Here is a 57,671-nt window from a genome sequence, read left to right on the forward strand (position 1 = left end):
AGAGTAGATTCTGTATAAGTTTCAGAGATCGAGCACATTCTTGATGTGTGCCGCCATGTCTGGAACTTTGCGCTGCGGGAACGCAAAGACTGGCTAAAGTCTCGCAAGTCTCCCGTGAATGCGTGTTCTATCGTGCAGGAATATATTCTGCTTGCGGACGAACCATTCCCCAGTTACCATGTCCAAGCCAAACGGTTGACGGCAGCTAAGGCTGAATACCCGGCATTAAAGACCGTCAACGCTCAGGTTTTGCAGCAGGTTTTGAGGAAGCTAGATGGTGCTTGGGAATCGTGGCGATTAAAGCGTTCGGGATTGCCTCGGTTCAAGAAGCCGAATCGAATGCGGTCGTTCGTTTTTCCCCAGATGCTCAAAAACTGCATCCCCCCTTCGCCCCCCTTAGTAAGGGGGGTTGGGGGGATTAAGCTTCCCCAACTGGGTTGGCTCGAAGTTCGCTGGTCACGCCGCATCCCGGAGATTTTTCAGGTCAAGCAGGCTCGTATCGTTCGCAAGGCATCGGGTTATTTTGTCCTGTTGAGCTTTCAGGCTGATGTCGAAGTTCCCGATGTGATGCCTCACGGACATCCGGTAGGGATTGATGTTGGCCTAGAGTATTTCCTGTCAAGTTCTGACGGAGAGCAGGTCAAGCGTCCTCGCTTTTTCGAGAAGCTGCACCGTAAGTTGAAATCACTACAACGCAGATTGAAGAATAAGCAAAAGGGTTCTGCTAACTGGCTAAAGCTTCAGAAGAAAATTGCCAGAGTCCATCAACGAATTGCCGATACGCGAAAAGACTGGCATTTCAAGCTGGCTCATCACCTCTGTGATGGTGCAGGGATGATTTTTGTCGAAGATCTCGACTTCCGTATCATGGCCAAAGGGATGTTGGGCAAGCACACCCTAGATGCTGGGCTGGGACAATTTGTGAATCAGATCCTTCCCTGGGTGTGCTGGAAGCGCGATGTGTATTACGAGAAAGTCGATGCCCGTGGCACGTCCCAGGAATGCCCAGATTGTGGCACCCAAGTTCGCAAAGCTCTCAGCGTGCGAGTCCATCAATGCCCGGAATGTGGGTCAACTAAACCTAGGGATGTTGCCGCAGCACAAGTCATTTGTACCCGTGGGCAACGGGGAATTGAAAATGCCTGTGGAGTCAAAGCGGCGGGGGCTGAGGTCACTCAGTCTAGCTGGCGGGCTGTGAAGCAGGAAATCTTTGGGGCGACCCAAGGAATCTCCCAGCATACCCATTAGGGTTGCTGGGAGAGGATGTCAATGCTTCGACTCAAACTCGGCAATATCGAGCAGGGTCTTGAGAACCGAATCGGGGTTCAAACTGATCGAATCGATACCCAATTCCACCAAGAAACGGGCGAATTCGGGATAGTCGCTCGGGGCTTGACCGCAAATTCCGATCTTGCGACCGTTGGCTTTCGCCCGTTCGATGACCATCCGCACCATTTGTTTGACACCTTCGTTGCGTTCGTCGAAGATGTGCGCCACCAGCGCCGAGTCGCGGTCTAATCCGAGGGTCAACTGCGTCAAGTCGTTCGATCCGATGGAAAATCCGTCGAAGACTTCACTGTACTGGTCGGCGAGAATCACATTACTGGGAATCTCGCACATCACGTACACTTGCAAGTCGTTTTCGCCCCGTTTGAGACCGTATTTTTCCATTTCCGCCAGCACTTTACGCCCTTCCTCGGGAGTGCGGCAGAAAGGAATCATGGGAATCACGTTCGTCAGTCCCATGTCGTCGCGAACCCGTTTCAAGGCTTTGCATTCCAAACCGTAGGCAGCGGCGTATTTAGGATCGTAGTAACGAGACGCACCGCGCCACCCGATCATCGGGTTTTCTTCCTTCGGCTCGAACTGTTTGCCGCCGAGGAGGTTGGCGTACTCGTTGCTCTTGAAGTCGGACATCCGCACGACTACCGGGTTCGGATAGAACGCGGCGGCGATGGTGCCGATGCCGTGGGCGAGTTTATCGACGAAGAAATCGGGTTTGTTCTCGTACTCAGCAGTCAGTTCGGCGATTTCCCGTTTGACGCTTTCGTCTTCGAGTTCGTCGAAGTGGAGTAATGCCAGGGGGTGAGCTTTGATGTGGTTGGCGATAATGAACTCGAACCGCGCCAAACCCACGCCGTCGCAGGGAATCGAAGACAGACCGAAAGCTTCTTCCGGGTTGCCCACGTTCATCAAGATTTTCGTCTTGGTAGTAGGCAGGTTGTCGAGAACGGTTTCTTCGATTTCAAAGGGAACTAAGCCGGAGTAGACTTTTCCTTCTTCCCCTTCGCAGCAAGAGACGGTGACATCTTGTCCGGTGGTCAGGGTTCCGGTGGCTTTGCCGCAACCGACGATCGCCGGAATGCCCATTTCCCGCGCGATAATGGCGGCGTGACAGGTGCGTCCGCCCGCGTTGGTGACGATCGCGCTGGCTTTTTTCATGATCGGTTCCCAATCCGGGTCGGTCTTGTTGGTGACGAGAACTTCACCGGCTTGGAACTGGTCGATTTTGTGAACGTCGAGGATGACGCGGGCTTTGCCTTGTCCGATGGCTTCGCCAACGGCGCGACCGGACACGATAACGTTACTGGTGCCTTGCAGTTTGTAGTGTTTGAGGACGTTTCCGGCTTTCTGGGATTGGACGGTTTCGGGACGGGCTTGAACGATAAACAGTTCGCCAGTTTGTCCGTCTTTCGCCCACTCGATATCCATCGGGGTGTAACTTCCCCGCACTTCGCTGTAGTGGTCTTCGATAATGCAAGCCCATTTCGCCAGGGTCAGCACTTCATCGTCGGTGATAGCGAATTTTTGGCGATCGGGTTCGGCAACGGGGACGTTTTTCGTCAGTTTGCCGCCGCCGATGTCGTAGACCATTTTCAGTTCTTTGGAACCGAGGCGTTTTTCGAGAATCGGACGGAAGCCTTGTTGCAAGGTGGGTTTGAAGACGAAGTATTCGTCGGGGTTGACGGCACCTTGCACCACGTTTTCACCTAAGCCATAAGCGGAGGTGATCAACGCGGCGTTTTTGAAGCCGGTTTCGGTGTCGATGGAGAACATGACGCCCGAGGCGGCCAGGTCGGAACGTACCATTTTTTGGACGCCTACGGACAAGGCAACGTCGAAGTGATCGAAGCCTTTAATGGTGCGGTAGGAAATGGCGCGATCGGTGAAGATCGATGCGAAACAACGGTGGCAGGCTTCGAGAACCGATTTAGCACCGTGGACGTTGAGATAGGTTTCTTGTTGTCCGGCAAAACTCGCGTCGGGTAAGTCTTCAGCCGTGGCGCTCGATCGCACGGCAACGTCGGTGTCGTAGCTGTATTCTTTGCAGGCTTGACGGTATTCGGGATCGAACCGTTCGCAAAATTCCGTATCTGCGCCGTAGCGTTCGCAAAGCTTGAAGTAGGCGGTCGCGATCGCCACTTCGAGTTCTTTCGGAAACGGGGTGTTGAGAACTAAAGCTCGGGCTTGTTTGCCGCGATCTCGCAAGTTTTGCATATCTTCCACGTCGAGATCGGAAAACAGCTTGCGAAGTTTGGTTTCGAGTCCGGCTTTTTCAACGAAGTAGCGATAGGCGTAGGCTGTGGTGGCAAATCCCGTCGGCACGCTGACGCCCTTTGACGCCAACTGCTGGATCATTTCACCGAGAGAGGCGTTTTTTCCTCCAACTAGAGGAACGTCGGCGATTCCGACTTCTTCAAACCACAGGACAAAGCTTTCGCTTTTAGGAACGCCAGATTGAATACTGGGAGCGCTGATAACCATATTTTTTCATCCCGCTCTACTTGCTTTCAATTTCTTATCTTATCGACTTTATTTTTTATATTGTTCTCTTTTTAATGTTTTTTTACGATCTTCCAGAACTGTCATTTTCCAAGGGTTTTACGGTTTATTTGCACTGAAGGAAGACTTGTAAAAACTTGTTACACTTTTGATTTTTTGTGAAATTTTGCACTAACGGGACTTAAACGGTAAAAAAGGTAAAATAAAAGCAAAACCCTTGACTGACAAGGATTTAAGGTGGAGAGTGTCCCCATGAGAGAGACCACCCCAGCCGCTATGCCACCCTGCTTTGAGAAGTGGTGCAAGCGTTTCGACCCCGACTTCAAAACCCAAGCACAAAAAAGGGGTTTAGACACTATTTGGGAGGATTACTCGGGGAAAGCCAGCGAAAAAACATAACTCAGATGGCAAACGACTCGGTGGGAGTGGTTTACAACCGCTTACATCATTTTATAACGGAATCCCCTTGGGAGGAGAAGCGTATTAACGAACGTCGTTTAAAGGTGGTGGACTCCTGCCATCAAACCCGAGTGGGTCGGGGATTTGCCTTGCTGCTCGATGATACAGGACATCGAAAAAGCGGCAACTTCACCGCAGGTGTGGGAAGACAGTACATCGGAGAAATCGGCAAGCTCGACAACGGAATCGTGGCGGTAACGACCCATCTCTATGATGGCAAAAAAAAATTTGACCTCTGGATGTAGAAATCTATCAGCCAGCCAGTTCCTTACCCTCAGGCAAGAAAGATCCCTCTTTCAAAAAGAAACCCGAAATCGCCTTAGAATTAATTGACCGGAGTTTAAAGAGAGGGTATCGACCGGGAATCGTCCTCATGGATGCCGGCTATGGTAACAACACAAATTTTTTAAAGGGACTCGAATCTCGCCGACTGAAGTATCTAGGAGCCGTCGCCAAAAATCGGAAAATCTGGCTGAATCAATCGGGAGAAAATTGGCAAAAGATTCGCCTTGATGAATATGCCAAAAGCTTACCAGAAGAGGACTTTACGTCAGTTTCTCTAAATTTAAACAAGCCCAAAACCCTGTGGGTGGCGACGGGTACGGCAGAGCTGTCACGTCTACAAGGAGAAAGAACCTTTGCTATCGTCATGAATGCAAGTTCTTATGCGGACGCGACAGAAATTGATTATTTTATCACGAATGAAGACTCCGAAAAAGTGACTGCCGAATGGGTCGTGAACACTTACTCAGGGCGAAACTGGGTAGAAGTCTTCTATCGGGAAGCCAAAGGATGGTTGGGTTGGAGGGAATGCCAGGCGAGAGGTTTGAAGAGTTTACAGCGGCATTTAATTTTGGTATTTTGTGCCTACACTTTTATCCTTTGGCATAAGTTGACGGGCGGTTTACGAAGGAAGTGGGCGAACCAACCTTTGGAAACTTTTGTAGATGCTTTAGAGGCTTTTCGGACAGCCATGTCTTTTCGTTTTGTGGCATGGCTGAACGAGAATCGAGACCTGTTTGCCGCTCACAAAGCGCGTTTTGGCTTGGTTTGGGCTTGAAATTTGTTTAAGTACCGCTAAAATAATCCCGATCGATAATAAAATGTTAATTGTCATTAATTCTTGGATTCATTGCTCTTCAAGTATTGTAAAATAAGGTTTGCAATTTTATTTTTTTTTAATATTTCCATTCCTTTAAGTAAAGCGTTTGTTGTTTATTTTTAAATGTAAACAAAGCGATAAGTTTTACTGTATCAGTCTGGCATCTCAATTAATTCGAGCTTATTGAAGAAATATAGCAGTCCCAAATGAGTCGTCAAACATTAAAACACCAGAAAAAATCTGATTCCCCGTTCCCCGTTCCCCGTTCCCGATTCCCTTTTTGTCTCAATTTTGTTACACAACTGATTTAGGGTTGCTATAGGCTCTACTATCGAGAATGTCGAACGAGATTTCAAAGGTTTCAGCCATTGGAGTTTCAGCCAGACTCAATTTTTCGAGGTGTCCGGTCGTCTGTGTTAAACAGAGCGACAAGGTTGTCAAATCGGTCAAGTTTGAGGCAGAAAGCGAGAAAAAGTCGGCACAATAGTCGAAAAACAGCGTTTTTATACGGAATCCAAATCTCAAATAGCGGTTTTGCCAAACCCTACCCCCCCCAACCCCCCTTTCAAAGGGGGGCGAAGGGGGAATGTGGTGAAGACTTCTTGAAACCCAGCTTATCGGCAACGAATTCCGCATTAAACTGTAAAATGCTGTATTGTCGGCGATCGCAGCCGAATATTACTTAAATCGAGCGATCGCCCGACGCGATTTTTGGGTGCATCTCACTTTTGCAAAAACATCAGTTTTGGGTGGCAAAATTCCCGATTAGCACTTCCGGTATAAGATCCCCGGCATCTTGGAGATGCCGGGGATCTGGAAATTGAGTGCGCCCAATTCGATGAATTTACATTTTTGAGATGTACCCCGATTTTTTCCTCAAAGGAATGCCATCTCAAGGACGACGAGTCGCGTGGGACGGGTAAGGATCGAAGAGGTGTTGCACGAGAGAGGCCGCTGGCGGAACGTACACCCAGAGATCGCCAGATTCCTCTGTACGATAGGTCAGCAGCGTCACGTGGAGATACCCGTCAGCTCGTCCCAAAGCTTCGCCGAGGCGTCGATATCCGAGATGACGGCGACCCAAACCGCAAAGTCTGAGGAGGTAATTCGGAATTTGGGGACTAGAAAACACAGTACAGTCCGATGGCATCGATCGCAGCGTTCCGTCGGTGACAAACACGAGCTGACCGTTCGCCCACCCGTCAAAGGGCGCAAACACTTTCCCGCTCGTGCGTAACGAAAGTTCTCCAAAAGCCGCGACCACGCGGCGTTCGGCAATTTCGTCGCCAGCAGCGATCGAAACATCGGAGGCGACAGTCACCTCAGAGACGATAGGCGTCTCGAACGTTGGCGGATCGGGCATCCAGCGGACGCCCGGTCGATCCGAAGCTTCGAGACTGTATCCGATATAGCGATCGCCCTCGTAAGCCACCACCGCGAAAGCCCCCTCAGTCGTGCGGTACAACTCTCGCTCGGTCAGAACGCCGTCGCGCAGGGCGACTTTCGGTAACAGGCAATAAGGAGACCCCAACTGTTGCCGAACGGTCGTCGCATCGGGGTCTTCGCTCCCGTGTAGCGCTTGCAAGCGATCTAAGGTTAAAGTCGTCTCAGCATCGATAATACGAGTACAAGCCGGTCGAAACGTCGTCGTTTCCTCAGAGCGATCGGCTGCCACCGCTGCCAACACAGAAATCGCCGTGGTGACAGCGAGGCCGACTCCGTAAATTGCGTTCCAACGGACTCCAAGCGGTTTGTGAGCGTCGATCTCCATAGTCGAACAAAAGAGGGTGGGCGAACGAGAACCGAAGCCAGATTTTGAATACAGACTCTTGAAGAGAGCGGTTTAAATGCCGAAGTTTAAATAGCGTACAAAAATTTAGACATCCCTACGATAGCAGATGCCAACAACAAGCGGCGAGGGAACTCCTCGCCGCTTCGCCCGCAATACTCGATTGTCAAAGCGGATTAATCGTCGTAAACCCGGCATTCAGCAGCATCGGGGTTGTCCTCGCAGTAGGTATCAAACGAGGTTTTTTGCGGCTTTTGCTTTTGGTGAGCTGCTTCGGCTTGCAATTCTTCGACAGCATCCCAGGCTGCCGCACAATCTTGAGACGTAGCACCACTGGTATCGCAGACAGCCCGAGCCGCCTCGCGTTCTTGTTCGATCTGTTTTTGAATGTCGTTCATAGTCTCCTATTGGATCTACTCTTCGTCGATCTGTTCACCCTATTCAGTATAGGGAATCTTTTCCTAGCAGGCGGTTCGCCTACCCGTACCCGTACATCGTTGCTAGAGAACGAACGGTTCTATACCATTACTCTTACTGGACATCACTCTCCCGTGGCGTATCCCGATCTATATTTTTAAGATTTGACACCGCCGACGGGCCGATCGAAGAGGGACTGACGGTCGATGGCGATCGAGGTTTCTTCGACCAACTCGAACAACCACTAGCGATTGCAAGGACTAGCCTATGGAGTGGGTTAACGCTTTATCGACGCGCCCCTCGCTCGAAGCCGCAGTGCAAGAGGCCGCAGACGCCGCACAACAGGCGTTATCCGAACCGCCGGATTTAGGATTGGTATTTATTTCCTCGGCCTTTGCCAGCGAATATCCCCGTTTGATGCCCTTGCTGCGCGAACGCTTAGACGTTCCTACGCTGATCGGATGTGGGGGGGGCGGTATCGTCGGGAGTACGCCAACCGATGCCAGTACTGTCGAAATTGAAGGGGGCATTGCCTTAAGTTTGACGCTCGTGAGCTTGCCCGACGTCGAAGTTCGGAGCTTTTTTCTTCCATCTGACGAACTCCCCGATCTCGACAGTCCCCCCGAACGTTGGATCGAAGCCGTTGGGGTTTCCCCCGAGTCCGACCCACTGTTTATCGTGTTAGCCGATCCGTTCATGTCGCGAATTAACGATTTACTGCAAGGACTCGACTACGCTTATCCAACTGCCTCGAAAGTCGGAGGACTCTCGAGCAGTCCCGGTATTCGAGGGGCGAACTTGTTCTTTAACGATCGCGCCGTTCGAGAAGGGGCGGTTGGCGTCGCTCTCTCTGGCAATATTACTCTCGATAGCATTGTCGCTCAGGGATGTCGTCCCATCGGGAAACCCTACCGCATCGCCGAGGGGGAACGAAACATCATTTTAGCGCTCGACGAACTCGGCGCAACGGAATCGGCACGTCCGCCGCTGGAGGTTTTACGGGATTCGATCGTCGAACTGAGCGAAGCCGATCGCGAACTGGCCCAAAATTCGCTGTTTATCGGCGTCGTCAGCGATGAATTCAAACAAACCCTCGAACCGGGAGATTTTCTGATTCGCAATCTCATCGGTGTCGATCCCCAAGCGGGGGCTGTCGCGATCGGCGATCGCGTGCGTCCGGGTCAGCGGGTGCAGTTTCACCTTCGGGACGCTAAAACCTCCGCTGAAGATTTAGAAGCTTTGCTTGAGAAGTATTGTCGCGACGCGGGTTCGACCGCTCGTCCTTTCGGTGCGTTGATGTTTTCCTGTCTCGGACGAGGCGAGGGACTCTACGGCGAAGCTAACTTCGATTCTCGCCTGTTCCACCGCTATCTCGATGGCGTTCCCCTCAGCGGTTTTTTCTGCAACGGTGAAATCGGCCCCGTCGGTGGTAATACCTTCCTCCACGGTTATACGTCGGTGTTCGGCATTTTGCGACCGGCATCGAGGTGACGAGAGAATTCGACCCTCGCCTGTCGCTGGTTTTGTGAGACTTTATCGAAAAACTTGGGTCTAAAACCCCGTCCCTCCAGGGCGGTGAGGAGGTCGACCGGGTGCGATCGCGTGAACCCATCGCGCCTTATTTTATTGACATTTATTTTAAATAACTTTATAGTAATAAAACAGAATAACGAATAAAAGGTATAGGTAGCCATGAAAATCGCCGTTCCCGTCGCCAGTCACGAAGGAGAGAATGCCGCACTGGGGGAGAGCTTCGGACGGTCGGACTATTTTGCCATCGTGGAACTCGACGATAGAGGCATTGAATTTATTGAGAATCCAGCTCGACAAGACGGTAGCGGAGCCGGAATCAAAGCCGTGCAAGCCGTGGCCGATGCAGGCGTCGAGGCGGTCGTCGTTCCGCGTTTGGGACCCAAAGCCGTTCGAGCCTTGAAAGATGCTGGAATCACGGCGTTTGAATTTACGGGAGATACACTCGAAAGCGCGATCGCAGCCTTTCAAGCCGGACAACTGAGCGAATTTTCCCCTGAAGGTTGCGGACATCAGCATTGTTGACATCCTCACCGCCCTGGAAGGACGGTGATTCCCAAACCTCGCGATTTGGGTTCCTGCTTCCTTCTCTCTCGAGTTTTTCGCAGTTGCTCTCCGGATCGAGATCCTTCAAGTCTTACACTCGCTTCACAGGCTGTAACGGTGTGTCCCACCGCCAAAATTCCAATTCAATTGGAGTTTTAGGCAAACTTACTAACTTGGGTTTCGTTAGCCAGTTTAACCATTCACGTCCATTGTACTGTAAAGCCGCCCTAGAAGGCTTGCCCTGCTCGCACTGCTTGCACTGCTTGCACTGAGCTTGTCGAAGTGAGCTTGTCGAAGTGAGCTTGTCGAAGTGAGCTAAGTCGAAGGCTTGCCCTGAGCCAAGTCGAAGGGGGCGGGGTTTCAAACCCAAAATTTTCGATGAGGTTATGGGGTGATGAAAATTGCCGTACTCAGTGGTAAAGGGGGAGCCGGTAAAACCACTGTCGCCACGAATTTCGCTCTTTCTTTATCTAGCGTAGGAACGGTGCAACTGTTCGACGCGGACGTAGAAGAGCCGAACGCGCGTCTGTTCGTCCGTCCGAATTTCGGCGATCGCAGCGAACCCGTTCGCCGTCGGGTTCCCGTCGTGAATGCCGAAAAATGTGCGTTGTGTCAAACCTGCGTTCGATTTTGCCAGTTTAACGCCCTCGCGAAGTTGGGCAACCGTATCGTCGTTTACCCCGAAGCCTGTCACAGTTGCGGGGGGTGCAAACAGGTTTGTACGGCGAACGCGATTTCCGAAGTCGATCGCGATGTGGGTGTATTGCAGTGGGACACCGACGTTTCGGGGATCGAATTTTGGCAAGGGGAGCTGTACGTCGGGGAAGAATCCGCCGTTCCTACGATCCGGGCGTTAATACAGCATATCGACGAACGCAAAATTGCCGTTCTCGACGCTCCCCCAGGAACTGCGTGTGCGGCGGTGGAAGTGGCCGCCAGCAGCGATTTTTGTCTGTTTGTCGCCGAACCGACACCGTTTGGCTTGCACGATTTACAGATGACCGTCGAGGCGATCGCCCCGTTCGACAAGCCTTGGGGACTCGTTATCAACCGCTCTGAAGGGGCGGCCGATCGACCGCTCGAAGCCTACGCTCGAGCGCGGGGTCTTCCCATTTTACTGAAGATTCCGTTCGATCGCGCTTTTGCCGAACTTTACTCTCGCGGGATTCCCTTCGTCGAAAGATATCCGAGTTGGAAACTGCGTTTTCGAGACCTGTTCGATCGCATTCGATCGCCTCACCCGGTTAAGTTCTCATGAAAGAAGTCGTCGTTATCAGTGGAAAAGGTGGAACGGGAAAAACCACCGTGACCGCCAACCTCGCAGCCCTGGCCAACCAGTTCGTTCTCGCCGATTGCGACGTAGACGCCCCGAACCTCCATATTCTCCTCAACCCGAAAATTCTGGAAGAGAAACCGTTTTACGGGGGAAACGTGGTGGTTCGCCACAGCGATCGCTGCATTGACTGCGGCTTGTGTCGTGTGTTGTGCGAGTTCGAGGCCATCGCCGCAGACGGGGCGATCGATCCCATCAAATGCGAAGGGTGTAACCTCTGCGTGGTGAAATGTCCTATGGGGGCGTTGAAACTGGTTCCCCAACAAAGCGGAACCCTCTATTTTTCCGAAATCGATCGCGCCTTGATGGTTCACGGGAGATTGAAAGCTGGGGGGGAAAACTCCGGTAAACTCGTCACACAAATCAAGCGTATCGCGGCGCAGGTGGCGAAAGAGTACGGTTGCGAGTGGGCGATCGTCGACGGCTCGCCGGGAATTGGCTGTCCGACGATCGCCTCAGTGCGAGGTGCAGACGCAGCGTTAATCGTCACCGAACCCACCGTTTCGGGGTTGGCGGACTTAAAACGAGTCGTGCAATTGGTCGAACAGTTCCGCGTGCGGGCGTTTGTCATCATCAACAAATTCGATCTCAATTTAACGGTGACTGAAGAGATCGAAGCCTTTTGTGGCGATCGCGACATTGTCGTTCTCGGACGTCTTCCTCTGACTCAAGCGGTTGTCGAAGCGTTGCGACGGGGAGAATTGCTGGTGCGTCAAGGACGACCGAATCCCGTCGGCGATGAATTAAACGCTATCTGGAATCAATTAAACGCCTGTCTAAGTTGAGTTTCGGCATTTTCTATTTTGGCTGTCTATAGGTTTCTAGAGACAACGTCTTGTGAAAAGGCAGTCTCGGGCCCCTCAGTCTGTCAACCTTTGATATAATGTAGACGATATGTCACCTTGACGATCGCATTAATCTAGTCTTCAAAAGCCCGTGGAATCGATTCAGCTTTCCCTTTTCCCACAACTTGAGATCGAAGAAAAAAAGCCCAGACAAAAGCAGCCAAAATTAGGACGCTACGAGCGTATCAAGCGCGATCTCGAAAAAAATGATAACGATCCCTATAAATTATTTATAGATATCAGTCAGATCGAAAAAGGAAATTTTGAATATAATTTCATCGATCTGTTCTGTGGTGCAGGTGGAATGACCCAAGGCTTGCAACAGGCAGGTTATAAGCCTATCGCGAGTGCTGAAATCAGCCCGATCGCATCAGCTACTCATCAGCGCAACTTTCCCGACTGTCACCATTTTAATGGAGATATACACAGTCTGTCGGCCAAAGCATGGCTCGAAGCGATTGGTTCCCCTCCTATTCATGTAGTCGTTGGCGGCCCGCCTTGCCAAGGATTTTCAGTTGCTGGAAAAAGAGATCCGAACGACCCTCGAAATTTTCTCTTTCAGGAATTTATACGAATTGTAGCTGAACTTCAACCTTGGTATGTTGTTATGGAAAATGTACCGGGAATTTTGACGATGAAGAAAGGTCTCGTCAAAGAAGATATTTTCCAAAAATTTAACAGCATTGGATATTCAACGATTTCAGTTGCAATTCTAGAATCTGCCGAATATGGAATTCCTCAGATTCGTCCTCGTGCCATATTTATCGCCAATCACTTCGAGTTTCCCAATCCGTTTCCTCAGCCCCAACTTACACCGAATGAATACGTTCCTATTGAAGCGGCAATTGCAGATTTACCAGAATACAATCCACTTCCAGAGATTAATCACGAATGGACTCGACACTCACCGCAATATATGGAAAGAATAGCCCAAGTTCCTCCTGGCGGATCGTTATATAAATCCTATGCTGATGCTTTTAAACGTCAGTATTCAGGAAAACCGAGCATGACGGTAAAGGAAAATCACGGAGGAACTCATATCCATCCTTATCTCAATCGAGTCATTTCAGCTAGAGAAATGGCAAGACTTCAAACTTTTCCAGACGACTTTATATTTGAAGGAACGATGAAAAAAGCAATGTGGCAGATTGGCAACGCTGTTCCTCCTCGACTCGCTGAGTGTATTGGGTTGTCTCTATTTCCCTATCTTCGTAAACTTTCAATCTCTATAAATGAATCTAAAAGCAGACACCTCGACTAATTCAAGCTTATTGATAAAGGCTCTACTATTAGGTGCATCTCAATGTTGTAGAACGACCCCTCCGCCTTCAGCACTCAGCACCTCCCTTTAGCAAGAGGAGGATGGTTAGGGTTCCGATTGCAAAAGTGAGATAGTGAAATGCACCCCTACTATCGAAAATTGGCAACTAGATTTCAAGGGTTTCAGCCATTGGAGTTTGAGTCAGAATTAATTTCTCGAGATGCCCGAGCGCTGTTGAGATGAGTGTTGAGAGCCTTTCTCCAAGCTTCAAAGTCATACCAACCGCAACCAACACATTCTTTTTCGGCTTCAGAACCTCTTTGATGAGGAGATACCCAATTTTCACCCCCTTGATACCAGAACGCAATCCCAAACGGTTGTCCTCGTTTTTCTGTTTTGATACACCGTTCGCAGCTTCTAGACTTCAGAAGATTGTGGTTGCCCGAACTGTCTTTTTTGAGTAGTTGAAATTTTGATTGAATTTCATCATCACTCATTTCAGAGCTGAGATTATCTTCTGGCGCTCCCCATCGCTCCATAGGAAATTTATGATCGATAACCAATTCATGTTCAGCTCGCTTTCTTTGCTCAATTACATCTCGATAATCGTAAAATTTTAATATTTTTTTTGCAAGCTTTTTGGGAATATTGGTTGCTGCATTAGATTGTTGAAGTCTCCCAGTCCATCGATCGTGACGAGTTTTTACTTGACAGATTTTACAATGTCGCATCTCTGATTTAATAACTAAACCAGGACGTTTTTTAGTTCCTCTCTGTAGTCCTTGTATTCCTCCACCACCAGCATACTGGGCAGTATTAACTTTTTTACCTTCGCAAACTCGACAGTGCCATTTCCGATCGGAAAGGATATCAAATATTTGTTGTTGAAGTGACTTAGATTTAAACGTTGCTCTGAGTTCTTCTACTAAATTGCCAGTCATTTAAGAGATTATTGAATATTTTGAGACTCTGCTTCTAGAGAATCGAGAAGTTCAGAAACCGTAATTTCCAGTCCAGACGCAATTTGAACTAGAGCCACAAGAGATGGATTTCTAACACCACGTTCGACTCCGGAAATGTAGGTGCGATCTAAATTAGCCCGGAAGCCCAGTTCTTCTTGAGAAAGCTGGCGAAGAATGCGTTTCTGCTTGACTAAGCTGCCAAAAGCTTGAAGGATCTGATGTCTCGATTCATCCATGAAGCTAATTTTGGTAATTTTGTAGACGATAAGTCTACGGACGATGTGTCACATTTAGCCTGAACCGCGAGAATCCTACGTTTCTAATCTCCGATTGAAGCGTAGATGAATCGCGGCGGTAAGGTTGCGGGCAAGCCGTTCGATCTGTTATGCTGCTCTTAGTGCAAAGCTTGTTTCACCTAATGAAAGTTGTCAGGCTGAGAATTTATCCCACGGGAGAGCAGGAAGTTGCCCTGGCGAAAGCTTTTGGCTGCTGCCGTTTTGTGTGGAACCGTTCTCTGCAACTGACGACGGAAGCCTACCGCCAAACGGGGAAAGGCATCTCTGGGTTAACTCTCAAAAAGATGCTTCCGCAATGGAAGCGAGAACTGGAGTGGCTCTCAGACACTTATTCTCAATGTCTGCAAAGTTCGGTACTCAACCTCTCGAGAGCCTTCGTTAACTTCTTTGAGGGACGCGCTCGTTACCCACGATTTAAAAGTAAGCACAAACGGCAATCCCTTCAATACCCGCAAAACGTCAGACTCGAAGGAGATCGGTTGCATCTTCCCAAAATCGGAGAGGTGTACTGTCGCGTTCATCGTTGGTTTGAAGGGCAAATCAAAACTGTAACTATCAGTCGCAATCCTGATGGACGGTATCACGCTTCAATCCTTATCGACGACGGTTCGGAAAAACCCGAACCCAATGCCGATGGCAAAGCCATTGGCATCGACTTAGGGTTGAAACACTTTGCCGTGACTTCTGACGGTGAAAAATACAACAATCCCCGTCACCTCAAGAAGCACGAGCGTAACCTCAAACGCAAACAGCGAAAACTGTCGAGGAAGCAACAAGGCTCGAACTCTCGCCAAAAAGCCAGGCGGCTCGTGGCGCGAGTTCACAGTAAAATTGCCAACACTCGAGCCGATTTTCTCCACAAGCTATCCCGCAAGATAGTCAATGAGAACCAAGTGATTGTGGTGGAAAATCTAGCCGTGAAGAACATGGTCAGGAATCACAGCCTCGCTAAGGCAATAAGCGATGTGGGCTGGGGTATGTTTTCAACCCTGCTCAAATACAAGGCAGAGGGAGAAGGGAAGGTCTATCTAGAAGTCGATCGATTCTTCCCCAGCACTCACCTTTGCTCTGAAACGCTGTTGCCGCTCCCCAAGATGGGACTCGACGTGCGATCGTTTGAATGTCCGCAATGTGGGCAGATTCACGACCGCGACATCAATGCGGCAATCAATCTTAAAAATGAAGGCTTGCGGATATGGGCCTCGGGAACCGGGGCTTCTGCCAGTGGAAGGAATGTAAGTCCAAAGGGAGGTCGAATTCGTTCGACGCTTTCCGAGGCAATTCCCAGTGAAGCTGGAAGCCACTCATCAATCGCCTCGCGATGATGAGTGGTAGTTCACTACGTCTGTCAAACAAGCGGTTGTCGAAGCGTTGCGACGGGGAGAATTGCTGGTGCGTCAAGGACGACCGAATCCCGTCGGCGATGAATTAAACGCTATCTGGAATCAATTAAACGCCTGTCTAAGTTGAGTTTCGGCGACTTTACCCACCTCAGTTTCCAAGGTCGCCTCTGGAATTTTCCCGATCGTTCGAGCCAGACTCGTTACACTAAAAGAGGATGTCACGTTTCGAGCGGGGATAGGGTACGAACGACGTTACTCACAGGTTGTCACGACGGTAAACCTACTAACTCCCGTTCTCGTTCCCTCTCGATCGAATCCCGCAAATTTCAAATACTCAATTTCAAAAATTGAATTTAAAACATGAAAATTGCAAAGTCATTATAGTGCGATCGAGGAATCAATAATGGACGAACGCTCTAATTTTATTTTTCCCCGAGGGCGATATTACGGCGAATTCAAGCCTGAAAACGTTGTGTTTAACGCCAATCTACAAGAATTCACTCAGCGAGTTAATTACATTTGTAACTTAGAAACGAGCGGCAAAATTTCACCCCAAGAGGCGTACGATGCCATTAAAGCTTTGTGGAAACAGCTCAGACAATCCAAACGAGAACTTAACATCGGCGATCCCTCTTCCTCTTAAAGCCGACCGACGGGTTCGCTGATGCAGCAATCGACGCTATAGCAAGGGCTTGAGCGACTGTTTCTTCCTAAGAGATTCGTTAAAATTTGAGAAAGCTCCCCACCACGACCCGTCAAGCGCCCATGTTTAGGAATTACAGTCACTTGCTGCGCGACAATCCCGTCCGGCGACACCACGGTATGACAGTAACGGACGTTGACGGAGACGGTGCGTTCGAGGTGGTGGTGGCGGGGTTCGGACGCCCAAATTTGGTTCTGAAATGGAACGGAACGGAATTTATCGATATCGCCGACACCACCATCGCTAAAGTCGCCAACGCCGCTCTCGGTGCGATCGCCGCCGACCTCGACGGAGACGGCCGAGAAGAACTCTATCTCCTAAACGGACACGCTCCCAAGGGAGACCGCCACGCCCGCCATCAATTGTTATCGTTTCAAGACGGAAAATGGATCGATCTATTTTCTCGTCCCGAAAACCAAGACGCCCTCAACGCCACGATCGCCTGTGCTGCGGTGGGTCTCGATCGCATCGGTCGCGGTCGGTACGGGTTTTTCGTCGCGAACGCCGCCGGTCCGATGCGCCTGTACGAAGCCGACGAAAACGGACAACTGGCCGACGTCGCCCCCGAGGTAGGACTCGATCGCCTCTCGAGCGCCCGAGGTTTAGTCTCGCTTCCGTTGGTCACGCCTTACATGGATATTTTCGCCACCACGGACGACGGCGCCAACTTACTGTTTTGCAATCGCGGCGACGGAACGTATGAAGAAGTAGCCGAAGCAGCGGGATTGCGAGACCTTCACAAACACGGTCGCGGTGTCGCCGTTCTCGACGCCGACGGAGACAGCAAGTTCGATATCGTTTACGGAAACTGGGAAGGATCGCACCGCTTATTTTTACAGGGTGCAACGGGACAGTTTCGCAACGTCGCCCCCCAAGAAATGGCGCGATCGTCCCGAGTTCGCAGCGTCGTCGCGGCGGATTTCGACAACGACGGTATCGAAGAGATTTTTTTCAATAATTTAGGAGAGCCGAACCGTCTGTTTGGGCTGCGGGATGGGGCTTGGCGACAACTAGATATCGGCGATGCTTGGGAACCCGACAGCTTCGGAACGGGGGCGGTGGTGGGCGATTTCGACGGCGACGGCCGTTTGGAGTCGATCGTCGCTCACGGGGAAGCGGGGGCGCAACCGCTGACGCTCTATCGACCGCAATTGACGGATGCGGGATGGTTGCGAGTGTTACCGTTAACCCGTTACGGCGCACCGGCCCGAGGGGCGGTTTGTCGGTTGACGGTGGCGGGAGAACGTCACGTTCGGGCGATCGACGCGGGAAGCGGCTATCTCTGTCAGATGGAACCGGTCGCCCATTTCGGTTTAGGATCGCACCGACGGGTCGATCGCCTAGAAATTTATTGGCCGGACGGGGCGAAGGTGTCGCTCGATTCTCCAATGGCGAACCAGTTGATTCGGGTTCCCTATCCGGGATCGGTGTTGGGAAAGTTTGAAATTGGCTGAGGATCGGTTTGGAGAAGGGGAGAGGGGGAGAGGGGGAGAGGGGGAGAGGGGGAGAGGGGGAGAAACTGCTGACTGTTCCCTGTTCCCTGTTCCCTGTAAAAGGCTAGTGACTGAAAAAGGGGAAAAACGGGTAAATGGCTTCGTGTTTTGAGGGAGTTCGATCGCTCGATGTAGCGGTAATTGGGGCGAGTCAGGGGATTGGATTCGGCTTCGTCCGACATCTACTCGCCGACGATCGCGTTCGTTCTATCGAGGCCACCTATCGCAACCCTGAGTCTGCGAAACCTTTGTTAGAGCTGTCTCAGTCTCACCCGACGCACCTGCGGTGTTCTCTTGTAGACGTGACAGACGAGTCGCAAGTGGAAGCCTGGGCGAACCGGCTTCACCAAGATGTGGGAACACTCCATCTCGTCGCGAACTGTGTGGGAATTCTCCAAGAGGGGGCGATCGAACCGGAGAAGAGTTTGCGTCAAATCGATCCCGATCGCCTGTTACGGTATTTTCAAGTCAACAGCATCGGCGGAATTTTGTTAGCCAAGCATCTGTTACCGTTGTTTCGTCACGGCGATCGCAGCGTGTTCGCCAGTATTTCCGCGAAAATTGGCAGTATTGGCGATAACTATCTCGGAGGCTGGTACGGCTATCGCGCCTCGAAAGCAGCGTTGAATATGTTTTTGCGAACGGCGGCGATCGAATATTCTCGAAAAAGTCCTCGAACGCTGGTGGTGATGCTACATCCGGGAACCACGGACACGCGGCTGTCTCGTCCGTTTCAGCGCAACGTTCCCCCAGAAAAACTCTTTTCGATCGATCGCACGGTCACACAGTTACTCGGCGTCATTGAGGGATTGACCGACGACGATAGCGGCCAGTTTTTCTCCTGGGATGGAAGCCGACTTCCGTGGTGAGGCGATGGAGTGATGAGATGATAATGGGATAATGAGATGGGGGAACTCCATTTTTTCGGACTTCGATACCATTTTTTCGCCCCCGTCCGACGATCGTTCTTCACTGTTCGCTGCAAAAAGAGGGCGTCTCACCATGAAAGGGTACTCGATCGCTCGACAAGGACTCATCAGCGCGATCGCCGCGATCGCCTGGGGAATAAGTGGCGGAGTCGCCGTCGCTCACAACGGTTGTGAAGCTGACGCCATCGATAACGCAGAATACTATTACGAATACTATCTGACCGTTTGTGCCAAAGGGAGCGGGATCGAGGCGGTAACCGCCTGCGATAAAGCCTTGGATTTGCGCCCCCGCGACGCGCGAACTTGGACGAATCGCGGGGTGCAGTTGGGGAGTTTGGGAGAATACGAGGCGGCGATCGACTCTTATCGTCGCGCCCTCGACATTGCGCCGGATTATTCCCTGGCTTGGGTGAACCTCTGCGCCGATCGCATTAGTTTAGGACGCTATTTTGAAGCCACCGAAGCTTGTCAAAACGCCCTCGACGGCGACGGACGCTGGGGCGAACTAGGAGAGGATTTCGCTTGGTACAATCTCGGTGTGGCTCGAGAACGACTCGAACGTTACGGGGACGCGCAAGAAGCTTATCTTCGCGCCTTGGAATTCGACTCGGACAACGCCGCTGCTTGGAACGGGTTAGGCTATGCGTTGGAGCGGTTGGGGCGATATGAGGAAGCTCTCAACGCTTACCAGCGAGCGGTGAGTCTGGCGCCCAACATCGCGTTGTATCGCGATAATCTCGAGACGGTGTTGTTGCGAATTCGTTAATGCTTGCGATGAAACTTAGCCTCTGTGCGATCGTCAAAAACGAGGAATCTCGACTTCTCGGATGTTTGGAAAGCGTTCGAGGCGTCGCCGAAGAAATCGTGGTGTTGGATACGGGATCGCACGATCGCACGGTGGAAATCGCCAAAAACGCGGGTGCGATCGTGGGACACTTCGACTGGTGCGACGATTTCGCCGCTGCGAGAAACGAAGCCTTGAAACTCGTCACAGGAGACTGGGTGTTGGTTCTCGATGCAGACGAACGACTCAACGGGAAGGCGATTCCCTCGTTGCGAACCGCCATTGAAGCCGAAGACGCGATCGCCGTCAATTTAATTCGTCAGGAAATCGGTGCGTCCCAGTCGCCCTATTCGATCGTGTCGCGATTGTTTCGCCGACATTCAGAAGTCTACTTTACTCGTCCCTATCATGCCACCATCGACGATTCGGTGGGGAAACTGCTGCAACGGGAACCTCGCTGGAACGTCCGCCATCTCGATCGAGTGACGATTTTTCATGAGGGATACGAACCGGGAACGATCGCCTCTCAGGGGAAGTTTGACCGGGCAAAAGCTGCGCTCGAACGCTATCATCGAGAGCATCCTAACGATCCCTATGCGTGCAGTAAGTTGGGGGCGCTCTACGTGCAGATGGGAGAGATTCACAAAGGGATGAAACTGCTGAATCGGGGACTGTCGGCGCTGGCGGTGACGGCACCGGTAGCCTTTGAGTTACGATACCATCTGGGAATTGCTTACGGGCAACAGCGACAGTTCGATCGCGCCGTCAAGCACTATCGCCTCGCCACGGAAACGGCGATCGCACCGTTGGCGAAACTCGGGGCTTACGTGAATTTAGGATCGGCGTTGCTGCAAATGGGGAATCTCGCCGAGGCGAGACGAAGCTTTGAAACAGTCGTGCAAATCGATCCGAGTTTCGCGTTGGGATTTTACAACCTCGGGGTAACGCTGCGAGGGTTGGGACAGTTTGAAGCGGCGATCGACTGTTACCGCCAAGCGATCGCCCTCGATCCCCAACACGCCAATTCTCACCGCAATTTAGGTTTGACGCTGTTGCAAATGGGAAACGTCCTCGATGGGATGTTAGCAGTCAAACAGGCGATCGCGCTTTACGATCGCCAAAATCCCTTAGAAGCGCAACGACTCCGAGATGCGTTTCCGACTCTAGCGGCGCAACGGGATAGGTAATGCTCGAATCGAGGCGAAGACTGGGGTGAACTCGCGCTGCTCTGCACTGTTCGATCGTTTTCAGCGTCTAATCAGACGGTTGAACTTGCTGTCCGAGGCGAGGTTCGGTTCCTGATAACAAGCGATCGATATTCGAGCGGTGGCGGAACAACACGTAAGCGGTGGCGGCGATCGCAAACAGACAGAACGGAAGGGGTTGATGGGTTCCGAGCATCAACACAGAAATTAAAATTGCCGATAACATCGAACTGAGCGAGACGATCCGCGAAATGCTCAATACGAGCGCGAAAATGGCGATCGTTGCCAAACCAATTTGCCAAGAGAGGGCTAACAACACGCCGAGGCTGCTGGCGACGGCTTTTCCTCCAGTGGTGAGTTCGGGACTTCGCGCCGAACCGGTCATCAACCAAATGGATTTTGCATGGCCCAGCAGTGCGGCTAATCCCGCCAGCGTTACCATCCAAGGCTGCCATACCTGTAAAACTTCGACTGGGGCGATCGCGCCGAGCGTACCGATCGACTCGTACGTTCCGCGCACTACAGTAATGGCCGCAACGGCTTTTAGGATATCGACGAGCAACACGAACAACGCTGCTTTTTTTCCCACGACACGCAGTACGTTCGTCGCTCCCGTAGAACCGGAGCCGTGTTTGCGAATATCGACGTTTTTCACGCGATACGCCACCCAGTACCCCGTGGGCGTCGATCCCAACAGATATGCTGCGATCAACAGCACTCCATTCAACCCCAGCCATGCAGCCATACTCGACAATCTGCCACCTGTCTGTTAATTCAGCAGCATTTTATCAGAGTTCGCGATCACCCCCTAGGTAAGTTTGCAATTTTTTAGAGTCACCCGTCACCCGTGAAGACAGGGAACAGGGAACAGGGAACAGGGAACGGGGAATCAGGAACGGGGAACAGGGAACAATTAATCGTTTCTCCCTCTCTCCCCCTCTCCCCCTCTCCCTCTCTCCCCCTCTCCCCCTCTCCCCCCTCTCCCTCTCTCCCCCTCTCCCCCTCTCCCCCTCTCCCCTGAAGAAGCTTCTTATCCTCTCATCTCTCCATCTTCCGTCTTCGGTAACATGGCGCGAATTTGAGCGATAAAGTCGTTGTGGTCGAGAATGGGTTTGGCAATGTAGCCGTCTGCACCGCTTTTTTTGAGAAATGCCTCGCGATCGCCCACCATCGCGTTGGCAGTCACGAGAATTACGGGGAGATGAGCGGTTTGCGGATCGGCCTTCAGCAGCTGCGTAATGCGGAGTCCGTCTACGGGTTGCCCTTTGTATTGGCTGTTTCCCAAGGAAACGTCCATCAAGATAATATCAGCAGAACCCGATCGCGCGATATTGAGTATTTCGTCAACATCTTCGGTATGCAGAGCGTTTAAACCACCGCGTCGCGTGAGAATTTTTTGGAAAACTCGCCAGTTAATCGGATCGTCTTCGACGACTAACACTGTTGTCACGATCGTTACTCCCAAAGGCCCTGACCCTCATTTGTTCGCGCGATCGCGATCGGTATCCGGACGATCGCCAACCGTGGCGCATTACTTCTCCTCACTCCTTCCAAAGTTTAATGTTGGCAATTGGTCAGCGATCGCGATCGCGTCATTTTGTGATACCGATCGCCTGAAGAACGGGGTGCGATCGCTGGAAGATCTGAGAAAATTGTGCATAGTAATCCGGTAGTCTTGAATACAGACCCCGAGGATGCTTATGTTTTCATCAACAATTTCATCCACGATCGCCATTAGCGAAGTCGTAGTCAGGGTCTGGCGCTCGGGGTGTTTGACCCTTTCCGAACGACAGGCGTTGAGAACTGTACTGTTGGAAAATCGGATGTCTGAAGAAGACAGAGCAGCCATCGATCGTCTGCTTCATGCAGTGCGGCGTGGGTGGATCGAGATGCTCGATTGAGCGATCGCCAGCGAGACCTGGCACATTGAGTTTTATCGTAATTTTATCTGCGACCCTCGAGCGATCGCGGAACTTTTGTCGTGTTTGTCGTTCTGTGAGATCGGATGCCTTCGGATAGATTCGGTCGTAGTTGCGATGGCGATCGAACGACAACTATCCATTATAGTCGAGCGACACTCGTTCTGTCTTCCGTAAAATTCGGTATTTTTATTTTCCGTATAAACGCGCAAAAGCGATCGAAAAAAAATCAATTTATCTGTATTTACACTTTATTTTTTGAGTTATTTTTTTTGAAATTGTAATCAATAAAACCAAAAAAAGAAACTTATAATTTTTTTCCGGAAAGGTAATCTTATCGACCGTAAGGACAACAAATTGACGGCAAATAGAGGCGACTAGCCCCTATGTCAATTTATCCGTAAAAACACGGATACGACTTCGATCGCACGAGATCTCTATCCGATCTGATTGTCGTGGCAAGTTGTCCGACAACAGAAAATGCAAAATCTCAGATGATTTTTTGTCGGAGATTCTCATTGAGTGCGATCGAACTTAAATGTGCGTGAATTCGTTGAGATCGAATTCAGTGCGAACGAATCGAGTGCGAAGGTTTCGCACAAATTTCGTCAGAGTCAAGCCATCTCCATCGTTCGTGCGTGCGTGCCGTCCGCACCGTCGCATTGTATCGAAATCGATCGCATAGAGAGCGAGACTATGGTTGCACTTGACTTAAGTTCCGTCAGTTCCGTTACCCTCGACTCCGAGGCGAACCTGTTCGTGGCCAACGACGACAACAACCTCATCGTGGCGGGAGCGGGAATCGATACGGTCGTGGGTATGGGAGGCAACGACTATATCTTCGGGAACCAAGACGACGATCGACTCTACGGCAACGACGGCGACGACGCCATCTATGCCGGCCAGGGAAACGACATGGTTCGCGGGGAAGCAGGAGACGACGAAATTGTCGGCGATCGCGACAACGACCTTCTCTTTGGAGGCAGCGGCAACGATAGCGTCAGCGGAGGCAGCGAAAACGACGAAATCTACGGAAACGACGACGCCGATTTACTTTACGGCAACCAGGGAGTCGATAGCATCTTCGGCGGCGACGGCAACGATACCGTCATGGCCGGCAAAGATAACGATGTGGTCTTCGGAGATTTCGGCAACGATCTCCTCTACGGCGACCTCGGCGACGATACCCTCTACAGCGATGTCGGCAGCGATACCCTCTACGGTGGAGAAGGCCGCGATCGCTTTTCCCTCAGTCCGACCACCGGCGGTTCGGCTCTCGAAAACGCCGATATCATCGAGGACTACAACCCCAACGAAGACAGCTTGTTACTCATCGGCGGATTGACCCTCGATCGCTTAAACCTCGAGGCCGGAACCGACGAATACGCCAGCGATACCATCGCACGCGATCGCCAAAGCGGTGAATATCTCGCGATCCTTAAAAATATCGACAGTCGCACCTTAGAACTCGCCCTCGGACTCAATTCGAGTAATTCGGGATCTGGAGGTAGTAGCGATCCCAGCGATCCCAGTACGGGATCTGGAGGCGGTAGCGATCCCAGCGATCCCAGCGATCCCAGTACGGGGTCTGGAGGTAGTAGCGATCCCAGCGATCCCAGCGATCCCAGTACGGGGTCTGGAGGCGGTAGCGATCCCTTCTCCTTCTTCGACACCTCTAACTTGCGCGTCGGGTTCATCGGATCTCAATATATCGTCCGAGAAGACGACGGAACCGTGAGTTTGACCCTCGAACGTTCCGACGCGATCGCGGCAACGACCGTAGACTACCGTACCAGCGACGGATCGGCCCGAGCCGGTAGCGATTACACTGCAACCTCCGGCAGCGTGACCTTTAACCTCGGGGAAGTCCGAAAAACCGTGACGATCCCGATCTCGAACGACAACGACACCGAGGGAGACGAAACCTTTAAAGTCACGCTCACCAACATCGATGGCGGCGTTCTCGACAGTTCCGACGAAGTGACCGTCACCATTGAAGACGACGATAGCGTACCTACACCATCGACAGGGAGTTTACCCGCCGCGATCGACATGAGCTTTGTTGGCTTTTTTCCCAGCGATTCCGAAGCCACCATTGCCGCGACGAGCGCACAGCGGTTGACGATCGGAACGCAAACCCTTTACATCGGCACGCATCAAGCCAGTAGCATAAACCAAAACCCCATCATCGCCAGTTTCGACAGCAGCAATCCCAGTAACAACTGGATACGCACCGACTACGAAGCGACAGGAGCAGACGGACGGGGTTACGGTTTGTTCTGGAACGGGAGCAACCTCTACGCCGTATTTAGCACCGACGGAACTCAAGGTACGTCCAGCCAAGACTGGCGACGGGCCAGCGGTAGCGCCACTCAAAACTGGCTCAAGAGTTATGGAGCGGGCGGCGGTGCTAAGGTGTCCGTTATCGGTCAAATCGACTTGGCTACGGGTGAGTTACAAAGTGCGGCGTATCTCTCGGCGCTGTTGGGTAGTGGCAACAGCAACACCCTGACGATTACCGATGTCACTACCAATGGCAGTGGAAACCTCGTCGTCAGCGCCCGCTCTTTCTTCAGTCCTCGCAATCCCGACGGTTCGGCGATGACTCAGGTGGGTTCGGACTCATCACCGTTCGACTACACTCTCGAGATTTCCCCCGATCTCCGCACTGTCGTCGATACCTCTGCCGTGGGCTGGGTTTAATTCCATAGGGTGCTTGACTCGAACAATAGGGTGTCGTCGCCAGAGCAAAAAATTGTCACGCACCGCTCCTACAGGCACATGTTGAGGAGATGATGGGATGAGGAGGTGAGAAGTTGGCTGTTCACTGTAAAAAGTGCGTGACGCGGCGGGCTAACGGCCAACATCGATCGGACAACCCGCCATCTTTTCCCACCCGCGTCACGACACCCTACGGCTCGTCTATTCTCCTGTCACCGAGAGTCCGTCTACCCAAATCCGGGGACAAACGCCGCCAGGGGTGACTTCGGCTTCGGGTTCGACGTAAATAATCGACTTCAGCAGCTCGCGGATGTCTCCGGCGATGGTGGCGGAATCGACGCTGATTTTTTCGCCTTGGTTCACCAGCCAACCGTCAAAGGGAAGCGAAAACGACCCCTGTAAAGCGTTGACGCCCGCGTGTAACGCGCTGAGATCGTCGATTAAGATGACGTTTTCGGCGGTGTCGAGGCTGTAGCTGTCTGAGGGAGTCGAGGCGGCGAAAACATGGTAAAAATCAGGGCTGACGCTGACTTTCGCGCCCATGTTGGCGTGTCCCGTGGGTTGGGCGTTCATGCGTTTCGCCGTTCCTGCACTGTGGAGAAATCCCGTCAGCACCCCGGCTTCGATGAGGGGAACCCGTCGCGTCGGCGTTCCTTCGCCGTCGAAGTAACTCGGCGTCACGTTCTCCGGATGTAAGGCGTCGTTGAATACCGACAGCAACGGCGAGGCGATCGCACTTCCCAAGGAATCCGCTTTCGACAGACTGCGGTTGTCGAGAATGCTTTGGGCGTTGTACAGGTTGGAGAAGGCGTTGAGAAGGCTCAAAAAGGCTTCCGGGGAGAAGACAACGCGGTATTTCCCGGTTTTCACTTTTTGATAGTTCAAATAGGAAATCGTCTTTTCCGCTGCTTCTTTCAAGCAACCTTCCACATCTAAACTATCTAAACCCACGTTGACTTTATAAGCCCCCGCCGAACGGGGTTTTTTCCCTTCCTGTTCCGTTTTGCTGTAGAGATACACCGAGGCGACGGAGTGGGCTTCGTGACGCAGTGCGCCCTCGCTGTTGAGATAGAAGCGATCGAGATCTCGTTGGGCTAAGCCGTTGTAGGGAACGCTGGCGATCGCCGGATGTGCTTCGAGAAGTTGTTTTTCCAAATCCACGAGGCGATCGATCAGCGTCGAAACTTCCGCTTGCGGGGCGCGAATAGTTTCCATATTTTCGATGGGTTTCGTCGCCTCCGGGCTGAAATCGGGAACGTGTTCTGTCGCCCCGAATTCGCTGGCTTCAGCGGCGGTTTTTAACGCCAGTTCCAACCCTTGAGCGTTGGTGTCTGTCGTGGAAGTAATTCCAACGGTGTTGTTTCCGTTCCACACGCGCACGGTGACGCTGGAACGATTGGAAGCTTTGACTTGTTTCGGTTCGCCGCGATCGACTTGAACGCTAGTTTCGTCCACACTGGAACCGTAAATGTCGTACTTTTTCACGCCGATTTGAGCGGCGATATCTCGAACTTGACTGGCGAGGGTGTTAATGTCTGTCATCTTGCGTTGAACTGGTAATCTGAGCCGTAGTTTTAGGAATCGAACAACAAAAGGGAACTGTCGAGGGCGATATCGGGAAATGCAGAAACTGCGATGCGATCGCCCCTTTTCACAATTTGGGAACTTTGGTATTTCCCCTCAATGGGATTTCGATACACTTCAATTCGATTGGCGTTGGTGTCAACGATCCATACTTCGGGGATTTCCGCGAGAGCGTAACGGGGAAGTTTTTCGGTGCGATCGAATTCCAACGTGGTATCCGACACTTCGATAACGAGATATACGTCCGAAGCCGAAACCCCCGTTTCGATGTAAAAATCTTCGCGAGGAGGTAAAAGAACGATATCCGGTTGAGGTTCGGAACGATTGTTGAGAACGACGGGATTTTGAATATGGACGATCGCTCGAGTTCCAAACTCGCGTATCAACCAATTAGAAATGCGATCGACATACGCCGCGTGTCGTCTTCCAATCGGACTCATTTGAAGAATTTCCCCATCCAGTAATTCCACCCGTTCGTCTGGGTGAAGAATTCCTACTTCGCCCATGCGGTGATACTCGTCCACCGTTAACTGACGGTGTTTTATCGGATTGAGAACCTTAACTTGAGTCATCGAAATTACTCCTCAAACAGAAGTGTATTCAACTCGATTTCTCGATTGGGAAACGCCAAAATTGAGATGCGATCGCCCCGGCTGAGAATTTGGGAAGTTTGGTATTTCCCCTCAACGGGATTGCGATACACTTCGAGTTGGTTCGCGTTCGTGTCAACGATCCACACTTCGGGAATTTCAGCGAGGGCGTAACGGGGAAGTTTTTCGGTGCGATCGAACTCCAACGTGCTATCCGACACTTCAACAACCAAATATACATCCGACGCTGAAACCCCCGTTTCGATGTAAAAATCTTCGCGAGGAGGTAAAAGCACGATATCCGGTTGAGGTTCGGAATAATCGTTGAGAACGACGGGATTTTGAACGTCGATAAACGTTCGAGAACCCAATTCATCTTTCAACTGATTTGCAATCCGAAGTACATACGCCGCGTGTCGTCTTCCAATCGGACTCATTTGAAGAATTTCCCCATCCAGTAATTCTACCCGTTCGTCTGGGTGAAGAATTCCCGCTTCCGCCATGCGATGGTAGTCTTCCACCGTCAACAGGCGAACTTTTATCGGATTGAGGACTTTAACTTGAGCCATCGAAATTACTCCTCAAATAGAAGTGTATTTAACTCGATTTCTCGATTGGAAAACGCCAAAATTGAAATGCGATCGCCCCGTTTTAGGATTTGGGAACTTTGGTATTTCCCCTCAACGGGATTTCGATAAACTTCAATTCGATCGGCATTGGTGTCAACGATCCACACTTCGGGAATTTCAGCAAGGGCGTAACGGGGAAGTTTTTCCGAGCGATCGAACTCCAACGTACTCTCAGCAACTTCAACAACCAGATATACATCTAAAGCCGTTGGAAGAGCATCGTAATACTCATTCTCGCGAAATCGTAAGAGCATCACATCCGGCTGAGGTTCGGAAAACTCGTTGAGAATAATTGGATTTTGAACGCTGACACTTGCTCTCGAATCGAACCATCTTAAAAAGAGTTTGACAATTCGATTGACATACGCCGCGTGTCGCGCTCCAATCGGACTCATTTTCAGGATTTTTCCATCGAGTAATTCCACCCGTTCGTCAGGGTGAAGAATTCCCACTTCCGCCATGCGGTGATACTCGTCCACCGTCAACTGACGCACTTTGAGAGCCATCTTCAACTTCCCTCAAAAAATCCCGTCAAAACCGTGGGGCGGGCGGCCTAAAGAGGACGCCCAAACCAACTGATTTATCGACCGCCAACCGTAATCGAATCGACTTTAATATGGGGTTGTCCCACCGTAACGTAAACGCTACCGCTGACAGAACCACAGAAACCCGGTGCCAATTCCACATCCTTAGAACACATAGAAATCTTGTTCATAATTTCCGTCGCTTCTCCGATGAGAATTGCCCCTTTCAGCGGCTTCGTAATCTTGCCATTTTCGATAAGATAAGCTTCCTCAACACCGAAATTAAACTCACCCGTGGGGCCGACACTTCCGCCACCCATGCGTTTGCAATAAATACCTTTGTCCACCGACGCGAACAAATCTTCTACCGAATAATCGCCCGGTGCAATGTAAGTATTCCGCATCCGAGAGGCAGCGGCGTAAGTGTACCCTTGACGGCGACCGCTTCCCGTGCGTGGATGTCCCGTCCGAACCGAACCCGCCCGGTCCGATAAGAAGTTTTTCAACACGCCGTTTTCAATCAACAGCGTCCGTTGAGCGGGCATTCCTTCATCGTCCATATCGATAGTACCGAACTCGCCGTCAGACAGTCCTTCGTCCCACGCCGTCAGACTTTCGTGGGCGATTTTCTGACCTTTTTTCTTCAAAAACGGCGTCGTTTCCCGCTCGATTTGCGTTGTTTCGAGAAGGTGTCCGCAGGCTTCGTGGAAAATCACGCCGCCGAAGGAATTCGCCATGATAATCGGGTATTGTCCCGACTCCACGTAATCGGCGTACATCATGGTTCCCGCCGCTTCAGACACTTCCTCGGCGGTGGCGTTGTAGTCCCAAGTCCGCAGAAACGCGGGGTTGCTGCTTCCGCCGACTCGTTGGCTGATAGAGGAACGGTTGTCGCCGTCGGCGCAAAGCAAGCTGTATCCGACGGATTGCGTCAGACGGATATCGCGGGCGAACACGCCATCGCTGGCAGCGACGAGGACTTCTTGCCAATCGCGGAAATAGGCAGCCCGTCGGGATTGTACGTGAGAGGCTTTGCGGTTGAGGGTGTCGTTCGCGGCGAGAAGAACGTCGCTCATTTCCCGCATGGAACTGCAATCGGCTAACCAGCCTTCTTTATTTTTGCGGGTGGCGTAGTCCCGCAACAGTTCCAAGTTGATGTCGGGAATGTAGGCGTTGGAACCCGGAAGACTCAAGCCCATGATGGACAAGCCTTTTTCCAGAGCGGCTTTCAATCCGTTGAAGGAGAGGTCGTTAGTGCTGACGTAGCAATCGGCTTTTCCGCGAAATACGCGCACCCCCGCCCCCGTGGAGAGTCGGGGCGAAATGCTGGTGATGGCGTCGTCTTCCGCCATGCAACTGATGTAGTTGGTGCGTTCGAGGAAAAATTCGATGAAATCGGCTCCGGCGGCGCGTCCGAGTCCCAGTAAAATCGAGAGGGGGGTACGCCAGGTTTCGTCAAAGCGATCGATGGGCGCGTGGTGTGAGACCTTGGGAAGTCCTTTTGTCAATAACGCGGTGGGTGGCATATATAACGTATTTCGTCTGATTTCACGATTCCTTAACCTAGTGTAACGTTTCTTGACAGAAGCGACCGGGGGGGAATTGAGAATTGACAATTAATGATTGAGAGTTCCCGGTGTAGTTATCGGTGTAGGTTGGGTGAAACGGAGTGGAACCCAACAGCATCAGGTTGGGGAATTGGTAAAATGCCTATCAAAATAAGTTCAAAAATCAAGAAATTTGATATTTTGTTGAAGCTTTTACTGATTTTTGTGTCGTGTTTTGAATTTGGCAATTTTCAAGCAATTTTAGATATAAAAAATGGGTCTTCGGAGTTTGTGGTTAAAAATGTATAATTCGATACAAAAAAATCAAAATTCGAGAGCCACAACCTTTGAAATCTCGTGGAGTTAGTTTTTCTGTCACCCTAAACTCCGAAGAGCCTAAAAAATCGTTTTTCTCGGCACATTATTAAATACGAAAAACACAAAAATAACAATGATAGAATTTTTAAAAAATACCAGTTTAGGTGTTGAGTTTCGTTCCTCCACCCAACCTACAATTTATCTTCTTACAATTTTTGTCTTATCAATTTTTCTGGCGAGTTGTGCGACTTCTAACGAAACCAATTCCACTATTTCGTCGAATCTTACAACAGAACCGTCCGCCACGCCAGAACCGGAACCCACACTAACCCCTAACCTTATCGAATCTAGTGTGACGCCACTATCCCTTTCGGAAACGAGTAAAAGTCGCCAGGAAACAGCATCCAAATTCGATCGCTCGTCGTCTATGCCTGAATCTGAATCCAAACCCAAAATCGCTAACGCCAACGTCGGTTGGACTCGTAACTTATCTCTCGAAGGCGTCGCTTACGATATTTACGTTCCCGAAAACTACAGCAGCGATTTAGCCTGTGCGGTGATGCTTCCCGGTTGGAATTTCGACAAATCTCGTTGGATCGACGAGACCAATTTACAAGCTCTCGCCGACGAATATGGCTATATTTTGCTGTTGCCGCAAATGGAACAAACACTCTATGAAAGTGCCTATTATCCCGAAACCGAAATGCGATGGCATCCATCTATCCCCGGCGGCGAATTTATGAGACGATATTTCATTCCCGCTATGCAGCAACGACATGGATTGTTAGTTCCCAGTCAACACAACACGTTAATCGGTCTTTCGACGGGAGGTCGAGGCGTCGCGTTAATTGCGTTAGAAAATTCCGGCTTATTTGTAGCAGGAGCGAGTTTTTCGGGAGATTTCAGTCAAGACAATATGACGGACGATCGCCTGATGACGGCGGTATATGGAGACTATCACCTATATCCCGAACGTTGGACTGGACGCGATAACCCCCAACGTCGCGTTTCTGAATGGCAAATGTCACTTTATTTATCCCACGGAACGGCTGACGATATCGTTCCCGAATCGCAAAGTTATCGGTTTTATCAAGCGTTAGTCAGTGCGGGGTTAGGAAAGCGCGTTGAGTATCGCGCGGTTGAAGGGGCAGGACATAATTTTGCATTTTGGGGAAGCCAATTACGTCCTGCGTTTGAGTTTTTCGAGCGTTTTCGACAGTAATTACGAGATCGCCCACAACACTAACGGCAACGTGACGAACGCCATCAACGTCGAAACCATAACCACTCTCGCCGTCCGCACCCCGTCCCCGCCGAACTCGTTTACCATTAAAAACGAACTCACCGCCGCAGGCATCGAACTCTGTAAAATCAACACCTGTCGATCGAGTCCCGTCAACCCTAACGCCGTCACCACGATAGAAGCCACGATCGCCCCACCGAGAAGACGCAACAAACTCGCTGCCCCTTCGTATAGCGTGACCCGGACTTTTGCACTGGCGACTTCCATTCCCAGCAACAACAACGCCATCGGAATCGTACCTTGGGCGAGAACGTGCAACCCTTCATCGAGTTTGAAGGGTAAATCGAAGGGTAACAGTCGCAGCAACAACCCCGACAGCATCGCCCAAATTAGCGGCAACTTCAGCGTAAAGCGAATCGCGTTGGCAAAACCGCCCCCTTTCAGAATCGCCGGCCCTGTGGAAAACACCAATATGCTACAAATAATCAAAACCACCACGGCGCGATCGAGTCCCGTCTCGCCAAAGGCAAAAAACGTCACTGACAATCCCATATTTCCCGTGTTGGGAAAGGATGTCGTCGCGACGATGCTTTTTTGAACCGTGGGGGAAAACTGCAACAACCGCCCCAATCCCCACGACAGCAGACACAGCAAAACGTAGACGACGGTAAATCCCAGGAACAATCCGGCTGCGTTTTCCGCCGTCAGGGGCATTCGGTAAATGGCGTCGGCGACGAGGGCGGGAGAAAAGACGAACAGCGTCAGACGGGAAAGGGAGGCGCGATCGAGATGTAGGGTTTTCTCGACGAAAAAGCCGATCGCCACGATGCAGGCGACGGGAAGGACGGCGGATAAAATAGCACTCATGGCAGTTGGCGATTTACGATGGCGTGGGTTCAGACAGACACTTGAAGCATTGTAAGGAGCGATCGAAATGCAAAAAACGCCGATTTCTGAGAAACTTAACCTCCCCCAACCGCCGGTTTTCGAGACTGTCGCCGAGGAACGCCTCCACCGCAAGCAGCGACTCGCCGCCGCCTTTCGCCTCTTCGCCCGCTACGGTTTCGATGAAGGCGTCGCCGGACATATTACCGCCCGCGATCCGGAATTTCCCGATCGCTTTTGGGTGAATCCTTTCGGAATGTATTTCGGACAGATTTGCGTGTCCGATTTGCTGTTAGTCAACGATCGCGGGGATATCCTCGAAGGCGATCGCCCCGTTAACGCCGCCGCTTTCGCCATCCACTCCCAAGTTCACGCCGCCCGCCCCGATATCGTCGCCGCCGCCCACGCCCACTCGCTTTACGGGAAAACTTGGTCGAGTTTGGGGCGTCTCCTCGATCCGCTGACTCAAGACGCCTGCGCCTTTTTCAACGACCACGCTCTCTTTGACGACTATACTGGAGTCGTCCTCGATCTCAGTGAAGGACAACGTATCGGGGAAGCCTTGGGCGATCGCAAAGCCTCCATTCTCCGCAATCACGGCTTGTTAACGGTCGGACATTCTGTTGACGAGGCGGCGTGGTGGTTTATTACGATGGATCGCTGTTGTCAGTCACAACTGGTAGCGGAAGCGGCGGGAACTCCCGTGGCGATCGATCTCGACACTGCCAAACTCACCCACAGCCAAATCGGAACCCCCTTTATGGGATGGTTTAGCTTTCAATCTCTCTACGACAAAATCGTTCGTGAAGAACCCGATTTACTCGATTAACTTCGATCGCGATCGATTGTTAATTGTGGTTTTTTTCGTCTCGTGTCAACCGTCCATCTTCGAGATACAATACGCGATCGGCAATATCGACGATGCGGGCGTCGTGGGTGACGATGAGAATGGAACTTCCGAACTCTCGGGCGAGTTGCTGCATTAATTCCACCACATCCCGCCCCGATTTGCTATCTAGAGAAGCGGTGGGTTCGTCGGCGAGAACCAATTGCGGACGGCTGACTAACGCCCGCGCGATCGCGACTCGCTGTTTCTGTCCGCCGGACAAGCTATCGGGGTAATCGTTGAGGCGATCGCCCAATCCAACGGCGCTTAAAATCGATTTGGCGCGGTTTTCGGCTTCGTTTTTTGTGAGTTCTCGGTGCAGTTGTAGCGACATCCAAACGTTTTGTTTGGCGGTGAGAAAACTCAGTAAATTATGTGCTTGGAAAATGTAGCCAATACCTCGCCGTACTCGCACGCGTTCGTCGTAAGATGCACCGAGTAGTTCTTTTTTGAAGACTTTAAGGCTGCCATTTTGAAGCGATCGTAATGCGCCGATGAGGGTCAGTAACGTCGTTTTTCCAGAACCTGATGGCCCCTCAATCATGGCAATCTCACCGGATTTTAAGTCCAGCTCGATATCGGACAAGACGTTTCGTTTCAGTTTTCCTTGTCCGAAGGTGTAGTTGAGTTGGCGGATTGAAACGATGCTGTCTGGTTTCATGTTTTTGGCGGTGGGATTGAAGGGAGGGATGCCCGACGAGTTTTTTTTAAGAGGGTTTCACCACAGAGACACAGAGGACACAGAGGGGTTTAAGGTTCATGGTTTAGAGTTTTTTTTAAGAGGGTTTCACCACAGAGACACAGAGGACACAGAGGGGTTTAAGGTTCATGGTTTAGAGTTTTTTTTAAGAGGGTTTCACCACGGAGACACAGAGGACACAGAGGGGTTTAAGGTTCATGGTTTAGAGTTTTGGATGGATTTGATTTAATTGAAAACGTCTGCGGGGTCGGCATCTCTGAGTTTGCGAATGGCGATCGCACCAGAAATACTACACATTATAATTGTGATTAATAGTAAGTTTAACGCGCGAGAAACTGTCATGTAAATTGGTAAAAATGTGGAGGTTCTTGTGAGTTCGTACAGCCACCAAGAAACGCCCAGTCCGGGTAAATATCCTAAAATTGCTAAAATAATGGCTTCTTGAATTAAAACTTTTAGTAAATAAGAGTCTCGATATCCCATTGCTTTTAATGTTGCATATTCGGGGAGATGGTCGGATACGTCGGAATACAAAATTTGATAAACGATTACTAATCCGACGAGAAATCCTACGAATACACCTAAGCTAAAAATAAACCCGATTCCGGTACTGTTTGCCCAATAATCTCGTTCCATGTTGGCAAATTCTTCTCGAGTTAAAATTTTTGTGTCTGATGTGATAAATTTTTGGATTTCCTGTTTTGCTGTTTCGATATCTACACCTGACTCGAGATGAATGACGCCCACTTCAATTTGTTCGGGATCTCGGTTTTTAAAGATTCTCAAAAAGGTTAGATCGCTACAGATGAAATTACCTTCTGCGGAAAAAGATGCGCCCAATGTAAAAAATCCCACCACACGCATACGAGTTTCGTTGACTTCCACTTCTAAAGCGGGATTTTGTTGAAATAACGTTTCGATCGCACCGTATTCGGGACGAGACGCGCGATCGAACAACACGCGATCGATCTCTGTGAGGCGATCGAGATTCTCTCGCACTTCTGGAAGGTTCAACGTCGGCTGTACTGGATCGATTCCAAATGCTAAAATTACCCGACTCGTCCCGTTTTCTGGATTTTTCCAATCCGCCGAACCGATATACATCGGACTCACATCTTCTACACCCTCGATCGCTCGCAGTCGATACAACTGACGCCGCGAAAAGCCTTTCATGGAAAAAATGGTTTGATAGGTGGAATTGACGAGAACCAACTCGCCGTTGATGCTGTTGTGAGGTCCGAGGGCGCTGGCGTACAACGCACTTTGAAACCCCACCTGGACGAACATCAGCACGTCTGCAAACGCAATTCCCGCGATCGCTGTCATCAATCGCGTTTTTTCTCGAGTCAGTTGTAACCAAGCAATGGGAAGCATGGGAATCGGGAATGGGGAACAGGGAACAGGGAAGAGTGAGCATAGCGAACAGGTAAAAGTTTAGCCTCATCACCTCACTGGTGACTGTTGACTGCTCGCTGTTGACTGCTCACTGTAAAAGGCTGGCGACTGTCTTTATCTCCTCACCGCGACGGTTGAATGGAAACCCGAATTTGGAGATGAGTTAAATCGCGGACGCGATCGCTGGCGTCGGGAGTGAGGCGAATTCGCACTTCGACCACGCGGCGATCGACATCGGAACCGGGTTGAGTGCTGAAAATCTCTTGACGGCTCACTTGCGTTCCCAGGCGCACCACTTCCCCCTCGAGTTCTCCTTCAAAAACGGGACTGGTTATCGTCGCCTTCTGTCCCAGTTCTACCCGTCCGATGTCGGTTTGGTACACTTCGGCGATCGCTTCCATGCTTTGGGTGTGTCCGACTTCCAAAATTCCCGCATCTCCGACGACTTCTCCAGTTCGCGCGTGGATTTCCAACACTCGACCCGCCACGGGCGATCGCACGAACGACTGTTCTAAGTCCGCTTCGGCTTGAAGAACTTCAGCTTCGGCGAGGCGAACTTCGGTTTCGGCGGTACGCACGTCTACGGGGCGCACTTCCGCGATCGCGTTCAAGGTGGCGCGATTTTCTTCAATTTGTCGTTGGAGTGTTGTTGTGGTGCGCTCGAGCTCTGCTTGAGCTTGGCGAATTTCTGCATTGCGCGTCGTGGCGATGCGATCGCGAGTCGCAACGGCTTCGCTGAGGCGTTCTTCCGCCGTGTCAGCGTTCAAACACAGGCGATCGCGCTCGGATGCAGACACCGCCCCATCGCGATACAGGCTGTCGTACCGCCGACATTCGGTTTTGGCGTACCGCACCTCGGCATCGATGCGATCGAGGGTGGCGCTTTGTTCGGCCAGTTCTCCCTGACGACTGGCTTCGAGTTCGGCTAAATGCGCCCGCTGGCTGGCAATTTGACCTTCGAGTTCGGCTCTGACACGCTCGAACCGCGCTGCTTGCGCCTCGATGTCTCCAGTTTTTGCTCCGGCTTCGACTTGTGCCAGTCGCGATCGCGCCGCCTCCACTCGCGCCTGTGCCAGTTCGAGATCGGCGGTTCGTCGATCGAGATTGTCTAACACCGCTACGACTTCACCGGCATTGACGAAATCCCCTTCGTCGACGCTCAGGCGATCGATTCTCACGCCTTCGACAGAAACGGGGGCGGACAAGCGCAACACTTCGCCTTGAGGAACCAGTCGTCCGAGGGCAGTAACGGGACGCGGTTGTGGCGCGATCGCCGGACTGGAAACGTTTTCGGTCGATGGGGGGTGCAGTAATTTCAATAACGGTTCGACGGACTGACCCGCCGCAAAACCAACGACGATCGCGATGGCAACTGTGGCGATCGTGCGTCGGTTTAGGGGAACTTGGGGGACAAATCGCGCAGTCATCGGTGAATCTCGGGCTTACGAGGTGACGTTTTTTGCGAACGAGACGCGTTGGGTCGAGGAGAAGACACAGAAAAAGGGTCAGAGAGACTGAAACTCTGGTGCGATCGCAGTAGAAATCCGTCTTTACTCATATTTTTCAGCTTCTTCACGATTTTTTGTCGTTTTTGAGGATGTTTGGATGGGAGTCGAGATAGGACACGAACATCTCTCGAAACAGCTCGTACTGTTCGCGGTAAGACAGCGTGTGACCTTCAAACATCCGTTCGAGGAGTAAGCCGTTGAAAAAGCACATGATGAAACTGAGTAATCGGCGATCGCGAATTCCCGTCAACTCGGCACATTCCGCCTGCCAGCGGGCGGCGATCGTCGCGATCGCGTCGTCGTTGGCTACCCCTTCGTTCTTTTGCTGTCTGTAAAAATCCACGATGACGAACAGGATCTTCAAATAGAAATCCTCGTTCTGCTCGACGACATCAAACGCTCGGGCGATGCGATCGTCGATCGACGTATCGCTCCCGAGACTGTTTCGGTAAATCGCCAGATCTTCTTCGCACAGGAGTTCCACCAGTTGCTCGAACAGAGATTTTTTATTGGGGAAGTAGTGATACAGAGTTCCCGTCGTCACCCCGGCAGTGGTCGCAATTTCCCGCATCGTCACGGCTTCGTAGCCTTTGCGAGCGAACAACTCGAAGCTCTCGAGCAAGATTTCTTTGCGATACTCTTCGCGATCGACGATTTTCGGCATAGTTCGGGACAGGTGGCGAACCTTGGGTGACATCTCGAAGGAGACTGTATTTATTATATCTAACGTTCGTTATAAAAAACAAGACCAAAAAAACGAGGTGTTGTCGAACACCTCGTTCTCGCAGCTCGAAGCCTAGACTTGCAGCCAGGAATCAACCGATCTCATCCATCACCGAGAACATCGGCAAGTACATCGACAGCAGGATCGATCCCACCATCCCACCGATGACCACGATCATGAGCGGTTCGAGCATCGAGGTCAGTCCTTTAATCGCCTGTTCGACCTCGTCCTCGTAAAACGCCCCCACTTTCATCAGCATTTTATCGAGTTCCCCAGTTTCCTCGCCGATGGACATCATCTGAACCGCCAAAGCGGGCATCACGCCCCGCTCTCGGAACGCCTCGCTAATACTGCCCCCTTCCTGAATCTGGTCTTTGGCATAGTCGATCGCGTCGGCAATAACCTCGTTGCCTGCCGTATCTCGTACGATTTCCAGCGCGTTGAGAATGGGAACCCCCGAACGAGTCAAGGTTCCAAAAACGTTACAGAAACTCGCTACAGCCGACTTTTCAATTAAGTCTCCAAAAATCGGAGCTTTCAGAAGTAACCCGTCAATTTGGAAACGGCCGGCAGGGGTTTGGTAATAAGCACGGATTGCGAACGCGATTCCGATGATAATTCCCACAAAAATGATAATCGCGTAATTGCGTTCCTCAACCCAGCTTTCAGCATCTGGCACGTCCACCGGCAGCGTCGGTCCGCGCAAAAAGAAACTGATGGTCATCATCATCTGAGTAAACGCCGGAAGTTCGGCATCGAGCTGGTCGAAAATCCCCGTAAACGTCGGCAGCAGAAAAATCGTCATGCCCAAAAAGATGACGACCGCAATACCTCCGACCGTTTGCGGATAAGACATCGCCGATTTCAGCTCGTTTTGGAGCTTCGCTGATTTTTCCAGCAGCAGTGCCAGACGGTTGAGAACTTCGTCGAGAACCCCGCCGACTTCCCCCGCCGCGACCATACTGACATAGAGTTTGTCAAAACAGCCGGGGTGTCGGCTCATCGCTTCTGCAAGGCTGCCCCCCTGTTCGACTTCATCTCGAATTTGAACCAGCGCTTTTCTGAGTTTAGGGTTGCTACACTGCTCGTTCAAAACGCTCAAACATCGCAACATCCCGACGCCCGCGTTAAACATCGCCGCGAACTGACGAGAAAAGATGGCTTTATCCTTAACCGTAACGCTCGTAATGGCAGCGGAGATCTTCTCTCCAAATTCGTTGATGTCAAATCCTTTCGATTCGACCCGTGCAGCGTTCGTCATAACTCAGTTCCCTAACAATCACAATACAGAGGCGGCCGTTCCCCGACCGCCACACAGACCTAACGCTTGGCTTTGGCTCGCTTCGTCCCTTGCGCGGCAGCGGGAGCGCCCCCAGCTTTCACGCGCGGGTCGACGAGGCGATCGAACTCGTCAACTTTCGAGGTTTTCGAGAGGGCTTCTTCATAGGTGACTTTGCCCTCGTTCACCAACCGAGCCAAACACATTTCCATCGTCTGCATTCCGACCTTCGATCCCATTTGAATCGACGAATAGATCTGACTGGTTTTCCCTTCCCGAATCAAGTTTCCGATCGCAGGGGTGTTGACCATAATTTCCTGAGCCGCACAGCGTCCACCGCCGACTTTCCGCAGCAAGTTTTGCGAACAAACCCCCACCAGCGACCCCGACATTTGTGCGCGAATTTGCGGCTGTTGGATGGGGGGGAACACGTCGAGCATCCGGTCGATGGTTGCCGAAGCCGAGTTCGTGTGCAACGTCCCGAAAACCAAGTGACCCGTTTCTGCCGCCGAAATCGCCAGCGAAATCGTTTCGAGGTCGCGCATTTCCCCCACCAGAATAATGTCTGGATCTTCCCGCAACGCCGCCTTGAGAGCGTTGGCAAAACTCTTCGTATCTTCGCCCTTTTGCCGTTGGTGGAACAAACTTTTAATATTAGGAAAAACGTACTCGATCGGGTCTTCGACGGTAAGAATGTGTTCCGATCGCGTGCGGTTGATCAAATCCAGAATTGCCGCCATGGTCGTGGTTTTTCCCGACCCCGTCTGTCCCGTAACCAAGACCATTCCGCGAGGCCGCATGGCCATTTCGCGCATAATTTCGGGAACGCCCAATTTCTCGAAATTGGGGATAGACGACGCCAACGCCCGCAGACAGGCGGCGAAACAGCCCCGTTCGCGATACACGTTGACTCGGAATCGGGCTAACCCTTTCACCCCATAGGCACAGTCGAGTTCCCAGTTCTGCTCGAGATCTTTTCGCTGGTTGTTGTTGAGCATACTAAAAATGAGGCGTTGGCACTCGTCTGGCGCAAGAGATTCACCAAACTGCGGCTGGGGGGTCAGTTTCCCGCTAATACGGAAAAAGATCGGCGCTCCCGCTTGAATGTGCATATCGGAGCCACCCTGTTCGATCAACGACTCCATTACGTCCTCGATCATGTAGTCTAGCGCCATGGGACTGAATTCCTCCTAGTTCGAGTGTGAGGCTGTTGTCAAAAGCTCAATGGCAGGACGCTCCAACAGCCCAATTCGTGTTTTTATTTTACCGTTGGGCAAAAATGAATTCGCCTGAGAATAGCGGCAAGTTGGGTTTCCCGCGAATACGGAAAAAGAGCGGCGCTCCTGCTTAAACGGGTATTTCGGAGACACCCGCTGCGATCGACGACTCCATTACGTCCTCGATCGGGTCGTCTAGCGCCCTGTCACTGCATTTTTTTTCCAGCTACTGGGGATTGTCGTGCGATGCGGGGTGGAACGCTCCAACTCGCCGAGCTTGGGTTTGTCCGTCAGTCGCCCCTCAGTCTTGGAAACGCGGCGTCATGCAGTAGGGGCAATCCATCCATTCGGAATTCAATCCCGCGCCGCAGGTGTTGCACGTCAGCGAACTCTTGCGTTTGGCTTTGAGTTCAGCTTCCAAACCCGAATCGGTAAAGGTGACGCGATCGACTTCCTCAAAGGTGGTGTATCCCTGTTGCACCAGACTGAGGCTGTAAGCGAGAAGGGTTGTCATCCCCTGTTCGACGGCTTTCTCCTTAATGCGTTCGGTGGGGGCGCCTTCGTTAATCAAGACCGCCAGTTCCTCAGTTGTTTGTAGGAACTCGTAAACCCCAACGCGACCTTTGTAGCCGACGCCGTTACATTTCGGACAGAGTTCGCCGCTGTTGAGGAGATCTTTGCGATCGCTCGCCGGAATCGTATTGGCTTTATAGAACGTCGCATCCACCTGACCCGACGACGACATTCCATAGCGGGCTAGTTCTTCCCGCGTCGGAGTGTAGGGAATGCGGCATTCACCACAGACGCGGCGCATCAAACGCTGAGCGAGAACCCCCAGTAACGCCCCCGATACCATAAACGGTTCGACGCCCATCTCATCGAGACGCGCGATCGCCCCGGCTGCGTCGTTCGTATGCAGCGTCGTCAAGACCAAGTGTCCCGTCAGTGCCGCCTCGATCGCCGTTTTCGCCGTTTCTTTGTCTCGAGTCTCACCCACCAGAATAATATCCGGGTCTTGTCGCAAGAACGCCCGTAGGATGTTGGCGAACGTCAAGTCTTTTTCCCGAATCACCTGACACTGACTGATCCCTTCGAGAGCGTACTCGATGGGGTCTTCCGCCGTACTGATATTGACTCCCGGATCGTTGCGTTCGGCCAAAATCGAATACAACGTGGTGGATTTACCCGACCCCGTCGGCCCCGTCACCAGAATCAAACCGAAGGGACGACTGGCTACATCTCGCACCTTCTGCAAGGTTTCGGGATCGGTAATGAGCTTGTCGAGACCCAATTGCGTCGACGAGTTGTCGAGAATCCGCAACACGATTTTTTCGCCGTAGCGCGTCGGGAGAGAGTTGACCCGGAAGTCTACTGGACGACCTTGGAAAATCCGACGAATCCGTCCGTCTTGAGCTTGGCGGCGTTCGGCGATGTCCAAATCGGCGATAATTTTGAAGCGAGACGTGACTGCCGGAACGATCGCTTTAGGGAGACGGGGGAACGGCTCGTGCAGTACGCCGTCTTTCCTCATGCGGATGCGGAGATATTCTTCTTGAGGTTCGACGTGAATGTCAGAAACAGCATCGGTTAGCGCTTTTCGCAGAATTTTGTTGACGAGGCTGATGACGCTTTTGTCTTCAGTGTCCGGTTCGGTGTCGAGTTCTTGGTGTTCTGCGGGGGCTTCTTCGAGTTCGTCCTCACCTCCCGCCAGTTGGTTGATATCGGTGAGGGTAATGGCGTTTTTCTCTTCCTGTTCCCGTCGCTGGTTTTCGGCTTCTTTTTTGACTTGTTCGTCGAGATAGCGCGAGATCAGTTGCTGGTAATCGTCGAAGGTAATCGCTCGCCGTTGTAGCTCTAACTCCTGCGATCGCAAAATGCGGCGGAGTTCGTCTTGAGCTTCGAGGTTGTCCGGATCGACCATCGCCACCACTAAGGTTTGTTCCTGAGTGGTTAAGGGAACGAAACGATAGCGGCGACAGCTATCGACCGACACCAGTTCGAGCAAACGTTTGATTTGACCCGGTGAAATTTCTGCGGTTTCGGGATCGAAGGATTCGACTCCGTAGAGAATTTTAAGCTCGAAGAGTTGCTGGCGTTTGTATTGAAGAATAAATTCAGGCGGCAAAGGTTTTCCCGTAATCCCTTCGATCGCCTCGATTAAGGGTAGACCTTTAGTTCGGCAGGCTTCTTGCGCCTGACTCATTTGATCGGGGCTGACGTGACCCGCTTGAATGAGTTTGTTGCCAAAAGGAGAAAAGTTTGTCTGGACGACTAACGCACGCCGAGCTTTGGATGCGCCAGAGGAAAGATTAGTCATGGTGGATGTCTAGCGTCGAATTGCGAGGGGAAGAGTAGTCGTGTTAGTTCGATTCGGCTCGGGGCGAACACCACTACTTGACAAGTCTAACTTACTCGACCTAGCAGGTGTGGGGACGGCTTTCGGGGAGCCTTTAGACTCTGACCGCTTCGCGCTTGACTCTCCTGTACCCCTCCAGCACCCCATGTTAAGATTCTTCAAAGAGGTGGCGAGCCTTTTATATCGATGTCGCCGGCCTCCAACCCGCTCGAGTGTCGTTCGAGACTCGCTGTTTTGGGGAAAACCACTCAGTCTCGAACAGTTGCAGTGGGGCGATCGCGTCGCCGACAAAGTAGCGGCGGCGTTAGAGGTTCCGTCGTAAGATACGTCAAACGACAGTTCGACGGGCGACCGTCGAAGTCGTGCGCCTCGCCGCGAACGCCTTCGACTCAAACCGTAAGCGTTGGAATATTGCAAAGGGAAGTCAGACATGGACGAAGAAAAGCAGTTCGAGAACGAGCGCCAAGCCACCGCCCAAGAGAGTTCCGAAACGGCAGTTGAAGCCCAAAACACGGAAGCGGCCGCCGAAGCGATCGAATCTGAACGCGCGTCCGCTGAAGGAGAACTAGAAACGCCGACAGAAGAGGCGATCGATCCGACGGCGATCGAAGCTGAAGCAGCTGCTCGCGAAGCGATCGAACGGGAAGCCGCCGAAGACGTGGCGACGACGCTCGAGACGCTGAAAGTTACGGCTGAAGCAGCTTCAGCGCAACTTGAAGAAATGAAATCTCAGTACGTGCGGCTGCAAGCCGATTTCGACAATTTTCGCAAGCGCACGGAAAAAGAGCGAGAAGCCCTCGAAGAACGAGCTAAATGCGAGGTTCTCCAAGAACTGTTACCGGTGGTCGATAACTTCGAGCGGGCGCGCACGCAAATCAAACCCCAAACAGATGGGGAAACCAACATCCATAAAAGCTATCAAAGTGTGTACAAGCTCATGGTCGATTGCTTGAAACGGTTGGGTGTCGCACCGATGCGCCCGGAAGGGGAAGAGTTCGACCCCAACCTGCACGAAGCCGTTATGCGCGAAGCCACCGACGAATACCCAGAAGGAACCGTGATGGGGGAACTGATGCGAGGCTACACCCTCGGCGATCGCGTCTTGCGCCATGCCATGGTGAAAGTGGCAGCTCCCCCGGAACCCGTGGTAAGCTCAGAAGAGGCGGAATCCGACGGGTCGGACGCCTAAAAGCTTTTTCATCGAGACGATCGGATAGAAGGCTAGAAGGCGAAAGCGGGCGTCGCGGCAGTCGATCGCAGAAAGGGTTAGAGGGTTCGTAGCTCTGGCTCGAAAATTCCCCTCACCCCCACGATCGCCCGCCGACTTGGAAACTCTTCACGTTCACACCCGCACCAAGGGATATGGGAAAAGTTATCGGTATCGACCTCGGGACGACGAACAGCTGTGTTGCCGTATTAGAAGGCGGCAAACCCGTCGTCATTCCCAACTCCGAAGGCGGACGCACCACGCCGAGCATGGTGGGGTTTACCAAATCGGGCGATCGCCTCGTCGGCCAACTGGCCAAGCGCCAGGCCGTGACGAACGCCGAAAATACCGTCTACAGCATCAAGCGGTTTATCGGCCGTCGTTGGGAAGAAACAGAAGAAGAGCGATCGCGAGTACCCTATACCTGCATCGTCGGACGGGACAATACGGTCGACGTTAAAATTCGCGATCGCCCCCACACCCCCCAAGAAATTTCGGCGACGATCCTGCAAAAACTCAAACAGGACGCCGAAACCTACCTCGGCGAACCCGTCTATCAAGCGGTCATAACCGTTCCGGCCTACTTCACCGACGGACAGCGGCAAGCGACCAAAGACGCCGGAACCATTGCCGGTTTGGAAGTGCTGCGGATTATTAACGAGCCGACCGCCGCCGCCTTAGCCTACGGTCTCGACAAAAAAGACGGCGATCGTACCGTTCTCGTGTTCGACCTCGGCGGCGGAACCTTCGACGTCTCGATCCTACAACTCGGAGACGGCGTGTTCGAGGTCAAAGCCACCGCCGGAAACAACCACCTCGGCGGCGACGACTTCGACAGCGCAGTCGTTCGCTGGCTCGTCGAGCAGTTCCGAGAGCAGAGCAATATCGACCTCTCGGGCGACAAAATGGCCATGCAGCGGGTACGCGAAGCGGCCGAAAAAGCCAAAATCGAACTGTCGTCCGTCACCAAAACCGCCGTAAATCTACCTTTTATTACCGCCGACGAAACCGGCCCCAAACATCTCGAAGTCGAACTGACTCGCACCCAGTTTGAAGAACTGGTACAGCCGCTGGTAGAGAACACCATCGAGCCGGTCAGCCGCGCCATCGAAGACGCCAACATCGCCCCCGAAGAGATCGATCGCATCGTCCTCGTGGGGGGATCGACGCGGATGCCTGCCGTGCAAGCGGCAATTCGCGAGTACTTCGGCGGACGAGACCCCGATCGCTCGGTGAATCCCGACGAAGCTGTGGCTATGGGCGCAGCCATTCAAGCCGGAGTCCTCGGGGGCGAAGTCCAAGACGTCCTGCTGCTCGACGTGACCCCACTGTCCCTCGGAATCGAGACCCTCGGAGAAGTGTTCACCAAGATTATCGAGCGCAACACCACCATTCCCACCAGCAAATCTCAGATGTTTTCCACCGCCACCGACGGTCAAACCTCCGTCGAAGTTCACGCCCTGCAAGGGGAACGGGCGATGGCAAGAGATAACAAGAGCTTGGGCAAATTTATCTTGATGGGGATTCCTCCGGCCCCACGCGGCATTCCCCAAATCGAAGTCAGCTTTGAAATCGATGCCAACGGCATCCTCAACGTTTCAGCTCGAGACAAAGGTACCGGCCGCGCTCAAAGTATCAAAATCACCAGTACCGGCGGTTTGAGCCAAGAAGAAATCGAGCAGATGCGCCAAGAGGCCGAAGTGAATGCCGAGCGGGACGAAGAACTGCGGGCGTTAGCCGAACTGCGAAACCAAGCCGACGCTCTGTTTTACAACTACGAAGATACCCTCAAACACAACGCCGATCTCGTCAGCGATCGCCTGAAACTCGAGGTGACCGAAACCGCTCATCGCTTGCGGGAAGCCCTCGAAGAACAACAACCCGATCTCGAAGAAATTCGATCGCGGCTGGCGGACTTCCAAAAAACCCTGTTCGCCATCGGCTCGGCGGTATACCAAGGGGAAGCCCCCTCAGACGAGGGAAACGACGAACTCGAAACGGCATTACCGTCTTCCGACGGGTTCGACGCCCTCGAATCGGGAGACTTCGATCGAAGCCTGTCCCCAGACTCAGAACCGTCACCCGATCGACTCGACGACGAACTCAGTTTAGACTTAGATAAAGAACTGCAAGATCTCGAAGCCTTGCTGTCTGAGGACAAATCGTCCCGAGCCGTTAAAGCGTCTCCACCTCCCCAGACGCCCGACGATCCCTTAACACCTCCCAAAAAACACCCGCCTCGGAAGCCCAAAACCCCGCCACCGAACACTCGGGGTCAAGAAAAAAAACCCCCGTCACAGGAGGCTAAAGGCAGTAATCCCTTCGAGATTTCGACCCCAGACTCGCCGCCCTCAACGGATGCCGACCCAGACAATCCGTTCTTCTAAAGGCTAGCTCGATTTCCGCCCCAGCGCCCCGAGTGGCGATCGGGCGGTTTCTCCACCCCTCGTTGTCGTGTCCAAAACCCCCAAACAGTAAATAGCGCGTATGGCTGTCGATTATTACGAACTGCTCGGCGTTTCTCGCAGCGCCGATAAAGACGAAATCAAGCGAGCCTTCCGGCGACTCGCTCGGAAATACCACCCCGACGTCAACAAAGAAGACGGGGCTGAAGAGCGGTTTAAAGAAATCAACCGCGCTTACGAAGTGCTGTCAGATCCGGAACTGCGAAATCGTTACGATCGCTTTGGCGAAGCAGGCGTCAGCTCCGGCGCAGCCGGTCCGGGTTTTTCTGACTTTTCCGACTTTTCCGGTGGATTTGCCGATATTTTCGAGACGTTTTTCAGTGGATTCGGCGGTGCCACCCAAACCCGTCGCCGTAGCGGACCGACTCGCGGCGACGACCTGCGCCTGGACTTAAAACTCGACTTCCGCGAAGCAGTATTCGGAGGCGAAAAAGAAATTCGCATCGGCCATCTCGAAACCTGCGAAACCTGCAATGGAACCGGTGCCAAACCGGGAACGCGACCGAGTAGCTGCGGCACTTGCGGCGGGTCGGGACAGGTGCGCCGCGCCACCCGCACCCCCTTCGGGAGCTTTACCCAAGTGTCGGTTTGTCCGACCTGTAACGGTAGTGGTCAGGTCATCGAAGAAAAATGCGGCACTTGCGCGGGAAAAGGACAAAAACAAGTCACTAAAAAGCTAAAAATTACCATTCCCGCCGGAGTCGATAACGGGACGCGCTTGCGGGTGCAGTCGGAAGGAGACGCCGGAAAACGCAACGGACCGCCGGGGGATTTGTACGTTTATCTGTTCGTCAACGAAGATCCCGAATTCAAACGCGACGGTATTAACATCCTGTCGGACATTAACATTAGCTATTTACAAGCCATTCTCGGCTGTAAAATTCCCGTTCGGACGCTAGACGGGAAAGAAGACATCGAAGTGACGATTCCCCCCGGAACGCAACCGGGACATCAGATCGTCCTCGAAGAACAAGGTGTACCTCGGTTGGGCAATCCCGTCAGTCGCGGCGATCGTATTTTGACGGTGAACGTCCAGATTCCTACCAAAGTCAGCACCGAAGAGCGAGAACTGTTGGAAAAACTCGCGAAACTTCGTGGCGATCGCTTTGGAAAAGGAGGTGTCGAAGGGTTTTTAGGAGGACTGTTCAAGTGAGCCAGCCTGCAACCTCGACCCCCGACGCCCAAATGGATTTGCGGGGAACGCCCTGTCCGATTAACTTCGTGCGGACGAAACTGCGCCTGCAACAGATGGAACCGGGTCAACTGCTCGAAGTGTGGCTCGATCCCGGCGAACCGATCGAACAGGTTCCCGAAAGTCTGACGGTGGCCGGATATACCGTCGAAGATATCGACGATCGCTCGGAGTTTTTCGTGTTGTACGTCCGTCGTCCCCGAGCATGAGCGAGCCGCGTGTGAGTTCCCCGACCTGTTCCGAAACGCTCCCGGTGGGAACGGTGTTAGCAACCCAGGCTAACTTTTATCAGGTTCAACTCGACCCAGATGCGGGCTGGCCGAAATCGTCGCTGTTGTGTACCCGCCGCACGCGCTTGAAGAAAATCGGCCAACAGGTGATGGTGGGCGATCGCGTCGCGGTAGAAGAACCCGATTGGGAAGGGGAGCGGGGAGCGATCGCCGAGGTTTTACCCCGACGTACCGAACTCGATCGCCCCCCGGTGGCCAACGCCGATTGCGTGTTGCTGGTGTTCGCCATCGAAGAACCCACCCTCGATCCCGTACAACTCAGTCGGTTTCTCGTCAAAGCCGAATCGACTCAACTGGGGGTGCAGTTATGTCTCAACAAAAGCGATTTGGTGGCGGAGGACGAACGCCGACAGTGGCGCGATCGCCTGAGAGCGTGGGGTTACGATCCCCTGTTCCTCAGCGTTTTAACGGGATTGGGCCTCGACGAACTCCAGCAACACCTGCGCGATCGCATTACCATTTTGGCCGGACCGTCAGGGGTCGGGAAATCTAGCACCATCAACCGACTGATTCCCTCGGCGAACTTGCGAGTCGCTCGCGTGTCGGGAAAATTGGGACGCGGACGCCATACCACCCGCCACGTGGAACTGTTCGAGTTACCCAGCGGGGGATTGCTGGCAGATACCCCCGGCTTCAACCAACCGGAATTCGATTGTACGCCGGCCGAACTAGGCGGGTGTTTTCCCGAAATCCGACAGCGGTTGGAGTTTCAAACCTGTCAGTTTAGCGACTGTCTCCATCGGGAAGAACCCAACTGTGTCGTTCGGGGTGATTGGGAGCGCTACGAGCATTATTTGAGCTTTCTCGAGGAGGCGATCGCCCGTCAAGACGCCTTGCAACAACTCGGCGATCGCGAATCGACGCTGAAAATGAAAACGACCCGCGACGGACGCCGCTATTACGAACCCAAACTGGCCTCGAAAAAGTATCGTCGGATATCCCGACGCCGCCAACACCAGGACTTACAAGATCTCTGCGAGGAGTTCGACGAACTTTAAAAGGCAAACCCCCGGCTTCCAAGAGAAACTCGGGGTTTATCGGATAAAAGAGGAAACGATCGCGATCGCTCCCTCTCCAGTGGAAACGAGTCGATCGCGCGATCGTTCAACGAAGATAGTTGGCTTCAGCCTCGAGTTGACGGAGTAGCTTTTCGTCGCCATTGGCGCGAGCGACTTCCATACGACGTTGTAAGGTTTGCATCATCGCGGTGCGGTGGGTTTCAGCCGCTTCTCGGACGGCTTTTCGAGTGATTTTGTTCATGGCAAACAGAAAATTTTAAGACTATAGTTTATAGGTTCACTGTTTAATATATCATTTTCAAGATTTGACGGTATCGGACGTTACCGAATTGTTACGATCGCGAAATCGAACCAGGATGTTAAAATTCCTGAAGTTTGCCGAGACAATCGCTTATGCGACGCCCCCCGAGACGGACTCGAACTCCCCATATTATCCTCACCGCAATCCTTTTGGCGATGAGTGCCGGAGGAGCCGTTGCCTTCAGTCGTTACCGAGCCAACCAGCATAAAATCGCCCAATGTACCCAACTCGTCGATCGCGTCAATCAAGGGTACGCCAAAGCGATCGCCTTTCAAGGCCAAGACGTCGCCGCTCTCAACAACCTCGCCGAAGACTTAGCCAACGTCGCCGGACAGTTACGAGCGATCGACGTAACGGACGAAACCCTCAGCCAGCAACGACAGCGTTTCGCCCAAGCCTACCGAGAACTCAGCGACGCCTACCGTCAGATGGGAACGGCGTTAGACGCTGCTGAAACTGCCCCCAGAACCGAATCCGGGCGAGATCGCGTCCGCCAAGCCCAAGCCGACGTCAAAGCCGCCGGAGCCCAAGCCCACCAAGCCGCCCGATACGTAGACGAACTGGCGATCGAAATCAACCAATATTGCGGAGTTGCCTCGAATTGAGGAGAGGGGGCGATGAGGTGAACTGTCCTTACTGTTCCCCGTTCCCCGTTCCCTGTAAAAGTCAACCGCGCAATTCCTCGCGGCAATAGTCGATGGTGGGGAGGATGTAATCGGTTACGTCGCGAAACCAGGTGCGTAACAATTCGTTAGTGCGATCGTCCTCAATCAGAGCGTTGACAAACGCCGCCCACTCCGGATCGTTTTCCGGCAACACCATACCGTAGAATTCACAGGTGATGGGGTCTTCGGGAAAGAACGAATATTCAGACAGCGACAGTTGCAACTTCACCATTTCTCCCAACAACAGCACCTCGTCGTCTGCGAAACCGTCGAGACTGCCCTGTAACGCCGTCACGCCCTGTTCCGTGGCGACACTGCCCCGAAATCGGATGACATCGGCTTGTGGATAGCGATCGCGCAGCATTTCTTCTGCGACGGTATCGGCCACCACACCGATCGTCAGTCCCTCCCCAGCCTCGCTTTCTCTGAGGCGATCGCGGGCGTTCTGAGACACCAGTAACCGCAACCCCGTTAAGAAAAAGGGGCGAGAAAAGGTGACGCCGTCGATCTCGTCGCGAATTGTGTTAGGACCGCATTCGATGTGGACGCGTCCGCTACGGACGAGATCGAAGCGAGTGGAAGGACTGCTCGGAACCAGTTTGACAACGGGGAGAATTGAGGAGTCGAGGCGATCGTGCAGTGCGTTCTGTAAGAGTTCGGCAAAGGCGAGACAATAGCCTCGAAGGTTGCGATTGATGTCGCGGTAGCCAAAAGGAATCGCATCGTCTCGAACGCCGATTCGCAGTTCTCCGGTTTGTTCGATTTCCCTGAGAACGGATTGGGGAGAAAGGGAGAGGGGGAGAGGGGGAGAAGGGGAGAAGGGGAGAGGAGGAGAGGGGGAGAGGGGGAGAAGAAGGCTGGAGAGAAAGGCGGCGAGAGGTTTCATGGTTAGCTGCGCTGTTGGAGGTGTGGACGCGAACTGACAGAGAAACCCCCGTAGAATGGATATCTGATTAGATTTTACGGCGTTTCTGGTTCGGGGGTGGCTTCGGGTTCCGTTTCGGTTTCTGTCGCTTCGGGTTCGGGTGCAGTTTCTGCCTCGACGGGTTCGTCTGCGGCGTCGGGATTCGGTGTCGCTTCCGGTGTCGGTGTCGCTTCAGATTCAACTTCTCCCTCTGGAGTTTCAGGAGTCGGTGGCGGTTCGAGTTGTCCTTCCTCACCTTCGCTGGAATTCGGTGGCGGTTCGGCTTTCCAGTCTTCTAGGGTGCGATCGAGCGCGTTTTCCAGATTTGTCGGTAACAACAACACTGTTAACTCCGCCGCGTCTTCAGTCGGATCGGCGATCGCATAGACGAAATTATCGGTAAAATCCCGCTCTCCGACGAGGAGACGGTGGGTTTCACCGTTTTCGAGGCTGAAATTTACCGTTGCAACGGGTGTTTCGAGACCGTATTGGGCTGTTTCCTCAGTTTTAACAGAGATCGATCGCTCGGCTTCGGCGTTGGCGAGAGCGGACAGTAAAAACGTCACGTAAGCATCGGTGGCGGGGGTGGCGTTTCCCTCGGGTTCGCCGTCTTTCAACGGGGTAAACTCCCAGTTGGCGACGGTAAACTCCTCTCCATCGGGCGATCGCAATTCTACGGGTTCTGCTAGCGGCGTCAGAGCGATCGCGTAATCCGCTGTGGTGATTTCAATGCTCGTCACCCGTTCTTCGTCAAAAACGAACGCCCGTTTCTGTTGCGCTTGGCGTTCTTCTTGCTGCGGCGCGATAACGGTATCGTACAACCAAAGACCTCCCGCCAACACGATGGCGAGGGGAATCAGAACTTGAGTCGATCGCTTGAGCTTCATCTTTTCTTCGGCGCGGAGACCCCCGCTATACCCGGAAGGGTTAGCGGCGGGAGGAAGCGCCGCCTCCCGTCTTCGGATTACAACAAACTGTTCTAAAATGTAAGGCATGGTACTGAGAGCCTTCCGATATCGTTTCTACCCGACCTCGGCACAGGAAAACCTCCTGCGCCGGACTTTGGGCTGCGTTCGTCTGGTTTACAACAAAGCCTTGGCCGCCAGAACCCAGGCGTGGTACGAACGACAAGAACGAATCGGATACCCTCAAACCTCGTCGATGTTGACGGCCTGGAAAACCGAAGAAGAGTTGCAGTTTTTGAACGAGGTTAGTTCTGTTCCTTTGCAACAGGGATTGCGACACCTCCAAAAAGCCTTTAGCAACTTCTTTAGCCATCTGACCAAGTATCCCCGGTTTAAGAAAAAACGCAATGGGGGTAGTGCCGAGTTTACTCGCTCGGCTTTTCGTTGGAAAGACGGACAGTTGTGGTTGGCGAAATGCAGCGAACCGCTGAACGTCCGTTGGAGTCGCCAACTTCCCAAAGGGGTGGAACCCTCGACGGTCACGGTGAGTTTCGACCCCTCGGGACGCTGGCACGTTTCGCTGTTGGTCGAAGACGCAACCGTTAAACCGTTGCCCCAAGCCGAGAAATCTATCGGCGTCGATGTGGGAATTAATTCTTTGGTCGTCACCTCTGATGGTGAGAAGATTACCAATCCCCGACATTTCAACAAACATTACAAACGCTTGAGACGCGCCCAGAAAGCCCTGTCTCGTAAGATGAAGGGTTCTCGTAACCGAGAGAAAGCGCGTCGGAAAGTAGCGAAGATTCACGCCAAGATTACCGATTCTCGGACAGACTACCTGCATAAGCGGTGCGACCCCGCGCCGTCGCACGGCGCTAGGGAACGCGCACCAAGAGAGCTGAGTACCCGACTCGTTCGTGAAAATCAAACGATTGTAGTCGAGGACTTGTCGGTCAAAAATATGGTGAAAAACCCGAAATTGGCGAGACATATCTCAGATTGTGCGTGGTCGGAGTTCGTCAACCAACTGGACTATAAGTGTCAGTGGTACGGACGTACTCTTGTCAAGGTAGATAAGTGGTTTCCGAGTAGTAAGCGATGTGGACATTGCGGACATATCGTCGAATCGTTGCCGTTAAGTGTCAGAGAGTGGACTTGTCCTGAGTGTGGGACGGTTCACGATCGAGACCTGAATGCGGCGAAGAACCTGTTGGCGGCGGGACACGCCGTGTCAGTCTGTGGAGCGGACATAAGACGCAGTCTTCGCAGCTCTCGGAGCTTGCATCCGAGAGAACGAAGACCCAAAGGGCATCCGTCCGGAGGGCAGTTGCGAAAGACCCGCAAGGGACCGAAGCAGAAACCCAAATCGTGAGGTTTGGGAATCCCCCGCTACAGCCACCAGGTTTAGCGGGGGAGGATGTCAACGACGGTATTACCAATCGGTTCGTTTTCCTAACATACTGGATCTCGCGACCGGGCGATCGCCGTTTTGCGCCTCACTCGAACCCGATACAATCTTTTAAGAACGATAACTCGAACTTTGGGCAGTCGAGAACGGTTTCTCGCACTGCTCGATCGACGCACACGCAACGGATCGACGCATGGATATCACAAACGGCTTTGTCGGAACAGTCGGTAACACACCCCTGATTCGCCTCAACAGCTTTAGCGAAGAAACGGGCTGTGAGATTTTAGGAAAAGCGGAATTTCTCAATCCAGGCGGTTCGGTCAAAGACCGAGCGGCACTCTATATTATTCAAGATGCCGAAGACAAAGGGTTGTTGAAACCCGGCGGTACGGTAGTTGAAGGGACGGCGGGCAATACCGGAATCGGCTTGACCCACATTTGCAACGCCAAAGGCTATCGATGCCTCATTATTATCCCAGAAACCCAGTCTCAGGAGAAAATGGACACGCTGCGGACGTTGGGGGCAGAAGTTCGCCCCGTTCCGGCGGTTCCCTATCGCGATCCCAACAACTACGTGAAACTGTCGGGACGACTGGCGGAGGAAATGGACAACGCGATTTGGGCTAACCAGTTCGATAATTTAGCCAACCGCCGCGCTCACTACGAAACGACAGGGCCGGAGATTTGGGCGCAGACAGACGGTAAAATCGACGCTTGGGTAGCTGCGACGGGAACCGGTGGTACTTATGCGGGGGCGGCAATGTTCTTTAAGGAGAAAAACCCCAACGTGAAATGCGTCGTCGCCGATCCGATGGGAAGCGGACTGTACAGCTATGTGAAAACTGGGGAAATCAACACTGAAGGCAGTTCGGTAACGGAAGGCATCGGAAACAGCCGCATTACGGCGAATATGGAAGGTGCGCCCCTCGACGACGCCGTGCAAATCGACGATATGGAAGCGGTTCGCGTCATTTACCAACTGTTGCGAAAAGACGGTTTGTTTATGGGCGGTTCTGTCGGTATTAACGTCGGGGCGGCGGTGGCGTTGGCTAAGGAACTCGGCCCCGGACATACGATCGTGACGGTGTTGTGCGACAGCGGTTCGCGCTACCAGTCGCGGTTGTACAATGCTGAGTGGTTGGCGGAGAAAGGGTTGGCGATCGACGAATCGTCTGTTTGACGCGGACGATCGCCGCTAAATTTCAAACATGATAATAAAAGTGCGATCGCATCTCTAACGAGGTCAGGCGATCGCACTGAATGTGATAAAGCCGTGTCAAGCGACAAAAGTAGAAGAACCGAGAATTAGAGTGCGCCGACGCTCTGTAAACCCAAAATCACACCGACTCCGAGAATGTGACCGAAGCTGGTGGTGGCGATGACGGCAGGCAATCCAAAGCCGCCAAACAGTTCGGGAGACGGCATGGCCGGTCCTTCGCTGGGTTTTTGGATGGTGTATTTTCCGATCGCGATGGCGAGGATGTTGCAAACGATCATGACGATGGCGATGTTGATATTCCACTCGCTCGTCATGGGTGTCAGGGCAAATAAAACGCTTTGTAACATAGCAATCCCAAACAGGTTAAACGAACCGAAAGACGACCGATCGATCGAAACACGAACGCCGTTCGCGCTCGATCGCAATCCGAAGTTTTTATAAAAAACTGGGAATTTGATGTTCAGTTGTGCTGAACCACTGAATCTTCCCGATTTCGGAAAACGAATCGCTGAGAATACCTATTATCAAATCCCACGCGATCGCTGACGTTTTTGTTGCAGGACTTTACATTTTTGTAAATTTTTATCTCTTCTCGAAGATTTGGTATTGCATTATGCAGAAAAATATGTATCTCTGCTTTTCGAGCCATTCGTTCCATCGATCGAAGACACGAGAAATCCGAAATCTCGAAGCGTCCGGGTTCTCTCTCAATAGTTACAAATATAGTTACAAACCCGCTTCGTTCAGCAATCCAATAAACTTATATTTTCGACCGTGTTCTTGAGTTAAACGGTTGCGGTAAGACAGCCACCCTTGAGAGTTGTCGAGTTGTTCGTAAGCGTGTTTGACATATTTCAACCAATCGATCGCGTGATGGTATGCTTTGGCTAAAGCGCGATCGAGAATATCTTCAGCGCGATCGCGAGCGTTGTTTAACACCCATTCAGCGCGATCGGACAGTACCGCATCCATCACTTGTCGAATCAAATCTCGATCGGGATAGTAGAGATCGTTAACGAGAGCGATCGCTTCGTCAAACATTTGTTCGTACAAATAAATTTGCACGCGAGCGGACAAAGCATTCCATCCCGAATATTCCTTCAACGACTGCAATAAGTCTTCTTTTAAGACATCCCAGTTTTCACCAGCAATTTCTTGGATTTTTAGATAATCTTCATAAGTTGCTATTGCTTTGAACGCTTCAAATTTTGCGGATAAAATCATATCAAAATTCTGTAAGCGTTCGGCAATTTCACTCGTCCACATTGCCAGATCGTACTGAGTTTTCTTCTCGGTATAATTTATCGCATTGGATCCGTAAAGCAATGCAGATCTGGTATCGAGATCTAAACCTTTGACGGCTAAATCTAATGCAACGTCGAGTCGATCTTTTTCTGCAAATTGCTTTGAAATTGTGACGGCTTCCTCTTTCGTTTTAATTGAGTCGAGTTGTGCGATCGCATCTTCAATACGTTCGCATTGAATTAACATTTCCAAATATAAGTCGATCTGTTCCGTAAACCGAGATAAATTGAGATATTCCTCAAATCGTTCCTGACGTTCGAGAAGTTTCAAACGAATTTTCACCAACTCTAGAGGTTCGGTAAACTCAGTGGGAGACTGTCCGGTTAACACCTGTTGGAGCGCCTCGTCGTCCCACCCTCGATCGAACGCTAAACGGCGCAGCGGAAACCAATCAGGACAGCGATCGTCGTCGGCTTCTATAACGACTTCCAAATCGACTTTTTGCGGCGCATCGAGATCCGTACTCAAAAGGGTTTCCGCCCACAGGCGATCGAGTTCTTCACGAAATTCGAGTAAGTCCAGTCCGTAATTGTCCAGGTCGTCCCATCGATCGAGGTAGACTTCAGTAATCGCTTCCAAAATCGCGATCGCATCGTGACCCGATCCGCGATCGAGATAGAGTCGGACGGGATCGAACAGGTCGAAAACTTCCTCTTCAATGGGATTGTCGTAATCGCATTCCCCACTTTCAAACCGATCGATTCCCCGAGTGATGGTGAGATCGAGTCGTTGTCGAAACGGTTTTACGTCAACGACTGGCGGCGGCGGCGGAAGTGGAGGAATTCGTTCTTCTAGCGATGCGTTGTCGCGAACGTAGGCTTCGATATCTTCGATGAGAAACGGATGGAGATCGACGAGATGCTCGATCAGAGCGACTTCTTGAAACTCTTCCAACGCTCCGAGTAAATCGCCTAAGCTAAAGCGTTCTTCGATCTGTTCGGCATCGTGGAGATACGTCAAGGCTACGGCGACGATATGCTTGCACCATCCCCCCCAATCGTAAGGACAGGAACACTCCGCCGAGCAACTCTCCACGTCCAAAAACGTGTCGTAATACGACTGACTTTCGCCCATAACACAGGCTTGGAGGAGGCTTCCCCGTCGCGAGATCGATTGGACTTGACCCCATTCGTAATATTCTCTCCCCCGCTCGATCGATTGTGGGGTCGCGTTGCGTTCGATATCACTGAAATTCAACTGTTCGGACATGGAAAATACCTCCGCTGACTGTCTGAGAATGACTGTTTGAGACATCTAGAATCGAGCCGATCGCAAGTGGCATCGCTAGGGAGTTCGTGAGGTCGGAAAAATCCAATGCGCGATCGCACCGGCGCTTCACCCACTTTCAAAAGGGTTCCAGATAGCGATACCATCAACATATCTCCAGTGTCAAAGGAGGTTTTTCGATGTACTGTCGCCTCAGCCTTGCCATTTCGAGCGTTCTCGCGTTCTCCGTCTCACCTCCGACTCTGGCACAACTCGTTCCCGATGCCACCTTACCCACCCCCACCACCATCGAAATTGACGGGCGCACCCAACGGATCACAGGCGGAACTCAAGCGGGAGGCAACCTCTTCCACAGCTTCGATCGCTTCGACGTTCCCGACAACAGCACCGCCTACTTCGACAACGCCCTCACGATCGAACATATCATCACCCGCGTCACCGGAAGCCACCTCTCTCAAATCGACGGAACGATTCGCGCCAACGGAACCGCCAACCTGTACCTCCTCAATCCCAACGGCATTTCCATCGGCGCCAACGCTCGACTCGACCTCGGCGGATCGTTTTTCGGCACCACGGGCGATCGCTTGTCGTTCGCCGACGGAACGGAATTTCTCGCCCGACCCGAAACAGCGTCCCCCCTCCTCACCGTCAGCGTTCCCACAGGCGTACAACTCGGGCCGAATTCAGGAAACATCGCGATCGCCGGAACCGGACACAACCTATTTTTCGATGCCAACCTGGCCACCGCCCGAGACA

Annotated in this window: 52 protein-coding genes and 2 pseudogenes (1 of these 54 running past the window's edge); 29 read left to right on the plus strand and 25 right to left on the minus strand. The window is 52.3% G+C overall.

Annotation, left to right across the window (positions count from 1 at the left end; translation table 11 throughout):
• The first annotated feature begins 27 nt into the window (after positions 1-27).
• A pseudogene (locus GEI7105_RS31230) lies at positions 28-1,310 on the plus strand (RNA-guided endonuclease InsQ/TnpB family protein).
• Here GEI7105_RS31230 and ppsA read toward each other — a convergent pair.
• Positions 1,267-3,765 (minus strand): phosphoenolpyruvate synthase, encoded by a 2,499-nt coding sequence (gene ppsA, locus GEI7105_RS0118500; protein WP_017661919.1) that lies wholly within the window; start codon positions 3,763-3,765, stop codon positions 1,267-1,269. The pseudogene GEI7105_RS31230 and the gene ppsA overlap by 44 nt on opposite strands.
• 270 nt (positions 3,766-4,035) lie before the next feature.
• On the opposite strand from ppsA, the pseudogene GEI7105_RS31235 reads away from it, so the two are divergent.
• Positions 4,036-5,302, plus strand: a pseudogene (locus GEI7105_RS31235) (IS701 family transposase).
• Positions 5,303-6,236: 934 nt separating this feature from the next.
• Here GEI7105_RS31235 and GEI7105_RS33675 read toward each other — a convergent pair.
• Positions 6,237-7,115 carry a hypothetical protein gene (locus GEI7105_RS33675; RefSeq protein ID WP_017661921.1) on the minus strand — a complete coding sequence of 293 codons (879 nt, stop codon included), beginning with the start codon at positions 7,113-7,115 and terminating at the stop codon, positions 6,237-6,239.
• A gap of 194 nt (positions 7,116-7,309) precedes the next feature.
• The gene (locus GEI7105_RS0118520; protein ID WP_017661922.1) at positions 7,310-7,531 is read right to left on the minus strand and encodes a Calvin cycle protein CP12; all 222 of its coding nucleotides are present in this window, start codon (positions 7,529-7,531) and stop codon (positions 7,310-7,312) included.
• 286 nt (positions 7,532-7,817) lie between these two features.
• Here GEI7105_RS0118520 and GEI7105_RS0118530 point away from each other — a divergent pair, with 286 nt between their 5' ends.
• From GEI7105_RS0118530 to GEI7105_RS0118550, 5 genes are all read left to right on the plus strand, one after another.
• Positions 7,818-9,041 (plus strand): FIST signal transduction protein, encoded by a 1,224-nt coding sequence (locus GEI7105_RS0118530; RefSeq protein WP_017661923.1) that lies wholly within the window; start codon positions 7,818-7,820, stop codon positions 9,039-9,041.
• A gap of 201 nt (positions 9,042-9,242) precedes the next feature.
• Positions 9,243-9,605 (plus strand): NifB/NifX family molybdenum-iron cluster-binding protein, encoded by a 363-nt coding sequence (locus GEI7105_RS0118535; protein ID WP_017661924.1) that lies wholly within the window; start codon positions 9,243-9,245, stop codon positions 9,603-9,605.
• 415 nt (positions 9,606-10,020) lie between these two features.
• Positions 10,021-10,884 (plus strand): nucleotide-binding protein, encoded by an 864-nt coding sequence (locus tag GEI7105_RS0118540; RefSeq protein WP_017661925.1) that lies wholly within the window; start codon positions 10,021-10,023, stop codon positions 10,882-10,884.
• Positions 10,881-11,744: an ATP-binding protein gene (locus GEI7105_RS0118545; RefSeq protein WP_017661926.1), complete on the plus strand. Its 864-nt coding sequence runs from the start codon at positions 10,881-10,883 to the stop codon at positions 11,742-11,744. The genes GEI7105_RS0118540 and GEI7105_RS0118545 overlap by 4 nt, the downstream gene beginning before the upstream one ends.
• A gap of 151 nt (positions 11,745-11,895) precedes the next feature.
• Positions 11,896-13,065, plus strand: coding sequence for a DNA cytosine methyltransferase (locus tag GEI7105_RS0118550; protein ID WP_017661927.1), 1,170 nt, complete (start codon positions 11,896-11,898; stop codon positions 13,063-13,065).
• Positions 13,066-13,247: 182 nt separating this feature from the next.
• Here the strand turns inward: GEI7105_RS0118550 and GEI7105_RS35185 are convergent, their stop codons facing one another.
• Positions 13,248-14,006, minus strand: a complete 759-nt coding sequence (locus tag GEI7105_RS35185; RefSeq protein WP_071592034.1) for a restriction endonuclease — start codon at positions 14,004-14,006, stop codon at positions 13,248-13,250.
• An 8-nt stretch (positions 14,007-14,014) separates the two neighbouring features.
• Positions 14,015-14,263, minus strand: coding sequence for a helix-turn-helix domain-containing protein (locus GEI7105_RS0118565; RefSeq protein ID WP_017661930.1), 249 nt, complete (start codon positions 14,261-14,263; stop codon positions 14,015-14,017).
• A 182-nt stretch (positions 14,264-14,445) separates the two neighbouring features.
• Here GEI7105_RS0118565 and GEI7105_RS0118570 point away from each other — a divergent pair, with 182 nt between their 5' ends.
• From GEI7105_RS0118570 to GEI7105_RS0118595, 6 genes are all read left to right on the plus strand, one after another.
• Complete coding sequence (locus GEI7105_RS0118570) at positions 14,446-15,648, plus strand: RNA-guided endonuclease InsQ/TnpB family protein (protein WP_026097769.1); 1,203 nt, start codon at positions 14,446-14,448, stop codon at positions 15,646-15,648.
• A gap of 421 nt (positions 15,649-16,069) precedes the next feature.
• Positions 16,070-16,309: a DUF7219 family protein gene (locus GEI7105_RS0118575; protein ID WP_017661932.1), complete on the plus strand. Its 240-nt coding sequence runs from the start codon at positions 16,070-16,072 to the stop codon at positions 16,307-16,309.
• A gap of 122 nt (positions 16,310-16,431) precedes the next feature.
• Positions 16,432-17,823, plus strand: a complete 1,392-nt coding sequence (locus tag GEI7105_RS0118580; protein WP_026097770.1) for a CRTAC1 family protein — start codon at positions 16,432-16,434, stop codon at positions 17,821-17,823.
• Positions 17,824-17,957: 134 nt separating this feature from the next.
• Positions 17,958-18,731: an SDR family NAD(P)-dependent oxidoreductase gene (locus GEI7105_RS0118585; protein ID WP_017661934.1), complete on the plus strand. Its 774-nt coding sequence runs from the start codon at positions 17,958-17,960 to the stop codon at positions 18,729-18,731.
• Between the two features lie 133 nt (positions 18,732-18,864).
• Positions 18,865-19,557: a tetratricopeptide repeat protein gene (locus GEI7105_RS0118590; protein ID WP_158413228.1), complete on the plus strand. Its 693-nt coding sequence runs from the start codon at positions 18,865-18,867 to the stop codon at positions 19,555-19,557.
• Between the two features lie 8 nt (positions 19,558-19,565).
• A complete protein-coding gene (locus GEI7105_RS0118595; RefSeq protein ID WP_051044211.1) occupies positions 19,566-20,762 on the plus strand; it encodes a tetratricopeptide repeat protein in 1,197 nt (398 codons plus the stop codon).
• Positions 20,763-20,829: 67 nt separating this feature from the next.
• Here the strand turns inward: GEI7105_RS0118595 and plsY are convergent, their stop codons facing one another.
• Entirely contained in the window at positions 20,830-21,525 is a 696-nt protein-coding gene (gene plsY / locus GEI7105_RS0118600) for a glycerol-3-phosphate 1-O-acyltransferase PlsY (RefSeq protein WP_026097771.1), read from the minus strand.
• 285 nt (positions 21,526-21,810) lie between these two features.
• On the minus strand, positions 21,811-22,230 hold the full coding sequence (locus tag GEI7105_RS0118605) for a response regulator (protein WP_035493371.1): 420 nt from the start codon (positions 22,228-22,230) through the stop codon (positions 21,811-21,813).
• Here GEI7105_RS0118605 and GEI7105_RS38620 point away from each other — a divergent pair.
• From GEI7105_RS38620 to GEI7105_RS33680, 3 genes are all read left to right on the plus strand, one after another.
• Positions 22,224-22,397, plus strand: a complete 174-nt coding sequence (locus tag GEI7105_RS38620) for a hypothetical protein (protein ID WP_158413229.1) — start codon at positions 22,224-22,226, stop codon at positions 22,395-22,397. The two genes, GEI7105_RS0118605 and GEI7105_RS38620, sit on opposite strands and share 7 nt — an antisense overlap.
• A gap of 83 nt (positions 22,398-22,480) precedes the next feature.
• The gene (locus tag GEI7105_RS35190) at positions 22,481-22,681 is read left to right on the plus strand and encodes a hypothetical protein (protein ID WP_071592084.1); all 201 of its coding nucleotides are present in this window, start codon (positions 22,481-22,483) and stop codon (positions 22,679-22,681) included.
• A 714-nt stretch (positions 22,682-23,395) separates the two neighbouring features.
• A complete protein-coding gene (locus tag GEI7105_RS33680; protein WP_144053865.1) occupies positions 23,396-25,402 on the plus strand; it encodes a Calx-beta domain-containing protein in 2,007 nt (668 codons plus the stop codon).
• Between the two features lie 219 nt (positions 25,403-25,621).
• Here the strand turns inward: GEI7105_RS33680 and GEI7105_RS0118625 are convergent, their stop codons facing one another.
• From GEI7105_RS0118625 to GEI7105_RS0118645, 5 genes are all read right to left on the minus strand, one after another.
• Positions 25,622-26,962, minus strand: coding sequence for a TldD/PmbA family protein (locus GEI7105_RS0118625; protein WP_017661941.1), 1,341 nt, complete (start codon positions 26,960-26,962; stop codon positions 25,622-25,624).
• Between the two features lie 32 nt (positions 26,963-26,994).
• Entirely contained in the window at positions 26,995-27,576 is a 582-nt protein-coding gene (locus GEI7105_RS0118630; RefSeq protein ID WP_017661942.1) for a Uma2 family endonuclease, read from the minus strand.
• 5 nt (positions 27,577-27,581) lie between these two features.
• On the minus strand, positions 27,582-28,163 hold the full coding sequence (locus GEI7105_RS0118635; protein WP_017661943.1) for a Uma2 family endonuclease: 582 nt from the start codon (positions 28,161-28,163) through the stop codon (positions 27,582-27,584).
• Between the two features lie 5 nt (positions 28,164-28,168).
• Positions 28,169-28,729 carry a Uma2 family endonuclease gene (locus GEI7105_RS0118640; RefSeq protein ID WP_017661944.1) on the minus strand — a complete coding sequence of 187 codons (561 nt, stop codon included), beginning with the start codon at positions 28,727-28,729 and terminating at the stop codon, positions 28,169-28,171.
• Between the two features lie 74 nt (positions 28,730-28,803).
• Positions 28,804-30,273, minus strand: a complete 1,470-nt coding sequence (locus tag GEI7105_RS0118645) for a TldD/PmbA family protein (RefSeq protein ID WP_017661945.1) — start codon at positions 30,271-30,273, stop codon at positions 28,804-28,806.
• Positions 30,274-30,402: 129 nt separating this feature from the next.
• Here GEI7105_RS0118645 and GEI7105_RS0118650 point away from each other — a divergent pair, with 129 nt between their 5' ends.
• Together GEI7105_RS0118650 and GEI7105_RS0118655 are read left to right on the plus strand one after the other, a co-directional pair.
• Positions 30,403-30,603, plus strand: a complete 201-nt coding sequence (locus GEI7105_RS0118650) for a hypothetical protein (RefSeq protein WP_144053866.1) — start codon at positions 30,403-30,405, stop codon at positions 30,601-30,603.
• A 436-nt stretch (positions 30,604-31,039) separates the two neighbouring features.
• A complete protein-coding gene (locus tag GEI7105_RS0118655) occupies positions 31,040-31,834 on the plus strand; it encodes a prolyl oligopeptidase family serine peptidase (RefSeq protein WP_017661947.1) in 795 nt (264 codons plus the stop codon).
• On the opposite strand, the gene GEI7105_RS0118660 is transcribed toward GEI7105_RS0118655, so the two are convergent.
• Positions 31,835-32,722 (minus strand): AEC family transporter, encoded by an 888-nt coding sequence (locus tag GEI7105_RS0118660; RefSeq protein ID WP_017661948.1) that lies wholly within the window; start codon positions 32,720-32,722, stop codon positions 31,835-31,837. It abuts the gene before it with no gap.
• A 67-nt stretch (positions 32,723-32,789) separates the two neighbouring features.
• Here GEI7105_RS0118660 and GEI7105_RS0118665 point away from each other — a divergent pair, with 67 nt between their 5' ends.
• A complete protein-coding gene (locus GEI7105_RS0118665) occupies positions 32,790-33,569 on the plus strand; it encodes a class II aldolase/adducin family protein (protein ID WP_017661949.1) in 780 nt (259 codons plus the stop codon).
• 19 nt (positions 33,570-33,588) lie between these two features.
• Here GEI7105_RS0118665 and GEI7105_RS0118670 read toward each other — a convergent pair whose 3' ends face one another.
• The 7 genes from GEI7105_RS0118670 to GEI7105_RS0118705 all read right to left on the minus strand — a co-directional run bounded on the left by GEI7105_RS0118670 (position 33,589) and on the right by GEI7105_RS0118705 (position 42,766).
• Positions 33,589-34,287, minus strand: a complete 699-nt coding sequence (locus GEI7105_RS0118670) for an ATP-binding cassette domain-containing protein (protein WP_017661950.1) — start codon at positions 34,285-34,287, stop codon at positions 33,589-33,591.
• A gap of 264 nt (positions 34,288-34,551) precedes the next feature.
• Positions 34,552-35,700, minus strand: coding sequence for an ABC transporter permease DevC (gene devC, locus GEI7105_RS0118680; protein ID WP_017661952.1), 1,149 nt, complete (start codon positions 35,698-35,700; stop codon positions 34,552-34,554).
• A gap of 143 nt (positions 35,701-35,843) precedes the next feature.
• Complete coding sequence (locus GEI7105_RS0118685) at positions 35,844-37,148, minus strand: ABC exporter membrane fusion protein (protein ID WP_017661953.1); 1,305 nt, start codon at positions 37,146-37,148, stop codon at positions 35,844-35,846.
• 145 nt (positions 37,149-37,293) lie between these two features.
• On the minus strand, positions 37,294-37,926 hold the full coding sequence (locus tag GEI7105_RS0118690) for a TetR/AcrR family transcriptional regulator (RefSeq protein WP_083862423.1): 633 nt from the start codon (positions 37,924-37,926) through the stop codon (positions 37,294-37,296).
• A 118-nt stretch (positions 37,927-38,044) separates the two neighbouring features.
• Positions 38,045-39,214 carry a type II secretion system F family protein gene (locus GEI7105_RS0118695; RefSeq protein WP_017661955.1) on the minus strand — a complete coding sequence of 390 codons (1,170 nt, stop codon included), beginning with the start codon at positions 39,212-39,214 and terminating at the stop codon, positions 38,045-38,047.
• Positions 39,215-39,273: 59 nt separating this feature from the next.
• A complete protein-coding gene (locus GEI7105_RS0118700) occupies positions 39,274-40,407 on the minus strand; it encodes a type IV pilus twitching motility protein PilT (protein WP_144053868.1) in 1,134 nt (377 codons plus the stop codon).
• A gap of 343 nt (positions 40,408-40,750) precedes the next feature.
• Positions 40,751-42,766, minus strand: a complete 2,016-nt coding sequence (locus GEI7105_RS0118705; RefSeq protein ID WP_017661957.1) for a GspE/PulE family protein — start codon at positions 42,764-42,766, stop codon at positions 40,751-40,753.
• Positions 42,767-42,950: 184 nt separating this feature from the next.
• Between GEI7105_RS0118705 and GEI7105_RS38625 the strand changes: the two genes are divergently transcribed.
• The 6 genes from GEI7105_RS38625 (at position 42,951) to rsgA (ending at position 48,957) form a co-directional block, all read left to right on the plus strand.
• Positions 42,951-43,127, plus strand: coding sequence for a hypothetical protein (locus GEI7105_RS38625; RefSeq protein WP_017661958.1), 177 nt, complete (start codon positions 42,951-42,953; stop codon positions 43,125-43,127).
• A gap of 108 nt (positions 43,128-43,235) precedes the next feature.
• Positions 43,236-43,994 (plus strand): nucleotide exchange factor GrpE, encoded by a 759-nt coding sequence (gene grpE, locus GEI7105_RS0118715; protein ID WP_017661959.1) that lies wholly within the window; start codon positions 43,236-43,238, stop codon positions 43,992-43,994.
• A gap of 173 nt (positions 43,995-44,167) precedes the next feature.
• Complete coding sequence (gene dnaK, locus GEI7105_RS0118720; RefSeq protein ID WP_017661960.1) at positions 44,168-46,399, plus strand: molecular chaperone DnaK; 2,232 nt, start codon at positions 44,168-44,170, stop codon at positions 46,397-46,399.
• A 100-nt stretch (positions 46,400-46,499) separates the two neighbouring features.
• The gene (dnaJ, locus tag GEI7105_RS0118725; protein WP_017661961.1) at positions 46,500-47,630 is read left to right on the plus strand and encodes a molecular chaperone DnaJ; all 1,131 of its coding nucleotides are present in this window, start codon (positions 46,500-46,502) and stop codon (positions 47,628-47,630) included.
• Positions 47,627-47,878, plus strand: a complete 252-nt coding sequence (locus GEI7105_RS0118730; RefSeq protein ID WP_017661962.1) for a sulfurtransferase TusA family protein — start codon at positions 47,627-47,629, stop codon at positions 47,876-47,878. The genes dnaJ and GEI7105_RS0118730 overlap by 4 nt, the downstream gene beginning before the upstream one ends.
• Positions 47,875-48,957, plus strand: coding sequence for a small ribosomal subunit biogenesis GTPase RsgA (gene rsgA, locus GEI7105_RS0118735; RefSeq protein ID WP_017661963.1), 1,083 nt, complete (start codon positions 47,875-47,877; stop codon positions 48,955-48,957). The genes GEI7105_RS0118730 and rsgA overlap by 4 nt, the downstream gene beginning before the upstream one ends.
• A 106-nt stretch (positions 48,958-49,063) precedes the next feature.
• Here the strand turns inward: rsgA and pirA are convergent, their stop codons facing one another.
• On the minus strand, positions 49,064-49,219 hold the full coding sequence (gene pirA / locus GEI7105_RS39085) for an arginine synthesis PII-interacting regulator PirA (RefSeq protein ID WP_017661964.1): 156 nt from the start codon (positions 49,217-49,219) through the stop codon (positions 49,064-49,066).
• Between the two features lie 152 nt (positions 49,220-49,371).
• Between pirA and GEI7105_RS0118745 the strand changes: the two genes are divergently transcribed.
• Positions 49,372-49,884, plus strand: coding sequence for a hypothetical protein (locus tag GEI7105_RS0118745; RefSeq protein ID WP_017661965.1), 513 nt, complete (start codon positions 49,372-49,374; stop codon positions 49,882-49,884).
• A 61-nt stretch (positions 49,885-49,945) separates the two neighbouring features.
• On the opposite strand, the gene GEI7105_RS31250 is transcribed toward GEI7105_RS0118745, so the two are convergent.
• Both GEI7105_RS31250 and GEI7105_RS0118755 read right to left on the minus strand, forming a co-directional pair.
• Positions 49,946-50,830: a transporter substrate-binding domain-containing protein gene (locus GEI7105_RS31250; protein WP_017661966.1), complete on the minus strand. Its 885-nt coding sequence runs from the start codon at positions 50,828-50,830 to the stop codon at positions 49,946-49,948.
• 74 nt (positions 50,831-50,904) lie between these two features.
• Positions 50,905-51,843: a DUF4340 domain-containing protein gene (locus GEI7105_RS0118755; RefSeq protein ID WP_017661967.1), complete on the minus strand. Its 939-nt coding sequence runs from the start codon at positions 51,841-51,843 to the stop codon at positions 50,905-50,907.
• On the opposite strand from GEI7105_RS0118755, the gene GEI7105_RS0118760 reads away from it, so the two are divergent.
• Together GEI7105_RS0118760 and GEI7105_RS0118770 are read left to right on the plus strand one after the other, a co-directional pair.
• Positions 51,842-53,128 (plus strand): RNA-guided endonuclease InsQ/TnpB family protein, encoded by a 1,287-nt coding sequence (locus tag GEI7105_RS0118760; protein ID WP_017661968.1) that lies wholly within the window; start codon positions 51,842-51,844, stop codon positions 53,126-53,128. The two genes, GEI7105_RS0118755 and GEI7105_RS0118760, sit on opposite strands and share 2 nt — an antisense overlap.
• 229 nt (positions 53,129-53,357) lie before the next feature.
• Positions 53,358-54,344, plus strand: a complete 987-nt coding sequence (locus GEI7105_RS0118770; protein WP_017661970.1) for a cysteine synthase A — start codon at positions 53,358-53,360, stop codon at positions 54,342-54,344.
• Between the two features lie 125 nt (positions 54,345-54,469).
• Here GEI7105_RS0118770 and psaK read toward each other — a convergent pair whose 3' ends face one another.
• Together psaK and GEI7105_RS0118785 are read right to left on the minus strand one after the other, a co-directional pair.
• Entirely contained in the window at positions 54,470-54,808 is a 339-nt protein-coding gene (gene psaK, locus GEI7105_RS0118775; protein WP_017661971.1) for a photosystem I reaction center subunit PsaK, read from the minus strand.
• Positions 54,809-55,109: 301 nt separating this feature from the next.
• On the minus strand, positions 55,110-56,942 hold the full coding sequence (locus GEI7105_RS0118785; protein ID WP_017661973.1) for an SWIM zinc finger family protein: 1,833 nt from the start codon (positions 56,940-56,942) through the stop codon (positions 55,110-55,112).
• A gap of 152 nt (positions 56,943-57,094) precedes the next feature.
• Between GEI7105_RS0118785 and GEI7105_RS0118790 the strand changes: the two genes are divergently transcribed.
• Positions 57,095-57,671, plus strand: partial view of a filamentous hemagglutinin N-terminal domain-containing protein gene (locus GEI7105_RS0118790; protein WP_017661974.1) — the 5' portion only. Its footprint extends 2,081 nt past the window's final position; only the first 577 of its 2,658 coding nucleotides appear in the window; its start codon is at positions 57,095-57,097; its stop codon lies beyond the right edge, outside the window.

Source organism: Baaleninema simplex PCC 7105 (assembly GCF_000332355.1).
Lineage (GTDB): Bacteria > Cyanobacteriota > Cyanobacteriia > Cyanobacteriales > Geitlerinemataceae > Baaleninema > Baaleninema simplex.

Bases quoted from the DNA above. Each gene is read 5' to 3' on its own strand.
- ppsA (WP_017661919.1), bottom strand. From the start codon at position 3,765: ATGGTTATCAGCGCTCCCAGTATTCAATCTGGCGTTCCTAAAAGCGAA.
- GEI7105_RS33675 (WP_017661921.1), bottom strand. From the start codon at position 7,115: ATGGAGATCGACGCTCACAAACCGCTTGGAGTCCGTTGGAACGCAATT.
- GEI7105_RS0118520 (WP_017661922.1), bottom strand. From the start codon at position 7,531: ATGAACGACATTCAAAAACAGATCGAACAAGAACGCGAGGCGGCTCGG.
- GEI7105_RS0118530 (WP_017661923.1), top strand. From the start codon at position 7,818: ATGGAGTGGGTTAACGCTTTATCGACGCGCCCCTCGCTCGAAGCCGCA.
- GEI7105_RS0118535 (WP_017661924.1), top strand. From the start codon at position 9,243: ATGAAAATCGCCGTTCCCGTCGCCAGTCACGAAGGAGAGAATGCCGCA.
- GEI7105_RS0118540 (WP_017661925.1), top strand. From the start codon at position 10,021: ATGAAAATTGCCGTACTCAGTGGTAAAGGGGGAGCCGGTAAAACCACT.
- GEI7105_RS0118545 (WP_017661926.1), top strand. From the start codon at position 10,881: ATGAAAGAAGTCGTCGTTATCAGTGGAAAAGGTGGAACGGGAAAAACC.
- GEI7105_RS35185 (WP_071592034.1), bottom strand. From the start codon at position 14,006: ATGACTGGCAATTTAGTAGAAGAACTCAGAGCAACGTTTAAATCTAAG.
- GEI7105_RS0118565 (WP_017661930.1), bottom strand. From the start codon at position 14,263: ATGGATGAATCGAGACATCAGATCCTTCAAGCTTTTGGCAGCTTAGTC.
- GEI7105_RS0118570 (WP_026097769.1), top strand. From the start codon at position 14,446: ATGAAAGTTGTCAGGCTGAGAATTTATCCCACGGGAGAGCAGGAAGTT.
- GEI7105_RS0118575 (WP_017661932.1), top strand. From the start codon at position 16,070: ATGGACGAACGCTCTAATTTTATTTTTCCCCGAGGGCGATATTACGGC.
- GEI7105_RS0118580 (WP_026097770.1), top strand. From the start codon at position 16,432: ATGTTTAGGAATTACAGTCACTTGCTGCGCGACAATCCCGTCCGGCGA.
- GEI7105_RS0118585 (WP_017661934.1), top strand. From the start codon at position 17,958: ATGGCTTCGTGTTTTGAGGGAGTTCGATCGCTCGATGTAGCGGTAATT.
- GEI7105_RS0118590 (WP_158413228.1), top strand. From the start codon at position 18,865: ATGAAAGGGTACTCGATCGCTCGACAAGGACTCATCAGCGCGATCGCC.
- GEI7105_RS0118595 (WP_051044211.1), top strand. From the start codon at position 19,566: ATGAAACTTAGCCTCTGTGCGATCGTCAAAAACGAGGAATCTCGACTT.
- plsY (WP_026097771.1), bottom strand. From the start codon at position 21,525: ATGGCTGCATGGCTGGGGTTGAATGGAGTGCTGTTGATCGCAGCATAT.
- GEI7105_RS35190 (WP_071592084.1), top strand. From the start codon at position 22,481: ATGTTTTCATCAACAATTTCATCCACGATCGCCATTAGCGAAGTCGTA.
- GEI7105_RS33680 (WP_144053865.1), top strand. From the start codon at position 23,396: ATGGTTGCACTTGACTTAAGTTCCGTCAGTTCCGTTACCCTCGACTCC.
- GEI7105_RS0118625 (WP_017661941.1), bottom strand. From the start codon at position 26,962: ATGACAGACATTAACACCCTCGCCAGTCAAGTTCGAGATATCGCCGCT.
- GEI7105_RS0118630 (WP_017661942.1), bottom strand. From the start codon at position 27,576: ATGACTCAAGTTAAGGTTCTCAATCCGATAAAACACCGTCAGTTAACG.
- GEI7105_RS0118635 (WP_017661943.1), bottom strand. From the start codon at position 28,163: ATGGCTCAAGTTAAAGTCCTCAATCCGATAAAAGTTCGCCTGTTGACG.
- GEI7105_RS0118640 (WP_017661944.1), bottom strand. From the start codon at position 28,729: ATGGCTCTCAAAGTGCGTCAGTTGACGGTGGACGAGTATCACCGCATG.
- GEI7105_RS0118645 (WP_017661945.1), bottom strand. From the start codon at position 30,273: ATGCCACCCACCGCGTTATTGACAAAAGGACTTCCCAAGGTCTCACAC.
- GEI7105_RS0118655 (WP_017661947.1), top strand. From the start codon at position 31,040: ATGCCTGAATCTGAATCCAAACCCAAAATCGCTAACGCCAACGTCGGT.
- GEI7105_RS0118660 (WP_017661948.1), bottom strand. From the start codon at position 32,722: ATGAGTGCTATTTTATCCGCCGTCCTTCCCGTCGCCTGCATCGTGGCG.
- GEI7105_RS0118665 (WP_017661949.1), top strand. From the start codon at position 32,790: ATGCAAAAAACGCCGATTTCTGAGAAACTTAACCTCCCCCAACCGCCG.
- GEI7105_RS0118670 (WP_017661950.1), bottom strand. From the start codon at position 34,287: ATGAAACCAGACAGCATCGTTTCAATCCGCCAACTCAACTACACCTTC.
- devC (WP_017661952.1), bottom strand. From the start codon at position 35,700: ATGCTTCCCATTGCTTGGTTACAACTGACTCGAGAAAAAACGCGATTG.
- GEI7105_RS0118685 (WP_017661953.1), bottom strand. From the start codon at position 37,148: ATGACTGCGCGATTTGTCCCCCAAGTTCCCCTAAACCGACGCACGATC.
- GEI7105_RS0118690 (WP_083862423.1), bottom strand. From the start codon at position 37,926: ATGTCACCCAAGGTTCGCCACCTGTCCCGAACTATGCCGAAAATCGTC.
- GEI7105_RS0118695 (WP_017661955.1), bottom strand. From the start codon at position 39,214: ATGACGAACGCTGCACGGGTCGAATCGAAAGGATTTGACATCAACGAA.
- GEI7105_RS0118700 (WP_144053868.1), bottom strand. From the start codon at position 40,407: ATGGCGCTAGACTACATGATCGAGGACGTAATGGAGTCGTTGATCGAA.
- GEI7105_RS0118705 (WP_017661957.1), bottom strand. From the start codon at position 42,766: ATGACTAATCTTTCCTCTGGCGCATCCAAAGCTCGGCGTGCGTTAGTC.
- GEI7105_RS38625 (WP_017661958.1), top strand. From the start codon at position 42,951: ATGTTAAGATTCTTCAAAGAGGTGGCGAGCCTTTTATATCGATGTCGC.
- grpE (WP_017661959.1), top strand. From the start codon at position 43,236: ATGGACGAAGAAAAGCAGTTCGAGAACGAGCGCCAAGCCACCGCCCAA.
- dnaK (WP_017661960.1), top strand. From the start codon at position 44,168: ATGGGAAAAGTTATCGGTATCGACCTCGGGACGACGAACAGCTGTGTT.
- dnaJ (WP_017661961.1), top strand. From the start codon at position 46,500: ATGGCTGTCGATTATTACGAACTGCTCGGCGTTTCTCGCAGCGCCGAT.
- rsgA (WP_017661963.1), top strand. From the start codon at position 47,875: ATGAGCGAGCCGCGTGTGAGTTCCCCGACCTGTTCCGAAACGCTCCCG.
- pirA (WP_017661964.1), bottom strand. From the start codon at position 49,219: ATGAACAAAATCACTCGAAAAGCCGTCCGAGAAGCGGCTGAAACCCAC.
- GEI7105_RS0118745 (WP_017661965.1), top strand. From the start codon at position 49,372: ATGCGACGCCCCCCGAGACGGACTCGAACTCCCCATATTATCCTCACC.
- GEI7105_RS31250 (WP_017661966.1), bottom strand. From the start codon at position 50,830: ATGAAACCTCTCGCCGCCTTTCTCTCCAGCCTTCTTCTCCCCCTCTCC.
- GEI7105_RS0118760 (WP_017661968.1), top strand. From the start codon at position 51,842: ATGGTACTGAGAGCCTTCCGATATCGTTTCTACCCGACCTCGGCACAG.
- GEI7105_RS0118755 (WP_017661967.1), bottom strand. From the start codon at position 51,843: ATGCCTTACATTTTAGAACAGTTTGTTGTAATCCGAAGACGGGAGGCG.
- GEI7105_RS0118770 (WP_017661970.1), top strand. From the start codon at position 53,358: ATGGATATCACAAACGGCTTTGTCGGAACAGTCGGTAACACACCCCTG.
- GEI7105_RS0118785 (WP_017661973.1), bottom strand. From the start codon at position 56,942: ATGTCTCAAACAGTCATTCTCAGACAGTCAGCGGAGGTATTTTCCATG.